The organism is Variovorax sp. LG9.2, from assembly GCF_035018885.1.
Classification (GTDB): Bacteria; Pseudomonadota; Gammaproteobacteria; order Burkholderiales; family Burkholderiaceae_C; genus Variovorax.
This window is the reverse complement of the sequence record NZ_JASJXB010000030.1, coordinates 1-54,599: the sequence shown is the minus strand read 5'-3', so window position 1 is coordinate 54,599 and position 54,599 is coordinate 1. Positions and strand designations below refer to the sequence as shown.

Here is a 54,599-nt window from a genome sequence, read left to right as displayed (position 1 = left end):
CCTTGCTGAACACCGGGGCGTCGTCTTGGGATGTCACTGTGCGAGACAACACCCAAGGCGAGGGCGTGTACGCGCTGGAGTCGGGCTTGGTGGTTGCCGCAGGCGCGGCCATGCAAAAAGATGTCAACGCACCATCGGGCTGGAGCGGCACATCGTACGGAACGTTGCGCGCGGCGGCTCCCTTTGCGATTTTGGACACGATATATATGACGCAGCAAAAGGTGCTGTCGGTCGCGCCATCGACAGCTTTTCCGCCTCTGAAGGTTCTTTGGAGCGTGAACAACCTGCCTGCCTCGGGCAACCCTGCGCTGGGGCAAATCGGCACCACGTTTTTTACAGCGTCAACTACCGGTGCGGCTATCTATGTGCTCGGCAAGGCGGACGTCGACACAGACGAGTACGACGCGTCGGTGATTGCACATGAATGGGGTCATTACTATCAGTCGGTTTTCAGCAGAGATGATTCACCGGGCGGCGAGCATGGGTCGAATGACTTGCTCGACCGGCGAGTCGCCTTCTCTGAAGGCTGGGGCAATGCATGGTCAGGCATTGCGTTGAATCGCGCGAACTACACCGACTCTGCCGGCCCAGGACAGAGCATCGGTCTGAATGCTAATTTGGCAGTCGGCGCTGTCGTGGCGAAGGGATGGTTCAACGAAGACTCGATCCAGTACGTGCTTTGGACGCTCAATCAGGTTGCGGGTTTCAAGCCCATTCATGCGGCGATGACCGGGCCGCTCAAAGCAAGCGCGGCGGTGACCTCCATTCATTCATTCAACGCAGCACTCAAGACGGCTTCAAATTCGGCAAGTGCCAGCATTGCTTCTCTGCTGACGTCCGAATCCATCGATCCGAACTCCGACGCCTGGGGCTCGACTGAGAGTAACAGCGGCGGTTCTGCCGTAGCCCTCCCGATGTATCGCACGCTGACTTCCGGTGCGGCATTGCCGAACGTTTGTGTGTCGAACGCGTTGGGTTCGGAGGTCGGCGACAACAAACTCGGTAACTACGCATATGTGCGTCTGAGCGTGCTGGTGGCTAAGGCGTACCAGATCTCCGTGGCGGGTGGCGGACCCGCAACCGATCCCGACTTTCGTGTCTATAACGCGAGCGGCGTCGTCGCGAAGGCCGAAGCCGTCGCACCAGGTTCCGAAAGTGCAAGCGTTGCGCTCACACCCGGCGAGTACGTGCTGGCAGTCACTGACTATCAAAACAAGGCGTCGTCGACATGCTTCACGGTTTCGGCCAATTGAGGATCGCGTCATGACAAACCTTTTCAGACTTGACCACCTTGCTGCGCGAGTCTTTGGCGCTTGCGTGGCCGCTTCATCCTCAATTTCGTGCGCTGCGGCGCTCACCGGGTTGATCGCAATTCCAGCGCAGCCGATTTCCTCCGCTGGGTATGTCACAGCCGTACAGAAGTCGAACAGTTCCAAGGTGGTTGTTCGATACAAGGTCGTTCCGCTTTCAAGCGCAGGACTTTCGGCCACGGTGAGCCTGACTTTCAGTGCAGTGACTGACGCCGCCGCGAACGTGCGCTTTACGTCCGATGCAGGCTTAAAAATGCTCGCGTCGCAAGCATTGGTGCCTTTGCCGATGGGTTCCAGTGAACTCGACATCCAGGTCGTGCCCGAGGCAGACGGGTTGTTCTACCTGAACGTCTTCACAACCCAAAACGGCGCTACCAGCGCAATATCGATCCCCATCGCAGCAGGCAGCGGAAAGCCAAAGCTCGACGCCATGGGTGAAGCCAAGCCGTCAGCGGCCGGCGAAAAAATCATCTCGATACCCGTGCGCTAAGTAGCCGGTCGCGTCGCGTGACATTGCACTAACAGCATCGGCGGGCTATAATCAAGGGCTCTGTCGCATTTTTGCGCGCCGTCTCCGGCATGCATCGTCGTTGCAGAGATTTATCAACCTTCTTTCGTGGGTCGAGTCTGGATTTCCAGATTAGGCCAAACGCTGTCGCCAATTGAAGTGGCAGAGGCGAAAGAGGATTTCCATTTTTGGAGAAAACAAAATGAGTCTAAGTAACTCCCTCGGGTTGCTGGGCCGCAAGGTGGGGATGATGCGTCTCTTCACCGATGACGGGGATGCAGTTCCCGTCACGGTGGTGGATGTGTCCAACAACCGTGTGACCCAGATCAAATCCGAAGAGACCGACGGATACGTCGCGCTTCAGGTGACTTTCGGTTCCCGCAAGGCATCTCGCGTGACGAAGCCCCTGGCTGGGCACTTGGCCAAGGCCGGTGTCGAAGCGGGTGAAATCATCCAGGAATTCCGTGTAACTGCCGATACGGCCGGTCAGCACAAAGCGGGCGGCGTCATTGCCGCCAGCAGCGTGTTCGCTGTGGGTCAAAAGGTGGATGTGCAGGGCACGTCCATCGGCAAGGGCTTTGCTGGCACCATCAAGCGTCACAACATGAAGTCGCAACGTGCGTCGCACGGCAACAGCCGCTCGCACAACGTTCCGGGCTCCATCGGCATGGCGCAAGATCCGGGTCGTGTTTTTCCAGGCAAGCGCATGACGGGCCACCTCGGCGACGTCACCTGCACGACGCAAAATCTCGATGTCTATCGCATCGACGAAGCGCGCCAACTGCTTCTTATCAGGGGTGCGATTCCGGGTTCGAAGGGTGGCTTCGTCACCGTTCGTCACGCCATCAAGACCAAGCCGCAAGCTGAAGGAGCGAAGTAATGCAACTCGAACTCCTGAACGAACAAGGCCAGGCCTCCTCGAAATTCGACGCGCCTGAGACCGTTTTCGGTCGTGACTACAACGAAGACCTGGTTCACCAGATCGTCGTCGCATTCCAGGCTAATGCCCGCCAAGGCACGCGCGCCCAGAAGGACCGCGAGCAGGTCAAGCATTCGACCAAGAAGCCATTTAAGCAAAAGGGAACGGGCCGCGCCCGCGCCGGTATGACCTCCTCGCCGTTGTGGCGCGGCGGCGGCCGGATCTTCCCGAACATGCCCGACGAAAACTTCTCGCAAAAGATCAATAAGAAGATGTACCGCGCCGGGATGGCGTCCATCTTCTCGCAGCTTGCGCGTGAAGGTCGTCTGGCGGTGATCGATTCGATCACTGTCGATTCGCCAAAGACCCAGCCGCTGGCTGCGCGCTTCAAGGCGATGAACCTTCAGTCGGTGCTGGTGATCGCTGAAGAAGTCGACGAAAACCTGTATCTCGCATCGCGCAACCTGGTCAACGTGCTCGTCGTCGAGCCACGTTACGCCGATCCGGTGTCGTTGGTGCACTACAAGAAGGTGCTCGTCACCAAGGGCGCCGTCGAAAAGCTCAAGGAGATGTTCGCATGAGCCGCATGAATCCTACGCCGGCCTTCCGAGGCCAGTTCGCCGAAGGCCGTCTTATGGCTGTGCTGGTCGCACCGATCGTGTCTGAAAAGGCAACGATGGTCGGCGAGAAGTCGAATGCAGTCACTTTCAAGGTGTTGCAGGACGCCACCAAGCCCGAAATCAAGGCCGCTGTTGAACTCATGTTCAAGGTCGAAGTTCAGGGTGTGTCGGTGCTCAACACCAAGGGTAAGGCCAAGCGCTTCGGTAAGTCGATGGGTCGTCGCGACAACATTCGCAAGGCTTACGTGACACTGAAGGCTGGGCAAGAGCTCAACCTAGTCGGGGAAGGCGCTTAATCATGGCCGTCATCAAGATGAAACCCACTTCGCCGGGCCAACGCGGCGCGGTGAAGATTTCGCGGGATCACCTGTTCAAGGGTGCCCCCCACGCTGCGCTGCTCGAGCCGCAATTCCAGAAGGCCGGCCGGAACAACAACGGTCACATCACCACCCGTCACAAGGGTGGTGGCCACAAGCATCACTACCGTGTGGTGGACTTCGTGCGCAACAAGGACGGCATCCCGGCCAAGGTCGAGCGCATCGAGTACGACCCGAACCGCACCGCCCACATCGCGCTGGTGTGCTACGCCGATGGCGAACGCCGTTACATCATCGCCCCGCGCGGTCTCGAAGCCGGTGCGACCTTGCTGAGCGGTGCCGAAGCGCCGATCCGCGCTGGTAACACGCTGCCGATTCGTAACATCCCGGTCGGATCGACGATCCACTGCATCGAATTGCAGCCAGGCAAGGGTGCGCAAATCGCGCGTTCGGCTGGTACGTCGGCAACGCTGCTGGCACGTGAAGGTGTCTACGCCCAGGTGCGCATGCGCTCCGGCGAAGTCCGCCGCGTGCACGTCGAATGCCGCGCAACCATCGGTGAAGTCGCCAACGAAGAACACAGCCTGCGCCGTCTCGGCAAGGCCGGTGCGAAGCGTCACATGGGTATCCGTCCGACCGTTCGCGGTGTGGTCATGAACCCGGTCGACCATCCGCACGGTGGTGGCGAAGGTAAGACAGGCGAAGGCCGTCATCCAGTCGACCCATGGGGCAATCTGACCAAGGGCTATCGCACCCGTAACAACAAGCGCACGCAAGTCTTCATCGTGTCGCGTCGCAAGAAGTAAGGGTTAGCAAATGACTCGCTCACTCAAAAAAGGTCCGTTCGTCGACCATCACCTGGTGGCCAAGGCCGACAAGGCGGTGACGACCAAGGACAAAAAGCCGATCAAGACCTGGTCGCGTCGCTCGATGGTTCTGCCCGAGTTCATCGGTCTGACCATTGCCGTGCACAACGGCAAGCAGCACGTGCCCGTGTACATCACTGACCAGATGGTCGGTCACAAGCTTGGAGAATTTGCGCTTACCCGCACGTTCAAGGGGCACCCCGCGGACAAAAAAGTCCAAAAGAAATAAGGAACGACCATGTCTGAAACACGTGCAGTCCTCCGCGGCGTCCGCCTCTCGGTCGACAAGGGCCGTCTGGTCGCTGACCTGATCCGCGGCAAGAAGGTTGATCAAGCGCTCAACGTTCTGCAATTCACGCAGAAAAAGGCCGCTGTGATCATCAAGAAAGTGCTCGAGTCGGCGATTGCCAACGCCGAGCACAACGACGGTGCCGACATTGACGAGTTGCGAATCACAACCATCTACGTTGAACAGGGCGCCACGCTCAAGCGCTTCACGGCGCGGGCCAAGGGTCGCGGTAACCGCATCAGCAAGCCCACGTGCCATGTGTACGTGACGGTTGGCAATTAAGAAGGCCTGGAAGAACTATGGGACAGAAGATTCACCCCACCGGTTTCCGCCTTGCGGTCACCCGGAACTGGTCCAGCCGCTGGTACGCCAGCAACAAAGATTTCGCCGGCATGCTGGCCGAAGACATCAAGGTGCGCGAGTACCTGAAGAAGAAGCTCAAGAACGCATCCGTCTCGCGCGTGATGATCGAGCGTCCCGCCAAGAATGCACGCATCACCATCTACTCGGCTCGTCCGGGCGTGGTGATCGGCAAGAAGGGCGAAGACATCGAGAACTTGAAGCGCGAGCTAAGCCGTCAACTCGGCGTGCCAGTGGCAGTGAACATCGAAGAAGTGCGCAAGCCTGAAATCGATGCCAAGCTGATCGCCGACAGCATCACGCAACAGCTGGAAAAGCGGATCATGTTCCGCCGCGCCATGAAGCGTGCAATGCAAAACGCGATGCGTCTCGGTGCCCAGGGCATCAAGATCATGTCGTCTGGTCGCCTCAACGGCATCGAAATCGCACGTTGCGAGTGGTACCGCGAAGGCCGCGTGCCGCTTCATACCTTGCGCGCCGACATCGACTACGGCACCTCGGAAGCCAAGACCACGTACGGCGTCATTGGCGTCAAGGTCTGGGTTTACAAGGGCGACACGCTGGGTCGCAACGACCTGCCGGCCGTTGAGACTCCGCGCCCGGACGACGAACGTCGTCCGCGTGGTCCGCGTCGCGATGGCCGCCCGGGTGGTGATCGTCCAGGTTCGGATCGTCGTGGCCCGAGCTCTGGTCCACGCGCCGGTGCCCGCGGCCCGATCGGTGGTAACACCGCACCGGCCGATGGCAGCGACAAGCCCGCAGAAGCGACCGGTGGTGCTCCTGCAGCACCGGGTGCAGACTCGAAACCCGCCGTTAAGCGCGTCCGCAAAGCCGCGCCAGCTGCAGCAGCTGACGGTGCCAAGACCGAGTAATCGGTCTTTCCTGGACGCGAAGGCGCCTGGGGCAGTCCTCACGGAGTAAGAAAACATGCTGCAACCTGCACGCAGAAAGTTCCGCAAGGAACAAAAGGGCCGCAACACCGGCATCGCGACACGCGGCAACGCTGTCTCGTTCGGTGATTTCGGTCTGAAGTCGATCGACCGCGGCCGCCTGACGGCCCGCCAGATCGAAGCCGCCCGTCGCGCTATTTCACGTCATGTGAAGCGCGGCGGTCGTATCTGGATTCGTGTGTTCCCTGACAAGCCGATCTCCCACAAGCCAGCAGAAGTGCGGATGGGTAACGGTAAGGGCAACCCCGAGTACTACGTCGCTGAAATTCAGCCCGGCAAGGTGATCTACGAGATCGTCGGTGTTCCCGAAGAACTCGCACGTGAAGCGTTCCGCCTGGCCGCCGCCAAGCTACCGCTGCGCACGACCTTCGTCGCTCGCCAGCTCGGCGCCTGAGGAGAACACTGATGGCAACACGTAAAAAGAAGGACGCCGCGGCCAAGCCGGTCAAGGTGTCGAAGGCCGCTACGCTGCGCGACAAGGATGTCGCCGGCCTGAAGACCGAAGTCAAGGATTTGCAAAAGGCCCATTTCGGTCTGCGCATGCAAAAAGCCACACAGCAGCTGACGAACTTGTCGACGCTGCGCGTAACACGTCGCGATATTGCGCGTGCCAAAACCATCCTTGCGCAAAAGCAGCAAGAAACATCAGCCGCGAAGTAAGGAGTGAACATGACGGAAGTTAAAAAATCCCTCAAGCGCACCTTGATCGGCAAGGTGGTCAGCGACAAGCGTGAGAAGACAGTGACGGTGCTGGTCGAGCGCCGCGTGAAGCACGAGCTCTACGGCAAGATTGTTGCCAAGACCAGCAAGTACCACGCGCACGACGAAACGGGCCAGTACAAGCTGGGCGATACCATCGAAATCACCGAAAGCCGGCCGATTTCGAAGACCAAGAACTGGGTGGTGACCCGCTTGGTCGAGAAGGCCGCGGCAATCTGATCCCGACTTCGATGGCACGCGCTACGGCGCAATCAGAAACGGCCCACAATGTGGGCCGTTTTCATTTTCTGGAGTAGCTTGCATGATCAAAGTCGGTGACACCCTTCCCGCGACCACCCTGATGGAATTCTCCGAAGTGGAGGGCGAGGGCTGCAGCATTGGACCGAATCCAGTCGAGGTTGCCAAGGCCACCGCTGGCAAGACGATTGCGCTGTTCGCGCTGCCGGGTGCGTTCACCCCAACCTGCTCGGCGAAGCACGTGCCGGGCTACGTCGCACATGCCGCCGACTTCAAGGCCGCCGGTGTCGATGAGATCTGGTGCGTGAGCGTCAACGACGCATTCGTGATGGGTGCGTGGGCGCGTGACCAGAACACGGGGACGAAGGTGCGTATGCTGGCAGACGGAAGTGGCGACTTTGCCAAGGCCACAGGACTGACGCTCGACCTCACAGGCCGTGGCATGGGCGTGCGCAGCAATCGCTATTCGGCGCTCATCAAAGACGGGAAAGTCGCAACGCTCAACGTCGAAGCGCCCGGCAAGTTCGAGGTAAGTGATGCCGGCACGCTGTTGACGCAAGCCCGCGGCTGACCCAAGATCAAGTCGAGCGGCCACTTTCGCTGCCATGGCAGCCGGCTCGACATCCGATCCAAACCTCAAATTCGATCAATAAAGATCGGCTTTGAGGTAGTGAGCCCCCGAAATCGGATTGTGATAATAGGGCGGCACCTCGACAAATCCGAGCTCTTCGTAGAGCGCGCGCGCTGACTCCATGTCGTCTAGCGTGTCGAGCAGCACGCATCCGTAGCCGGCACTGCGTGCGGCGTCGAGCATCGCTTCGGCCAACTGTCGGCCTAGCCCCAGTCCGCGAAAGCTTGGCCGTACGAACAATCGTTTCATCTCCGCCGCGTTGGCGTAATCGGTCGAATCAAGCGGCCGCAGCGCGCAGCACCCCGCCACATGCGCGCGCATGCCATTTGCGCGCTGCAGAGTCGGCGTTTGCGGCCTCGGGTGTGATGGGTTGACGTCGACCAGAGCCAGCAACAACGCACCCCGGGGCTCCGCATAGTCCCCCGGAAGCGCGACCAGCTCTTCATCAAAATTCTGGAAGCGAAGATCGATACCGAGTGCCGCTGCATATTCGCGAAACAGAGACCGTGCAGCATCGAATTCCAGCGCCTCGTCGGGCGTGACCAGCACCACCGCTGGCGTGTCGGTCAGCGGCAACGGGCGAGATACCGAAAAGCTCATGCGCTGAGCCGGAGGGGCGCGGTCATCGGGCGAAAAAATATGCCGGTTGGCAAGATTGACAGATTAGCAACTCACGCGTCGGCAAGCAACTTCTCGATCAGCTTATGCAGCGCTGCGAAGTCAGGCTCGCCGACGTAGCGCTTGACGACCTCACCACGTTTGTTCACGACGAAAGTCGTCGGCGTGAGCGCGATGTCGCCCCATGCTCTGGCGACAGCGCCGGTGTTGTCGATGGCCACCTTGAACGGCAACTTACGCGTCTGGGCATAGTTCACGACATAGGCCGGCGGGTCGTAGCTCATGGCCACCGCCACGGTGTCATATCCCTGCGCCTTGTATTTCTCGTAGGTCGCGATCACCTTTGGCATTTCGGCGACGCACGTCACGCAGCTCGTCGCCCAAAAATTGACCAGAGTGACCTTGCCTTTGAAATCAGCCGCGCTTTGCTTGCTGCCGTCGAGCAGAACAAACGTAGATGCAGGCGCTGCTTCGCTCCCAGTGTTCAGGTAAGCACCCGCGCCGACGGCCAAGGCAATAGCCACCGCGGCGGCATAGACGACTTTTTTCATGGGCAACCCGAGGAAGAAGGACGGTGAGATTTTAGTTCCGAGACGCGAAAACCTGCTCACGATGCCCGCGCAGCCGGGTCGCCAGAAGCTCCCGCGGCACATCGAAGGCGGCCGTCTGTTCGATTTGGCGCGATAAGCTCGGTCCGATGATTGTGTATGTTGTTGGTTCGGCTCGGCGATGGTTCCCCGGCCTGCTCTTTTTGTTGCTCCTACCCGGCTGCAGCCCCGTTTTCAACTGGCGCGACGTGACCGTGACCGACAACCTCCTCGCGCTCCTCCCGTGCAAGCCCGACCGTGCGACGCGAAACCTCGAAGTCCCGGGCATCGAACGCATTTCGATCAGCATGACCGGCTGCCCGGCGGGCGATGCAACTTTTGCCGTTGCGCAAGCCGAAGCCGGCAGCGCCGCGCAGGCGGTAATGTGGCTCGCCGCATGGAAGGCCTCGACGCGCGCACAGTGGCCGGATGCGCAGCTCACGGAAACAGTCGCCACGGTCGCTGGCGCCGACGAGGCATCGGCATCCCGCTTCACCATCACACGGGCGGCGGAAGAAGCCGCCCGAAAGGCCTCAGTGCAATCCGGGAGTGCCGAAATCGTCTGGTTCACAAATGCGGTCGATGCCACTCATGTGACGGTCTATCAAGCCATGGTTCTCGGTAAGCCGTCGGCCGCCGATGCGACTTCCACGTTCTTCGAGGGCGTGCGCCTCTCGGCACGTCGCAGCCCCGCATAATCGTCGACCTGCTTCGCCTCCATCCATGAACAGTATTTTCATCATCGCCCACTCCCCGCTCGCACAGGCGCTGCGGCAGTGCGCGCTGCATGTGTTTCCCGATTGCGAGACCGTTATCGTCGCACTCGACGTGTTGCCCAACGTATCGCCGGAAGAAACACTTGCCGCTGGGCGCATCACGCTGGCCCAGATGTTGAATCCGCCGCGCTCCCAGGTGCTCGTGCTGGCAGATGTTTTCGGCGCGACGCCGTGCAACGTGGCGCAAAAGCTTGTCGACGGCGTGCGATCGCGGCTCGTGGCCGGCGTCAATTTGCCGATGCTGTTGCGCGCCGTCACCTACCGGCACGAAACGCTCGATGCGCTGGTTCAGCGTGCAATCACAGGCGGCACCGCCGGCGTCATGCAAGTCGCTGTATCGGCCCCCCAAAACCAGGCGAGAAGAAAACCAAGTGATCAAGACATCCGTGACCATCAGCAATAAGCTGGGCTTGCACGCACGCGCGTCGGCCAAGCTCACCAAGCTCGCCGGCAGCTATCCGTGCGAGGTCTGGCTCGCACGCGGTGACCGGCGCGTCAATGCCAAAAGCATCATGGGCGTGATGATGCTGGCGGCCGGAATCGGCGTGTCGATTGATCTCGAAACCGAAGGCGAGCGCGAGCAGGAGGCCATGGACGCTCTGGTGGCGTTGATGAACGACAAGTTCGGCGAAGGCGAGTGAGACCCTTGCCATGACCTTCGCGGTTCACGGTCTGCCGGTTGCCCGTGGCATCGCCATCGGGCGCGCGGTGCTGGTGGTGTCGAGCCGCATCGACGTGGCCCACTACTTCATCAAGCCGGCTGAGATCGAGTCCGAGATCGAGCGAGTGCGCACGGCGCGCAACGCGGTGTCCGAAGAGCTCACCAAGCTGCAGGCCAGCGTCGCTCTGATGGGACCCAACGACGCGCCGCACGAACTGGTGGCGTTGCTCGAAGTCCACCAGATGCTGTTGCAGGACGAGGCCCTCACCAACGGCGTCAAGCACTGGATCACCGAGCGGCTCTACAACGCCGAATGGGCACTGACCACGCAGCTCGAAGTCATTGCGCGGCAGTTCGACGAGATGGAGGACGAGTACCTGCGAGAGCGCAAGGCCGACCTCGAGCAGGTGGTCGAACGCATGCTGCACCGCATGAAGGGCACTGCCGCGGTGCTTGCGCCGACCCCGCCGCGCCGCAAGCGCCCCGCCGGGGCTGAAGACGACGATCTCACCGTCACCGACACCATCGATGTGCCCCTGGTGCTCATCGCGCACGACCTGTCGCCGGCCGACATGCTGCAGTTCAAGAAGAGCGTGTTCGCGGGCTTCGTCACCGATGTCGGCGGCCGCACTTCTCACACAGCGATAGTGGCGCGCAGCATGGACATTCCGGCGGTCGTCGGCGCGCGTACCGCCAGTCAGCTGGTGCGGCAGGACGACTGGGTCATCATCGATGGCGATGCGGGCGTGGTCATCGTCGACCCGTCGCCGATCATCCTGGCCGAGTACGGTTTCAAGCAGCGCCAGGGTGACCTGGAACGCGGCCGGCTGGCACGGCTGCGGCACAAGCCGGCGGTCACGCTTGACGGCCAGCGTGTCGATCTGCTCGCCAACATCGAGATGCCCGAGGACACGGCCGGCGCGGTCAAGGCCGGCGCCGTCGGCGTCGGGCTGTTTCGCAGCGAATTCCTCTTCATGGGCCGCGAGTCGCAGCGCCAGACCCGGTTGCCCGACGAAGAAGAGCAGTACCAGGCGTACAAGCGCGCGGTCGAGGGCATGCAGGGCATGCCGGTGACGATCCGCACCATCGACATCGGTGCCGACAAGCCGCTCGACAGCAAGGCCAGCAAGCAGGAGCACTTGAATCCGGCGCTCGGCCTGCGCGCGATCCGCTGGAGCCTGGCCGACCCCGCCATGTTCCTGACCCAGCTGCGCGCCATCCTGCGGGCGGCAGCGCATGGCGCAATCCACCTGCTGATCCCGATGCTGGCGCACGCGAGCGAGATTCGCCAGACCTTGTCGTTGATCGATTTCGCGCGGACCGAACTCGACAACAAGGGCATGGTGTACGGCGCGGTGAAGCTCGGCGCGATGATCGAAATCCCGGCAGCAGCGCTCACGTTGAAGCTGTTCCTGAAGCACTTCGACTTCCTGTCGATCGGCACCAACGACCTGATCCAGTACACGCTGGCCATCGACCGTGCCGACGAGGCCGTCGCGCACTTGTACGACCCCGCGCATCCGGCCGTGCTCAAGCTCGTCGCCGACACGATCGCGGAATGCCGGCGCCAGGGCAAGGGCGTCAGCGTGTGCGGCGAAATGGCCGGCGACGTCACGTTCACCCGGCTGCTGATCGGCCTCGGTCTGCGCAGCTTCTCGATGCATCCATCGCAGATCCTCGCCGTCAAGCAGGAGGTGTTGCGCGCCGACGCCGGCAAGCTCGAGCCGTGGGCGCAGCGCGTGCTGGAGGCCGACGACCCGGCTCTGGCGATGACGTTGCCGATCTAGAACCTGTCGGATTTCTTCGGCGGCAGCAGCGGAAGCTGCATCGCGTCGTCCACGCTCCACGGCGCATAGGCTGCCGCAGGCAAATCGGCCGACCTTACTTGTCCCAGCAAGTCCCGCACCGTGTCCTTGACCCGCGCCAGCACCAGCTGAGAACCACGCTGCCGCGTCCATTGCGCGAAGTCGCAAAGTGCCTCGATGCTGGTGGCATCGAGATCGGGCGACTCTTCCAGGCTGAGCACCATGCGTTGGAGCATCGGCGTGGCTTCCACGCGCGTGCGAAGAGTGGCGAATACGCCGTCGGCGTTGCCGAAAAACAGCGGCACCTCGGGTCGGGCGATGAGCACGCCGGGCGGCACCACGGCTTCGGGGTGGCGCGCCGTATCGACATAGTCGTGTCCGCCGTCCAGCCGGCCGAGCCAGCTGACGCCGGCGCGCGACATGCCGCGCAAGAGCATTAGCAGACTGAGCCCGATCGCGGCCAGCAGGCCGTCCAGCACGCCCAGCAGCAGCACCGCGGCCACCGCCACCAGCGCGATCAACCGGTCGCGTCGCCAGACGAACAGGGGTCGCAGCGCCGCCGGGTTGAGCGAGTGACTGACAGCATTGATCACGATCGCAGCCAGCAGAGGTTCGGGCGTGTGGGCAATCCATGGCAGCAGGGTCAGGACCGCGATCAGCACCACGGCGCCGGCCACCAGCCCGGCGGCGCGGCTCTGTGCGCCGGCCGCTTCGTTGGCCGAGGTGGCCGAGTAGCCCGCGCCTACCGGCATGCCGTGAAACAGCGCGGAGGCGATGTTGGCGACGCCGAGCGCAAACAGATCGCGATTCGCCGAGACGTTGTCGCCATGACGCAGCGCGAACGTGCGAATCGACCCGTACGACTCGGCATACAGGATCAACGCCATCGCGAAAGCGAGCTCCCCCAGCCGGAGCCAGTCGGCGCGCGCGAGCTGCGGCATCCCGGGGCTGGAAAAGTCCAGCGTGAACGTCCCGACCGGTGCCACGTTCCAGGCCTCGCAATAGCCGCTGACATCGAGCGCAATGCCGATGGCGATCACCAGCAGTGCCGCGGGTACCGCACGCCAGCGCCCCAGCCCGCGCAGCAGGGCCAGCGCCACCAGTGCCATGGCGCCACCCGCCCAGTTCCAGTGCGACCAGCCCGCCAGGAGCTCCCAGCCGAAGCGCAGAAAGTCGGTGTGCATCGGATGCACACCGAGCACCTTTGGCATCTGCTTGACCACGATGGTGATCGCGAGCCCCAGGGCAAAGCCACGCAGCACCGGCTTGGCGATCAGGCTCGACACCGCGCCCAGCCGCGCCAGCCCCGCGATGATGAAGAACACGCCTGTCAGCAGCACGATGCCGGCACCCAGCGCCACGCGCAAGGCCGCATCCGTGCCGGCGAGCGATCCGGTCGCGGCCAGCAGCACCGCGGCCGACGAGGAGGTTGCTGAAACAATGGCAAAGCGGCTGTTGCCGAGGAGGCCGTACACCAGCAGGCCGGCGAACAGCGCGAGTACGCCGCTCTGGGGTGGAAGGCCCGCGATGCTGGAATAGGCCACGGCCTCGGGCAGCAGCAGACCTGCGATCGAAAGCCCTGCCACCAGGTCGGCGACAGCCGGCAGGTCGCGCCGGGCGATCACTCCGCCGACACCGGGGCAGTGCCACCCAGACCGCTGCTGACCGCCGACAAGCTCGCGCTGACGCCGGTCCAGCCTGGCAGGTAGCGCGCGCCCGGGCCCCGCGCCAGCGCGACCGCCTGCTGCAGTGCCTCGACCGGCAGCGCCTGGGTACGGGACTTTTCCAGCGCCCGGCGGGGAATCAGTGGCCGAAAGAAGTCAGCCCAGAGAAATTCGGCAAACGGCGCCGCGTCCTTGGCATAGCCGCCGGCGGACCGAACGAAGCCCGCAAGGCTGCGATAGGGGTCGTCATGCAGCTTCGAGATCTGAGACGGAATGGCCTCGTAGTCCTGTCGCTTGCCTTTTTCGTCGTACGGATGCGCCCAGCGGTGGAATTCCATGAGACGCCAAAAAGCCTCGCCACGGATGGCCGACAGGTCGTCCAGTTGCATGACCCACACGGTGCCGACATCTTCCTGGTGCAGCGCCATGCCCAGATGGTGGTGGTCGACGATGTAGTAGCGCCCTTCGGGACCCTTCACCGCTGGGAACCAGTGCGCGGCGAGCGTGTGCTTGCGCGCCTTCCGCTTGAGGCCGGCCCACTGCTCCCGCTTGACGGCGACCTCCGCAGCGCCGACGGTAATCTGGGTGGGGTGAAGGTCGGCAAGCGCGACGGCGAGGAGGTGTTGTTGGTGTGTGGACATGTCGATGGTCATGGTGCCGCAGCTTTGCTGAGCAGCGCCTGAGGCATCGGTCGACATAAAACGAAACACGCCGATACCGCCGCGAAAGGACTTCGGGGCGCGCCAAAAGCACCATCGGACTTCCCCTTTTTCCCACACAAGGAAGTCCCATGAAACCCTGGATCAAACGTTCACTCTTCGGCTTTGCCGGTGCCGCCATCGTGGCGGGAAGTCTCGGCGGCTGTGCCGCGCATCGCTGGGGCGGTGGCGACCCTGCGGAGTTCCGCGCCAAGATGGTCGAGCGCATCGGCGGCAAGCTCGACCTCGATACCGTGCAAAAGCAGAAGCTCGCCACGCTCGCCGACAAGCTGGGCGCACAACGCGCCGCCATGCGCGACGCGGGCGGTGCCGGTGGCATGCGTACCCAGTTCCAGTCGCTCTTCGCGGGCAACAAGCTCGACCAGTCCGCTGCATCAAAGATGGTCGACGAAAAGACGGCGGCGGTTCGCACTGGCAGCCCGGACATCATCTTGGCCGCTGCCGATTTCTTCGACAACCTGAACCCCGCCCAGCAAGCCAAGGTGCGTGAGTTCATGCAACGCGGCGGCCGCCGCTGGAGAAGCTGAGACCTGCGCCCCGGCTTCGCTTGGCGCCGGGGCACTCATCCACAATCCGACCATGCCGCGCATCCTTCTGATCGACGACGACGAGCACCTGGGCGCGCCGCTCGCGAGTTACTTCGCGCGCTTCGACTTCACGCTCGACAGCGCCACGCGGCCGAGCGAAGGCCTAGCCAAGCTGCGCGCGACGCACTACGACGCCGCCATCCTCGATGTCATGCTGCCCGAGATGGACGGTTTCGCGCTGTGTCGCGAAATCCGCAAGGAAAGCGACATCCCGATCGTCATGCTGACGGCGCGCGGCGAGGTGATGGACCGCGTGGTCGGCCTCGAGCTCGGCGCCGACGACTACGTGCCCAAACCGTTCGAGCCGCGTGAGCTGGTCGCGCGCGTGCAAACCATCCTGCGGCGTCAACGCGCAGCAGCGCCCATGCCGACAACGCATGTACCGCGCCTCGTCTTTGAAGGCCTCGCCATCGATCTCGACAAGCGCGAAGTGCTGCGACAGGGCCACGCCGTCGAACTGACGGGCACCGAATTCGATCTGCTCGCGTTGCTGGCTTCCGAGCCCGGCAAGGTCTTCAGCCGCGACGACATCCTCAACAGGCTGCGAGGCCACGAGGCCGAGCTCTTCACGCGCGCGGTCGACATCGTGGTGAGTCGCCTGCGCAAGAAGCTGGAGCCGCTCGACTGCATCAAGACCCTGCGCAATGCCGGCTACGCGCTGGCCGTCGGGCGATGAATCGCACGAGGCATATCGAGCGCCGACGCTGGCGACATCGCTGGCGCCATTCGTTGCGTGCCCGTCTGCTCACCGTCTTTTTGTTGCTCGCCTTCGCGATGACGGCCGTCTTCATCGTCGGCATGCAGAGCACCTTCGCCAGCGGCTGGCGCGAAGCCGGCGTGCCCCTGGTATCCGACTACGCGAACCGGCTGGCGGCCGAGATCGGCTCGCCGCCCGATGTGTCGCGGGCCGAGGCATTGGCCGCACGGCTGCCGCTCGCGATCCGCATTCAGGGGCCGACGGTCAACTGGGAATCGCATCCCGATCGCACCGAGCGCCGCGGCTTCGATTCACGCGCCGGCGAGATGCTCGGCCGCACCACCGCCGACGGTCACCGCATCAGCTTCGGCATGGGCACCTTGCCGTGGCAACGCGGGCCGCATCGTTTCGGTTGGGTCACGCTGGCCCTGCTGCTGGCGCTGATCGTCTTTGCCTACGCCTACGTGCGCCGACTGCTGCGCCCGCTCGACGACATCCGTGCCGGCGCCGAACGCTTCGGTGCCGGCGACTTCGACAAGCCGATTCCGCTGCGTCGCAAGGACGAGCTGGGCGAGCTGGCGCGGCGCATCAACACGATGGCGCACGATATCCGCGGCATGCTCGATGCCAAGCGTGCGCTGCTGCTGGCGCTGAGCCACGAGCTGCGCTCGCCGTTGACCCGTGCGCGGCTGAACGCCGAGTTGCTGCCGGCGACGATCGAAGGGCTGCCCGAGCGCGATGCGCTGCTGCGCGACCTGAACGAGATGCGTGACCTCATCAGCGATCTGCTCGAAAGCGAACGGCTCGCAAGTCCTCATGCCGCATTGCAACGCGAGCCGGTCGACCTTGCGGCGCTGGTGCGCGAAACCGTGGCAGAGATGCCGCACGCCGCCGCGGTCACCCTCTGTCTGGCGACCGATCTGGTGCCACGCCAACTCGACCGCACGCGCGTGCGACTGCTGGTTCGCAACCTGCTCGACAACGCCTTGCACTACGGCGTGGATGCAGCAGAGCCTCCGCGCGTGTCACTGCGCGCTGCCGAGAAAGGTGCGGGCGTCGTGCTGCAAGTGCGCGACTTCGGCCCCGGCGTCGACGAGGCGCAACTGGCGCACTTAACCGAACCTTTCTACCGGACGGATAGCGCGCGCCAGCGAACCACCGGCGGCGTCGGACTCGGCATGTATTTGTGCCGCCTCGTGGCAGAGGCTCATGGCGGCAGCTTCCAGGTGCACAACGCTCAGCCGGGATTGCAGGTCGACGTGCGGCTCGATTGATCGATCGCCGCCAGCGGCGGCGCGGCTCGCCACGGACAGCCGAATTCAGTGCCGCCTCTTTGTCGCCTGCGCTACCGCCGCGGCCGCGGCGCGCGACTAGCATTCCGGCTCATCACAACGAAGGAGACAACACCATGACCGCTCTCGTCAACCACCAGGTTCGCCTTGCCAAACGCCCCGACGCCGCTGCCACGCGCGAGCATTGGAGCTTTACCGACGAAGCGGTCGGCGAGCCGGCCGACGGCGGCGTGCTGGTCAAGACCTTGTCGCTGTCGCTCGACCCCGCCATGCGCGGCTGGCTCAACGACGCCAGGAGCTACATCCCACCGGTCGCCATCGGCGAGGTGATGCGGGCCGGCGGTATCGGCAGGATCATCGCTTCGAAGAATCCGGCCTTCGCGGTCGGCGACACGGTGTACGGCACGCTCGGCGTGCAGGAGTACATCGTGATTGCGCAAGACGAGTTGAAGCGCAATGGCTTGGTCAAGATCGACCTCCGCGCCGGCAGCATCGGCCAGTGGCTCAACGTGCTCGGCATGCCGGGTATGACCGGCTACTTCGGCCTGATGGATGTCGGCCAGCCGAAGGAGGGCGAGACCGTCGTGGTGTCGGGCGCAGCAGGCGCGGTCGGACAGACCGTCGGCCAGCTCGCGAAGATCAAGGGTTGCCGCGTGTTCGGTATCGCCGGCGGCGAGGCCAAGTGCAAGTGGGTGGTCCAAGAGCTGGGCTTCGACGCCTGCATCGACTACAAAGCTGGCGAGGGCGCGGTGCGCGCGGGCCTGAAAGAGCATTGCCCCAAGGGCGTGGACATCTACTTCGACAACGTCGGTGGTGACATCCTCGACGCGGTATTGGCCAAGCTCGCACGCAAAGCACGCGTCATCATTTGCGGCGCCATCAGCCAGTACAACAACGCCAACAGCATGCCCGCTGCTGGCCCGCGCAACTACCTGAGCCTGCTGGTGAATCGCGCGCGCATGGAAGGCATCGTGGTGTTCGACTACGCCGACCGTTACCCGATCGCGATCAAGGAATTGGCCGGCTACCTGAAAGACGGTCGCATGAAGAGCAAGGAAGACGTGGTCAAGGGCATCGAGACTTTCCCCGAGTCGCTCAACAAGCTTTTTGCCGGCGAGAACTTCGGCAAGCTGGTGCTCGAAGTCGCGACCGACTGAGGCTGTCCGATCGAGGCAATTTGTGCCGTGTCGTCACGGTAAACACCCATGAAGAATCGGGCCCGGCAGAGGACACTAAGCCGGGCTTTTTATCGATCACTGTTTGGAGACATGCATGAAGAAAATTTTGGCGAGCTGCCTGCTGGCACTGCCTTTGCTCGCCGCGTCGGGCGCCATGGCGCAAGCGCAAACCTTTCCCTCCAAGCCGATCCGCTGGGTCGTGCCTTACGCGGCCGGCGGCGGCTCCGACTTTCTGGCGCGCTCCATCAGCCAGGTGATGTCGACGCAGATCGGTCAGTCGATCCTGGTCGACAACAAGCCGGGCGGCAACACAGCGATCGGCGCTTCGGAAGTGGCACGCGCGGCGCCCGACGGCTACACGGTGCTGTCCGCCGACAACGGCACGCTGGTCTACAACCCGGTGCTCTACAAGACGCTGAGCTACAGCCCGACCAAAGACCTGGCGCCCGTCACGTTGATGGGTCGCTTCCCGATGATCCTGGTGGTCGGTCCGGGCATCTCGGTCAAAGACGCCAAGGACTTCATCGCGCAGGCTAAGGCCAAGCCCGGCGGGCTCAACTACGCATCGGCCGGCGCCGGCAGTCCGCACCATCTGGCGATGGAATTGCTCAAGTCGGAAGCCGGCCTTTTCATGGTCCACGCGCCGTACCGCGGTGCCGCGCCAGCGCTTGCCGATGTGGCCGGTGGACAGGTGCCGGCGATGATGGTCGACTTGGCGGCCGGTGCCGGCTTCATCAAGGGCGGTAAGGTCAAGGCGTTGGCGGTGGCCAACGCAACGCGCCTGCCGCAGTTGCCTGACGTGCCGACCTTCGCCGAGCTGGGCTACAAGAACGTCGAGGCCGCTGCGCTGGTCGGGATGGTGGTGCCCGCCGCGACACCGCCCGAGGTGATCGCTGCGCTCAACAAGCAGGTGGTCGCGGCCATCAACGACCCCGCAGTGCACAAGCGGCTCGAAGACTTCGGCGTGGAGCCGGTCGGCAACACGCCGGCACAGTTCGCCGAGCTGCTCAGAACGGAAACCGTGCGCTGGCAAAAGCTGATCCGAGACCTGAAAATCACGCTGGATTGATGAGCACGCTCGAACCCCCGGTCCGCGGTGCGGGCTGCCCGGTGGCGCACGGGCCGTTGTCCGCGGAGCGTACGCCCACCGGTTGTCCGGTGAGTCAGCGCGCGGCCGACTTCGATCCGTTCGAAGACGGCTACCAGCAAGACCCGCCGGAGTACGTGCGCTGGGCGCGTGAGCAAGAGCCGATCTTCTGGAGCCCCAAGCTCGGCTACTGGGTCGTCACGCGCTACGACGACATCAAGGCGATCTTTCGGGACAACATCACTTTCAGCCCGTCGATCGCGCTCGAAAAGATCACCCCGACCGGCGACGAAGCCAATGCGGTGTTGGCGTCTTACGGCTTCGCGCTGAACCGTACGCTGGTCAACGAAGACGAGCCCGCGCACATGCCGCGGCGCCGCGCGCTGATGCACTCGTTCACGCCTGAAGAACTGAAGCACCACGAGCCGATGGTGCGGCAACTTGCGCGTGAGTACGTCGATCGTTTTATCGACGACGGCAAGGCCGACCTGGTCGACCAGATGCTGTGGGAAATCCCGCTCACGGTAGCGCTGCACTTCCTCGGCGTACCCGAAGAAGACATGGACACGCTGCGCAAGTACTCGATCGCGCACACCGTCAACACTTGGGGCCGGCCCAAGCCCGAAGAGCAGGCGGCGGTGGCGCACGCGGTCGGCAACTTCTGGCAGTTCGCTGGCAAGGTGCTCGACAAGATGCGCCAGGATCTCGATGGCCCCGGTGCCGCGGAAAGTGGTGGATGGATGCAATACGGTTTGCGCAAGCAACGCGAGCTGCCCGATGTCGTCACCGATTCGTACCTGCACTCGATGATGATGGCCGGCATCGTGGCCGCGCACGAAACCACAGCCAATGCGTCTGCCAATGCGATGAAGCTGCTGCTGCAGCATCCGGACGCGTGGCGCGAAATGTGTGAAGACGCGAGCCTGATTCCTAACGCGGTCGAAGAGTGCCTGCGCCATAACGGCTCGGTCGCGGCCTGGCGCCGCATGGTCACGAAAGATTCGCGCATCGACGGTGTCGATCTGCCGGCGGGCTCCAAGCTGCTCATCGTGACCTCGTCGGCCAACCACGACGAGGCGCACTTTCCCGATGGCGATCTGTTCGACATCCGGCGCGACAACGCGAGCGACCATCTCACCTTCGGCTATGGCTCGCACCAGTGCATGGGCAAGAACCTGGCGCGCATGGAGATGCAGATTTTTCTGGAGGAGTTCAGTCGGCGCCTGCCGCACATGCGTCTCGCGCCGCAACAGTTCAGCTATGTGCCCAACACGTCGTTTCGCGGGCCCGAGCATTTGTGGGTCGAGTGGGACCCGGTGCACAACCCCGAGCGCGCACATCCTGCGTTGCGTCGTCCGCAAGGCGTCGAGCCATTACGGCTAGGTGAACCGTCGAAGGGTGCGATCACTCGGCCGGTGGTGGTCGAGAGCGTCACGCCGGTGGCCGAAGGCATCGTCAAGCTGCGCGTGGTCGCACCCGATGGACGACCGATGCCGCGTTGGGCGCCGGGCTCGCACATCGACATCGAATGCGGACATCCCGATGTGTCGCGCCAGTACTCGCTGTGCGGTAATCCTGCAGATACGAGCGCGTTCGAGATCGCGGTGCTGCGCGACCCGGAGAGCCGCGGTGGATCGAGCTGGGTCCATACGTCGATTCAGGTCGGCGACAAGCTCAAGATCCGTGGGCCGCGCAATCACTTTCATCTCGACGAGTCCGCGCGCAAGCTCATCTTCATCGCGGGCGGCATCGGTATCACGCCTATCAGTGCGATGGCGCGACGCGCCAAGGAACTCGGCATCGACTACGAGCTGCACTACAGCGGTCGGCACCGCGCCACGATGGCATTTCTGGATGCGTTGCGCACGTTGCATGGAGACCGGTTGAAGGTCTACGCGCAGGACGAAGGCCCGCGCAACGACTTGGCGGCGCTGCTCGCCACACCCGAAATGGGCACGCAGGTCTACGCGTGCGGTCCGCTGCGGATGCTGCAAGCGCTCGAAGCGCATTGCGCCGCGTGGCCCGAAGACACGCTGCACATCGAGCATTTCGTATCGACCTTGCGCACGCTCGACCCATTACGCGAGCGTGCCTTCGATGTCGAGTTGAAAGACTCCGGCATCGTCGTGCATGTGGCCGCGGACCAGACCGTGCTGTCGGCCCTGCGCGCCGCCAACATCGACGTGCAGAGCGATTGCGAAGAAGGCCTGTGCGGCTCGTGCGAAGTGCGCGTGCTGTCAGGCAAGGTGAATCATCGCGACGTGGTGCTCACGCGCGCCGAGCGCGAGGCCGGTGTGAAGATGATGACCTGCTGCTCGCGTGCGTGCGGTGATCGGCTGGTACTCGAACTTTGACGCTTGCTCACCGCTGAGCACCTCGAATCAAGTCAGGTCACATACTGCGCCTCGCCATTGCCGAACGACCAGTTCTCCTTGCGCACCTCGACAAGATTGATGAAGACGTCCTCGCGTCGCATGCCGAGTCGTTCGTGCAGCCCATCGACGATGGCCTTGTAGGAGGTTTGCTTCTGCTCGACCGTGCGCCCTTCGTTCAGCGTGATCTGGATCAGCACGCAGTCGGCGGTGCGCTGGATGCCCATGTAGGTCTTGTCGACGATGAGGTCGTCCGGCGCGTGCTCGGTGATGATCTGGAATCGATCGTCCTTCGGCACGTTGATGGTCGCGATCATCGCGTTGTAGATGACGTCGCCGATGGTCTGGCGCTGCGCGACCGATTTGCCGCGTGCGAGGTCGATGCGAACGAGGGGCATGAGGATCTCCTTGGGGTCAATTGGGGTTGTGCCTTGGATGAAGATACTGCCTTGGCGAGACGAATGCCACTGAATCGATAGCGAGCAGAGCCTATGCGGCTGGCGCGCGACCCGCGCGACCGCTTGCGCGCGAGCCCATGAGTGCGGCGGCGATGATCAGCGCGGCCGCCAACGCGATCGACCATGTGAGCGGGCGACCCGTCACCAGCAGGAGCAGAGCCGTCGAGGCCAGCGGTGTGAGGTAACTCAGGATGCCGATCTGCCGCGCGTCGCCACGCTTGAGCGCCATGTCCCAGACGAAGAAAGCCGCGCCGAGTGGGCCGAGGCCGCATAGCACGATCAGCATCCAGTCCTTGCCGACGAGCGTTGCCGATGGTTCCAGCAACGCATGGCACACCAGAGCAAGCGCGCCCGACACGAGGCCGAACAGGCCGATGGCCGACGTCGGAAAGGCCGCGACCCGCTTGGTCCACAGCGAATAGCTGGCCCAGATAAAGGCCGAACCGAGCGCCGGAACGAAGCCCCAGTACTCGGTCACTGCAGACGATGCCGTGCCGCTGCGTGCGCCGAGGATGGCAACGGCGGCACCCACGAAGCCGAGCAGTGCAGCGACGATGTGCAACGGCCGCAACGACACGCCCGGCAGCAGCAACGGCGCCAACACCACCATGAACAACGGCCAAAGGTAGTTCACCAGATTGGCCTCGATCGGTGGCGCGTGACGCAGTGCGATGAACAGCAGAAAGTGAAAGCCGAAGAGGCCGTAGATGCCGAGCGCGAGCGTCGTCTTCGGCACCTTCCAGGCCGCGCGGTCGCGCAGCACCAGTGGCCAGCTCGGCATGCTTCCGATGATGAGCGCGAGTCCCGTCAGGAGAAAAGGCGGAACGTGCGACAGCGCGCTGCCGAGCGAAGCGAGCGTGGCCCAGATGGCGATGGCGATGAGAGCGTAGAGAGTCGAAGACATGGCGCGCGAGCTTAGAGCACGTGCCGCGGGTGTCGATGCGCGGGCCTCGGTCGCGCATCGATATGCGCGGAAGACTTAACGCACCCGCTCGCGCAACTCGCGCTTCAACACCTTGCCGATCGCACTGCGCGGCAGCTCGTCGATCCAATGCAAGGCCGACAGTCGCTGCGTCTTGCCGAGCTGCGCATTGGTCCATTGCAAGAGCGTGTCCTCAGGCGTGTCATCGCCTGCGCGGCGCACCACGAACGCCACCGGCGTTTCGCCCCATTGTTCGGACGGAACACCGACCACGGCAACATCCGCGACGGCCGGATGCGCGCGCACCACGGCCTCGAGATCACTCGGGTAGATGTTGAAGCCGCCGCTGATGACCAAGTCCTTCTTTCGGTCGAACAGCGTGAGAAAGCCGTCGGCATCGAAGCGACCGACATCGCCGGTGCGGATGAACCGTTTGCCTGTTGCATCGAACCATTCGGCCTCGCGCGTTTTTTCGGGCTGGCGGTGGTAGCCGGTCATCATGCCGGCCGAACTGCCGACGACCTCGCCGTCGGCGCCCGGTGCGACCTCGCGACCGTCTTCATCGATAAGCCGAATGTCGCTGCCTTCGGCCGCCCGCCCGACAGTGTGCAGTTTGGTCGGGTGCAGGTGTGCCTCGAGGATGCAGGTGCCACCGCCTTCGGTCATGCCATAGAACTCGATCAGCCCGCCGGGCCAGCGCGCGAGCACGTCGGCCTTGAGAGCGGCACCGAACGGTGCGCTGGTGCTGAACTTGGCACGAAACGATGACAGGTCGTGGTCGCCGAAGGCCAAATTCGCCATCAGGCGCTGGTACTGAACCGGCACGAGCATCGTGTGCGTGACGCGATGTTGCTCGGCGAGTGTCAGGTAGCCGACCGCATCGAACTTCGGCATCAGGATCACGCAGCCGCCGAACGCCAGCGTCGGAAAAAAGACGACCAGCGTGGTGTTGGAGTACAGCGGTGTCGAGAGCAGCGTGACGGTGTCGCGGCCGTAGCCGTATTTGGCGCCACGCTGAACGTGCGCCCAGCGCATGCCGTGACCTTGCACGATGCCTTTGGGCTCGCCGGTGGTGCCCGATGAATAGATGATGTTGAAAGGCCACGACGGCTGCACCTCGACCGCGGCGGGCTGGGCGCCGACGGGCAACAGCCAGTCATCGAATGTGCGGCCGGCGTTCGAGCCGTCAAGCGTGATGCGGGTCGGCGTGGGTGCGTTGCCGGTGCCGTCGGCAGTCGATGCATCAATGAACAGCAGGCGCGCTTCGGAGTCTTCCATCATTCGGGCCAGACTGGCGGACGTCGATCCGGGCGCCAGCGGTGCCACGGCGACTCCGGCACGCAACGCGCCCAGAAACACGGCTGCGTACGGCACCGAAGCCGCTGCGCAAATTGCGATAGCGTCACCGGCGCCCAGACCGTCGCGCTGCAGGCTCGCCGCGATGCGGTCCATCAGCGCGTCGAGTTCGGCGTAATTCAGCGTGGTGCCGGCATCGCGCAGAGCGGGGCGCTCGGGGTTTTGCCGTGCGTGGAGCGCGATGAGGTCGGAAATCGCGCCGAAAACGCGATCGATGGCGGTCTGGAAGGTGTCCATCAGGGTTTGATCTGGCTGAAAAGAGGTGGTGGGGCGAGAGTAAAGCTCAGTCAAAGCTATGTATCAGGGATTACCGGGAGACGGGAGCCGTCAACCCGGTCCACGGGCAGGGCGTTGTCTGCACATGACGAATACTTTCAATACGATCCCGATGATCAATGTTGTTCGCGCAGACGACAAGCGTTCAGGCCCGCCAACGCGACAGCCGCAGCCCCGTCGGTCCAGCTCTAGCTGAGCATTCATGACTGAAAACAAGATCGCCCGATGCGCAAGCGCCGCGGTGGTACTCGGACTTTTGCTCTCGACTGCAGGTTGCGTCGTGGCCCCTGGCCCATACGGCGCGCCGGGGCCCGTGTATGTCGAGCCGCCGATCATTTCGGTAACGCCGACCTATGTGAGCCCGGGCGTCGGCTTCATCTGGATGCAGCACCCTCGCTACGGTTACGGCTGGCACCACCCGCAATACGGCTGGCATCGCGGCTGGCGCTGAGAAGTCCGGCTGCAGGCTTTTCAGCCCGTCAACGGCGTTAAACGCCCGCTGCGTGCGCCTGCTGGTCGGCGTGGTAGCTGCTGCGCACCATCGCACCCACTGCTGCATGGCTGAAACCCATCTTGTAGGCCTCTTCCTCGAACATCTTGAAGGTGTCCGGGTGCACATAGCGGCGCACCGGCAGGTGTGAGGTCGATGGCGACAGGTACTGGCCAATGGTCAGCATGTCGATCTCGTTTTCGCGCATGTCGCGCATCACTTGCAAAATTTCTTCGTCGGTCTCGCCCAGGCCCACCATGATGCCGCTCTTGGTCGGTACTTTCGGATGCAACGCCTTGAACTTCTTCAGCAGGTTCAAGCTGAACTGGTAGTCGCTGCCGGGACGCGCTTCTTTGTACAGGCGCGGCGCGGTTTCCAGGTTGTGGTTCATCACATCTGGCGGCGCGAGCTTCAAAATCTCCAGCGCGCGGTCGTCGCGGCCGCGGAAGTCGGGCACCAGAATTTCGATCTGCGTCATCGGCGAGAGTTCGCGGATGTTGCGGATGCAGTCGACGAAGTGCTGGCTGCCACCATCTCGCAAATCGTCCCTGTCGACGCTGGTGATCACCACGTACTTCAACTTCAGCCTGGCGATGGTCTTCGCCAAATTGAGCGGCTCGTCCTTGTCGAGGGGGTCGGGTCGGCCGTGGCCGACATCGCAGAACGGGCAGCGCCGCGTGCACTTGTCGCCCATGATCATGAAGGTCGCGGTGCCGTTGCCGAAGCATTCGCCGATGTTCGGGCACGACGCTTCTTCACACACCGTGTGCAGATTGCTTTCCCGCAGGATCTGCTTGATCTCGTAGAAGCGCGTTGTCGGCGAACCGGCGCGCACCCGAATCCACTCCGGCTTCTTCAGCACCTCCCTCTGGATTACCTTGACCGGAATGCGCGACAGCTTGGCCGCGGCCTTCTGCTTGGCAAGAGGGTTGTAGGTTTCCTGGCTCTGGATGTCGCGGACGACTTCGGTGGTGCTCATATCGGACTGCTAGGGCGGGATCAGGGTGCAAGGGCGGTGATGAGCTTCTGGCTCAACACCCGGGCAGCGTCGTCCCAAGTGGTTCGGACGCCGATTGTAGAAAGGTCGACTGTTTTCAGCCCCGCATAGCCGCAAGGGTTGATGCGCGAGAAGGGTTCGAGGTCCATCGCGACGTTGAGCGCAACACCGTGGTACGTGCAATGGCGGCTGACTTTGATGCCGAGCGCGGCGATCTTGCCGAGGCCGGCGAAGGTATCGATCGGCAGTGCACCCGCAGATGTGCTTGCTAAGGTTCCCATCGATGCAGGCATTGCCGATGAGGCCAGCCGCGCATGCGAAAACGGATCGTCCAGCCGAACGTAAATACCTGGTGCGCCAACGATGCGATGCCCTGTCACGCCGAAATGCGCCAACGTGCGGAGCACCGATTCTTCCATGCGATAGACGTACTCTTTGACGTAGTAGCCAGCGCGGCGCAGATCGAGCAATGGGTAGGCGACGACTTGGCCCGGTCCGTGATAAGTCACCTGACCGCCGCGGTCGGATTGCACGATCGGGATGTCGCCGGCGTCGAGGATATGGTCCCGCTTGCCCGCGAGACCCTGCGTGAAAACCGCGTCGTGTTCGCACAGCCAGAGCATGTCGGGTGTTTCTGCGGTGCGTTCCTGCGTGAAATTTTTCATCTCGGCGAAGGTCGCTGCGTAGTCGGCAGGGCCAAGCCGCTGCACTTCGATCGGCATCGGCTCTTGCGGTGCGTCGATGTGTGGCGAAGTCGCCGGAGCGGTCATTTCGCCTCCGGCCCTGCGTGCAGCGCGCAGATCGCCAGACTAAAAACGCACGGCGCGCAGCGAAGTTGTCTTCGGCGCTCCAGCGAACGCGAAAGCCTCAAAGAACGACCTTGACTGAAGGGTGCGACGACAGCGCCCGATACAGCTCATCGAGCTGTTCACGACTGGTAGCGGTGACGGTGATCGTCACGCCCAGGTAGTTGCCGGCCTTGCTGTCGCGCAGTTCGACCGTGGTCGCGTCGAAGCTCGGATCGAACCGTTCGGCGATCTGCGTGATGGCATGCACGAAACCGTCGGCCTTGACGCCCATCACCTTGATCGGGAACTGGGACGGGTATGCGATCAGCGATTCCTGTTTAATGGGATCAGGCGTGCTCATGACGGGCTCCGTAGGGTGTTTCGGTTAGCGATTGCGCTGCTTCGCGTCCTGGTAAGCCGCGTACAGTTTTCGATAGATGGGGCCGGGTCGGCCTTTGCCAATGGGTTGGCCATCGAGCGTCACCACTGGCAACACTTCCTTGGTCGCGGACGACAGCAGCAATTCGTCGGCACCGAACACTTCGTCCCGCTTGATCCGCCGCAATTCGAAGGGGGTGCCGCTGTCACCGCACAGTCGTTCGAGCAATCCATAACGAATGCCGGCCAGCACGAGTTCGTCTTTGGGTGATCCGCTCATGCGGCCGTCTTTGACGACCCATACGTTGCTGGACGACGCTTCGCTCAGGAACTCGCCGCGAAACATCACGGTCTCGGTGGCGCCAGCGTCGGCGCTGATCTGCCGCGCCAGCACCGCGCCCAGCAGGCTCGTGGCCTTGATGTGCGCTTTTTGCCAGCGAAAGTCGGCGGCGGTGACGCAACTAACACCCGCAGCGCGCACCGCATCGGGCACCGGCTTCATAGGGTTGACCATTGCGAACACGGTGGGCATTAGGCCTTTCGGCATCGCGTGGTCTCGCAGCGCTACCCCACGCGTCACCTGGTAGTAGACGGTTTGCGGCAAGGCGCCGCCCGGCGCGGCGAGCCGCATCGTGATATCGCGCCACTGGTCTAGCGTGAGCGGGTTATCGATCTGCAACTCGGCCAGAGACCGACCCAGCCGCGCCATGTGTTCTTCGAAGCAAAAAGGTCGCCCTTCGTAGACCGGGACGACTTCGTAAACACCATCCCCGAAGATAAAACCCCGGTCGAGCACGCTCACTTTGGCGTCACGCAGCGGGGTGTACTCCCCATCGAGGTAGCAGAGCGTGTCGGGCAAGGCGTTGGCGATCGGGTGCATGAGGAATTATGGTCGGCCGGCCTTGGTGTGCTCTTGGTAGAGGCAAAGGTTCCGCTCTCGCTGCACGTTTTGCGCATTGGTGTGCGGTCATGCCTGGAAAGGCATTGGATTTACTTATAATCAATGGCTTTGTAGAAATTCCTGATCGCTCTGCGCTGTCCCCGGGCTTCACTTTAATGAAAAAAATCGCCCGGGACGACGTGGATACTTTTGATACGCAAGTAAACGACCAGGAAGCTGACTTCAAGCCGCTCACGGCCGATGAGGCGCAGGCGTTGAGGGCTAAGAGCCCGTCGGTTTCCCTTTGGCGGGTGATCGCGGGCCAGTTGGTGGTCGGGGTGCTGGTGGCTTTGGCCGCCTGGGGCCTGACCGGGAGGCAAAATCTAGGTTGGTCGGCTGGGTACGGCGCGCTGGCAGTGGTCATTCCCGCTGCGGTGTTCGCGCGGGGGCTGACCGGCAAGTTTTCTTCCCTGAATCCGGGCACCGCGGTGTTTGGATTCTTTTTGTGGGAAATGGTCAAGATGGCCTTGTCGCTCGCGATGTTGATCGCGGCGCCAAGGCTGATTACGGCGCTGAGCTGGCCTGCAATGCTGGTCGGTTTGGTGGTCACAATGAAGGCGGCCTGGTTGGCGGTGGCGTTAACGCCCCGGCGCCGGCAATAACGAGACAAGTAACGGAATGGCTGCTGAAAACGCTGCGGAACACGGTCCAACAGCTGGTGAATACATCGTTCACCACTTGACGCATCTGCAAAGCTCCAAGCCGGGTGGCGTAGCCGATTTTTCGGTCTTCAATTTCGATTCATTGTTTTTCTCGATCGCGCTCGGCGCGCTCGGTTGCTTTTTCTTGTGGCTGGCTGCGCGCAAGGCGACGTCGGGCGTGCCTGGACGGTTCCAGGCCTTTGTCGAACTGCTCGTCGAAATGGTTGATCAGCAGGCCAAGGGCATCGTGCACAACGCCCAGAGCCGCAAGTTCGTCGCGCCGCTCGCGCTGACGATCTTCGTGTGGATTTTCATGCTTAACGCGATGGACCTGTTCCCGGTGGATCTGTTCCCGTTCATCTGGGAAAAGGTCTATGGCGCGGCCGGTGGCGATCCGCATCACGCCTACCTTCGCGTAGTGCCGACCGCCGATCTGTCGATCAGCATGGGTATGTCGGTTGCGGTGCTGCTCATCTGCCTGTACTACAACATCAAGATCAAGGGCCTTGGCGGTTGGGTTCACGAGCTTTTCACTGCGCCCTTCGGCAATCATTGGGCGTTGTACCCGTTCAACTTCGCGATGCAGATCATCGAGTTCGTCGCCAAGACGGTTTCGCATGGCATGCGGCTGTTCGGCAACATGTACGCCGGGGAGCTGATCTTTTTGCTGATCGCCCTGATGGGCGGCGCCTGGTCGTTGTCGGCGACCGGTATCCTGCTCGCGCTGGGCCACATAGTGGCTGGTACGGCATGGGCCATCTTCCACATCCTGATCATCACGCTGCAAGCGTTCGTGTTCATGATGCTGGCGCTGGTCTACGTGGGTCAGGCCCACGATCAACATTGATCTTCGGATCGACCCAGTTTCGTTTTCTGTTTTCTGTTTCTCGTCAACCAAAGTCCTCTAGGAGTCATCATGGAAGTTATTAGCTTTGTTGCACTGGCCGCCGGCCTCATCATCGGTCTGGGCGCTGTCGGCGCATGCATCGGCATCGGCATCATGGGCAGCAAGTACCTCGAATCGGCTGCACGCCAACCCGAACTCATGGGCGAACTGCAAACCAAGATGTTCCTGCTGGCTGGTCTGATCGACGCCGCTTTCATTATTGGTACCGGTATTGCGTTGTGGTTTGCTACGGCCAACCCTTTCCTGGCGCAAATCGCCAACCTGCCCAAGTAAGTCCTTCTCATCGGACCTTCGATGTCGTTTCCCTGTTTTTCACTGGTGAGATGGCCTCGGTTTCAATCCCATAGAGAGGGTAAAAAGTGAGCATTACCGGTACCCTGATCGTTCAGATGATCGTGTTCCTGATCCTGGTTGGGTTCACGATGAAGTTCGTGTGGCCGCCGATCACGAAGGCGCTCGACGAGCGCGCCGCGAAGATCGCCGAAGGCCTCGCTGCTGCCGACAAGGCCAAGTCCGAGTTGTCCGCCGCCAACAAGCGCGTGGAAGTCGAACTCGGCCAAGCGCGCAACGAGTCCGCGCAACGCGTGGCCGATGCTGAGCGTCGCGCACAGGCCATCATCGAAGAAGCCAAGTCGCGTGCGACCGAAGAGGGCAGCAAGATCGTTGCAGCCGCGCGCGTCGAAGCCGATCAGCAAGCGCTGAAGGCACGCGAAGCATTGCGCGAGCAAGTTGCAGCACTTGCCGTCAAGGGCGCAGAGCAGATCCTGCGCAAGGAAGTGAATCCGGCCGTGCACGCCGATTTGCTGGCCCGCCTGCAGACCGAGCTTTGAGGCACCATGGCTGAACTCGCCACCATCGCACGTCCTTACGCCGAGGCGCTGTTCAAAGCGTCTTCGTCGAACCTCGGTGCCACCAGCGCCTGGCTCGACAAGCTGGCCGTGATCTCGACCGACCCTGCCTTGCTGCAGTTCGCCAGCGGCCCGCGTACGACCACCGAGCAAATGCTCGGCATCGTAACGAGTGCCAACGGTGCGCCGCTGACGGCACCTGCGCAGAACTTTCTGGGCGCGTTGCTCGACAACGGCCGTTTTGCGGTGCTGCCGGAAATTGCGAAGCAGTTCCGGGCACTCGCGAATGCCCGAAGCGGTTCTTCGGACGCCATCGTGTACAGCGCTTTCCCAATCGACGACGCAGCCCTGGTCGGCGTGTCGGCCGCGCTCGAAAAGCGCTTCGGCCGCAAGCTGCAGGTGACGGTTCAGCAAGAGCCGGCGCTCATCGGCGGCATTCGTGTGGTGGTCGGCGACGAGGTGCTCGACACCTCCGTCAAAGCGCGCCTCGAACAAATGAAAGTTGCGCTGGCGGCCTGACGGCCCCCAGCCTCCAGCCCTTTACAAAGAAAGAAGGAAAGAGTCATGCAACTCAATTCCGCAGAAATTTCCGAGCTGATCAAGAGCCGTATCGAAGGCCTCGGCGTCAGCGCGAACATTCGCAATGAAGGCACCGTGGTGTCCGTTACCGACGGCATCGTGCGCGTGCATGGTCTGTCCGATGCGATGCAGGGCGAAATGCTCGAGTTCCCGCCGACAGCCGACGGCACTCCGACTTACGGGCTGGCACTGAATCTCGAGCGTGACTCCGTCGGTTCTGTGATTCTGGGCGAGTACGAGCACATCTCCGAAGGCGATACCGTGAAGTGCACGGGCCGCATTCTCGAGGTGCCCGTGGGCCCGGAACTGATCGGCCGCGTGGTGAATGCACTGGGTCAGCCGATCGACGGCAAGGGCCCGATCAACGCCAAGATGACCGACGTGATCGAAAAGGTCGCTCCGGGCGTGATCGCCCGCAAGTCTGTCGACCAGCCGCTGCAAACCGGTCTCAAGTCGATCGATTCGATGGTGCCGATCGGCCGCGGTCAGCGCGAGCTGATCATCGGTGACCGGCAGACCGGTAAGACCGCCGTCGCGATCGACGCGATCATCAACCAGAAGGGCCAGAACGTCACTTGCGTCTACGTCGCGATTGGCCAGAAGGCTTCCTCGATCAAGAACGTGGTGCGTGCGCTCGAGCAAGCGGGTGCTATGGACTACACCATCGTGGTCGCTGCTTCCGCATCGGAATCGGCCGCCATGCAGTACGTGTCGGCCTACTCGGGCTGCACCATGGGCGAGTATTTCCGCGACCGTGGAGAAGACGCGCTGATCGTGTACGACGACCTTTCCAAGCAGGCCGTGGCCTACCGCCAGGTGTCGCTGCTGCTGCGTCGGCCACCAGGTCGCGAAGCCTACCCAGGCGACGTGTTCTATCTCCACAGCCGCCTGCTCGAGCGCGCCGCCCGCGTGAACGAAAAATACGTCGAAGACTTCACCAAGGGTGCAGTCAAGGGTAAGACCGGTTCACTGACGGCGCTGCCAATCATCGAGACACAAGCCGGCGACGTGTCCGCGTTCGTGCCGACCAACGTGATCTCGATTACCGATGGCCAGATTTTTCTGGAGACCAATCTTTTCAACGCCGGTATCCGTCCTGCCATCAATGCGGGCATCTCGGTGTCGCGCGTCGGTTCGGCTGCGCAGACAAAGATCATCAAAAGTCTGTCAGGCGGCATTCGTACCGACTTGGCGCAGTACCGTGAACTGGCCGCGTTCGCGCAGTTCGCGTCCGACCTCGACGAAGCCACCCGCAAGCAACTCGACCGTGGGGCCCGCGTGACCGAACTGCTCAAGCAGGCGCAATACAGCCCGCTGCCTGTCTCGTTGATGGGTGCGACGCTGTTCGCGGTGAACAAGGGCTTCATGGACGATCTCGAGATCAAGAAGGTGCTGCCGTTCGAATACGGTCTGCATCAATTCCTGAAGTCGAGTTACGCACCGCTCCTCGACAAGATCGAAAAAGCCAAGGCGCTCGACAAGGATGCGGAAGCCGAATTGACGGCCGCCGTCACCGCTTTCAAGAAGTCGTTCGCCTGATCGCCCCGATCGACCTGACGACAAGGAACTGACATGGCAGCAGGTAAGGAAATCCGCGGCAAGATCAAATCGGTGGAGAACACCAAGAAGATCACTAAGGCCATGGAAATGGTCTCGGTTTCCAAGATGCGCAAGGCGCAGGAACGCATGCGTGCCGCTCGCCCCTACAGCGAAAAAATCCGCAACATCGCGGCCAATCTCGGCAAGGCGAACCCGGAATACACGCACGCGTTCATGAAGACGAACGAGGCCAAGGCGGTCGGTTTCATCATCGTGACGAGCGACAAGGGCCTGTGTGGCGGGTTGAACACCAACCTGCTGCGTGCAGTGACCGTGAAGCTGCGCGAGGCGCAAAACGCCGGCATCGCCATCGAATCAGTCGCGATCGGCAGCAAGGGGCTCGGCTTCTTGAATCGCATCGGCGCGCGCGTCGTGGCGCACGTGACCCATCTGGGTGACGTGCCGCACCTCGACAAGCTGATCGGCCCGGTCAAGACGCTGCTCGACGCTTACGCCGAAGGCAAGATCTCGGCGGTGTACCTCTGCTACACGAAGTTCATCAACACCATCAAGCAAGAACCGCTGGTGGAACAGTTGCTGCCGTTGGCCGTCGATTCGCTTCAAACCGAGCCGGGCGCACATTCGTGGGACTACATCTACGAGCCCGATGCGCAGAGCGTCATCGACGAGTTGCTGGTGCGCTATGTCGAATCGCTGGTCTATCAGGCGGTTGCCGAGAACATGGCGTCGGAGCATTCGGCGCGCATGGTCGCGATGAAGGCAGCAACCGACAACGCGGGCAATGTGATTGGCGAGCTGAAGCTGATCTACAACAAGACGCGTCAGGCCGGCATCACCAAAGAACTGTCCGAGATCGTCGCAGGTGCGGCAGCCGCCGCCGGCGTTTAAGTCTCAGCGCTTCAGTCGACGTTCTCAAACAAACAACTTTTATCGGAGCACACATGGCTCAAGCAATCGCAGAAGGCAAGATCGTTCAATGCATCGGCGCCGTGGTCGACGTGGAATTCCCGCGTGACCAGATGCCGAAGATTTACGACGCGCTCAAGTTCGCCGGCAGCGCGCTGACGCTCGAAGTCCAGCAGCAGCTCGGCGACGGCATCGTGCGCACCATTGCGCTCGGTTCGTCCGACGGCCTGCGCCGCGGCCTGATCGTGACCAACACGAACGCGCCCATCACGGTGCCGGTCGGCAAGGCTACGCTCGGTCGCATCATGGACGTGCTTGGCGCGCCCATCGACGAACGCGGCCCGGTCAGCCAGGAACTTACCGCATCGATCCACCGCAAGGCGCCTGCCTACGACGAGCTTTCGCCGTCGCAGGACCTGCTGGAAACCGGCATCAAGGTGATCGACCTGATCTGCCCTTTCGCCAAGGGCGGCAAGGTGGGCCTGTTCGGTGGCGCCGGAGTGGGCAAGACCGTGAACATGATGGAACTCATCAACAACATCGCCAAGGCCCACTCGGGCGTGTCTGTGTTCGCAGGTGTGGGCGAGCGGACCCGTGAGGGCAACGACTTCTATCATGAGATGGCCGACTCCGGCGTCGTGAACCTCGAGAACCTCGAGGAGTCGAAAGTGGCCATGGTCTACGGCCAGATGAACGAGCCTCCGGGCAATCGTCTGCGCGTGGCGCTGACCGGTCTGACCATCGCAGAATCGTTCCGCGACGAAGGCCGTGACGTGCTCTTCTTCGTCGACAACATCTACCGCTATACGCTGGCCGGTACCGAAGTGTCGGCACTGCTGGGCCGTATGCCCTCCGCCGTGGGCTACCAGCCCACGCTGGCTGAAGAAATGGGCCGCCTGCAAGAGCGGATCACGTCGACCAAGGTCGGCTCGATCACTTCGATCCAGGCCGTCTACGTGCCAGCCGACGATTACACCGATCCGTCGCCTGCCACTACCTTCGCCCACCTGGATTCGACCGTCGCGCTGTCGCGTGACATCGCTTCGCTCGGCATCTACCCCGCTGTGGACCCGCTCGATTCGACCTCACGCCAGCTCGACCCCAACGTGGTCGGCGAAGAGCACTACAACACGGCCCGCGCCGTGCAGGGCATGCTGCAGCGCTACAAGGAACTGCGCGACATCATTGCGATTCTGGGCATGGACGAACTCGCGCCGGACGACAAGCTCGCCGTGGCCCGCGCCCGCAAGATCCAGCGCTTTTTCTCGCAACCGTTCCACGTGGCAGAAGTGTTCACCGGAACACCGGGCAAATACGTGCCACTGGCCGAGACCATCCGTGGTTTCAAGATGATCGTCAACGGCGAAGCCGACCACCTGCCGGAACAAGCGTTCTACATGGTGGGCGGTATCGACGAGGCGTTCGAAAAGGCCAAGAAGGTCGCTTAACAAGGAATCACCATGGCAGGCACTATTCATGTGGACGTGGTCAGCGCGGAAGAGTCGATCTTCTCGGGCGAAGCCAAGTTCGTCGCGCTGCCCGGTGAAGCCGGCGAGCTCGGCATCTTTCCGCGCCACACGCCGCTGATCACGCGCATCCGTCCGGGGGCCGTGCGAATCGAGATGGCCGACGGCGGAGAAGAGTTCGTCTTCGTGGCGGGTGGCATTCTCGAAGTGCAGCCGCACTCGGTCACCGTGCTTTCCGACACCGCCATCCGCGGGAAGGACCTCGACGACGAGAAGGCCAACGTTGCCAAGGCAGCTGCCGAAGAAGCGCTCAAGAACGCCAAGACCGACATCGACATCGCGATGGCGCAATCGGAGCTTGCGGTCATGGCGGCACAACTCGCGGCACTGCGCAAATACCGCGACAAGAAGTGATCGCCACGCGTACTTGAGATTAGGCCGCCTCCGGGCGGCTTTTTCGTGGCTGCACCAAAGCGGGCCCCATCGCAACACTTCGAACTAAACATATCCGAAGTTCAGCCTTGTCTGGCTGAAGCCGCGCCTCTAATATTCGCGTTCGCCCGGCATCAAGACCGGCGCAACGAGACATGGAGATACAACGCTTGGCACGTTGGAGCGCACTCACCGCTGACGAGATGCAACTGCTGGAGACGACCTTTTGGTCGACCGGCGGTTCGCGCCATGGCATGGCGGAGCGCCTTGGCTTTTCCAAAAGCAAAGCCAATGCGCTGATCGCCGGGCTCGTCGATCAAGGTCTGCTCGCCGAGTCGGGACTGCAAAAATCCTCCGGCGGTCGCCGCGCAGAGAACCTTCAACTGAACTTCGCGCTCGGCGTGCTCATCGGCATCGACATCGGCGCGACCAGCATCGACGTCGCCGTGCTGGGGCCCGACCTCACTGTGCTGGCGCACCACTCCGAGCCGGCCGATGTGCGCGACGGCCCCGGCGTCTTGCTGGCCCGCGTGCGCACCTTGATGCGCGAGCTGCTCACCCGATGCGGCAGCAGCGCCAAAGAGGTGATCGGCATCGGCATCGGCGTGCCTGGTCCGGTCAACTTCGAGAACGGTCAACTGGTCAACCCGCCGTTGATGCCGGCATGGGACAGCTTCTCGATCCGCGACTACCTGCGCGAAGACTATGCCGCACCCGTCTTCGTCGACAACGACGTCAACCTGATGGCGCTCGGCGAACTCTGGCGCCTGCAACGCTCGCTCTCCAACTTTCTGGTAATCAAGGTCGGCACCGGCATCGGCTGCGGCATCGTGTGCCACGGCGAGGTGTACCGCGGTGCTGCCGGTGCGGCGGGCGACGTCGGCCACATCTGCGTCGACCAGGAAGGGCCGCGCTGTCATTGCGGCAACCTCGGGTGTGTCGAAGTGATGGCGGCGGGACCGGCGATCACGCGCATGGCCGTGGCGGCGGCAGAAGCGGGCCAGAGCGCCGCGCTGGCCGAATGCCTGCGTGCCCACGGAACGATCGAAGCGCTCGACGTCGGCCACGCCAGCCGCGAAGGCGACGCTGCGGCCAACGCCATCATCCAGCGCGCCGGCAGTCTGATAGGCCAGATGCTGGCGTCGGTCGTCAACTTCTTCAATCCATCGCACGTGTTCATCGGCGGTGGCATCACGCGCATCGGCCCGCTCTTTCTGGCGTCGGTCCGTCAGAGCGTTTACCAGCGGTCGCTGGCGCTCTCGACGCGGCACCTCGAAATTCAGTACACGCCGCTGGGCACACAGGGCGGTTTGATCGGCGCGGGCGTGCTGGCCATGCAAGAGACGCTCAGGGTGCGTGGAGTGGCGCCATGATCAGTGGCTCTGGCGTGTCCGTCGAGTTCGACAACGTTGTCAAGGCGTTCGGCGCGGTGCAGGTGCTGCACGGCGTGAGCTTCGCCCTGGCACCTGGTCGCGTCTACGGCTTGCTCGGCGAAAACGGCGCCGGCAAGTCGACGTTGATGAAGATCCTGGCCGGCTACGAGCCGTTGACCGGCGGCGCATTGCGCGTCAACGGCACGCAGCAGGTATTCGCGAGCTCGAGAGACGCCGAGGCGCTCGGCATCGTGCTGATCCACCAGGAGTTCAACCTCGCTGAAGATTTGAGCGTCGCGCAAAACATCTTCCTGGGGCACGAGAAAAAAAGAGGTTGGCTGCTCGACGACGCCTCGATGGAACGCGACGCTGCCGCTGCACTCGCGCAGGTCGGACTGCGGGTCGACCCGACGACCAAGGTGCGCCGCCTCATCGTCGCCGAGAAGCAACTGGTCGAGATCGCCAAGGCCGTCGCGCGTCGCGCCCGGCTGCTCATCATGGACGAGCCAACCGCCACGCTCACCCCAGGCGAGACCGAACGCCTCTTCAATCTCATTGCGCAACTGCGTGCCGATGGCGTGACCATCGTCTACATCTCGCACAAGCTCGATGAAGTCGAGCGCGTGACCGACGAAGTGATCGTGATGCGCGACGGCCGATTCGTCGCGCGCTCGTTGACGGCCGACATCACACGCCATCAGATGGCGAACCTCATGGTCGGCCGCGAACTGTCGGACCTGTATCCGCCGCGCGACGTGGTCGTGACGGCCGATGCGCCCGCGATGACGGTGCGCAATTTCAGCGTGCCCGGTTGGGCGCAGGACGCGAGCTTCGAAGTGCGCCCTGGCGAAATCCTCGGCTTCGCCGGCCTTGTCGGCGCCGGCCGAACCGAACTCTTCGAAGGTCTGCTCGGCTTGCGGCCCGCGAGCGGCAGCGTGGAGCTGCTGGGCAAGCCGGTGCCCGGCGCCGCCGGATGGCGCAACCCACGCGATGCTGCCAAGCATGGGCTGACCTACCTCAGCGAAGACCGCAAGGGAAAGGGCCTGCACGTCGATTTCGGACTGCGCCAGAACCTCACGCTGATGGCGCTCGAGCGCTACGCCGAGCCCTGGCTAAAGCCTGATGTGGAGCGCGCGGCGCTGTCCGAGGCGATAAAGGACTTTGGCATTCGCACCGGCTCACCCGACGTCAAGGCGTCCTCGCTGTCGGGGGGCAATCAGCAGAAGCTGGCACTCGCCAAAGTGCTGCAGCCGCACCCGAAGGTCGTGGTGCTCGACGAGCCGACGCGCGGCGTCGACGTGGGCGCCAAGCGCGACATCTATTTCCTGATCCAGCGACTCGCCCGTGAAGGGCTCGCAGTGATCGTCATCTCGTCCGAGCTGATGGAACTGATCGGCCTGTGCCACCGCGTGGCGGTGATGCGCGCAGGCCGCATCGTCGCCACGCTGGACGCAGAGCATCTGACAGAAGAGGAGCTGATCGCTCATGCCACCGGAACCGCAAATGCCACCGCCCAAGCTGACTGAATCGACCGAGTCGACCCATCGCGCCGAGGCCCGGCCGCGCTGGACGGAGCGACTGCGCGCCGTCGGTCCGGTGCTCGGACTCGTGCTCCTTTGCATCGTCGGTACCGCGCTCAACAGCGATTTCGCGACCGTCGACAACGCGATGAACGTGCTCACGCGCACTGCCTTCATCGGCATCATCGCGGTGGGCATGTGCTTCGTCATCATCTCGGGCGGCATCGACTTGTCGGTGGGCTCGATGGCGGCGCTGATCGCGGGCAGCGTGATCATGTTCATCAACTGGGCCGGACCGGCATTCGGCTCGCCCCTGCTCGCGGTGGTCATGGGCGCGGTGCTGGCGGTCGTGCTGGGCGCCGTGTTCGGATTGGCGCACGGCCTGCTCATCACCAAGGGGCGCATCGAACCTTTCATCGTGACGCTCGGCACCCTCGGCATCTTTCGCGCCTATCTCACCTACTTCGCCGACGGCGGTGCACTCACGCTCGACAACAACCTGTCGGACCTCTATGCACCGGTGTACTACGCCAGTATTTTCAGCATTCCGATCCCGGTGTGGGTCTTCGTGATCGTCGCCATCATCGGCGGCATCATCCTCAACCGCACGGCGTATGGCCGCTACGTGCAGGCGATCGGATCGAACGAACAAGTGGCGCGCTACGCCGCTGTCGATGTCGACCGCGTGAAGATCCTGACTTACGTGCTGCTCGGCGTGTGCGTCGGCATCGCGACGCTGTTGTACGTGCCTCGTCTCGGCTCCGCTTCGCCGACCACCGGCCTGCTGTGGGAGCTCGAAGCCATCGCAGCCGTGATCGTCGGCGGCACGGCGTTGAAAGGCGGCGCGGGCAGCATCACCGGTACGGTCATCGGCGCCATTCTGCTCTCGGTCATCAGCAACATCCTGAACCTCACCAGCGTCATCAGCGTGTACCTCAACGCGGCGGTGCAGGGTTTCGTGATCATCAGCGTTGCGTTCCTGCAGCGCGGTCGTCGCTAGTTCGATTTTCGATTTCGCTTCCGTTTTCCGTTCCCGTTTCATCAACCAAAAGGAGACATCCAGCATGACAAACATCACCCAACACATGAGCCAAAATTTCAGTCGACGCATTGCGCTCACGGCCGTGGCCGCAGCCGCCATCGGGCTGGCCAGCACACCCGCGTTCGCCGACGAAAAGGTCAACCTCGGCGTGTCCATTCCGGCAGCGACGCACAGCTTCATGGGCGGCATCAACTACTGGGCCAACCAGGCGAAGAAGGATCTGGAAAAGGCACACAAGGACTTGAAGATCACGATCAAGACGGCGGCCAACGCGCCGGAGCAGGCCAACCAGTTGCAGGACTTGTCGACGGTCACCAAGATCAACGCGCTGGTCGTGTTCCCGTTCGAGTCTGCGGCCCTCACCAAGCCGGTCGCGCAGGTCAAGGCCAAGGGCGCCTACGTGACCGTGGTCGACCGCGGCCTGACCGACACCAGCGCGCAAGACGCCTACGTGGCGGGCGACAACACGGCCTTCGGCAAGATCCCGGCTGAGTACATCGTGAAGACGCTCGGCGGCAAGGGCAACGTGGTCGCACTGCGCGGCATCGCGACCACGCTCGACAACGAACGCATGGACGCCTTCAACGCGGTGCTCAAGGGCAGTCCGGATGTGAAGCTGCTCGACGCCAAGTACGCTAACTGGAACCGCGACGATGCCTTCAAGGTCACGCAGGACTACCTCACGCGTTTCAAGGAAATCGACGCCATTTGGGCTGCCGACGACGACATGGCGGTGGGCGTCGAAAAAGCCATTGCGCAGGCCAAGCGCACGGATATCAAGATCATCTTCGGTGGCGCCGGCGCCAAGGGCGCAGTCAAGACCATCATGGACGGCAGCGACCCGCGCATCAAGGCCGACGTGAGCTACTCGCCCAAGTTCATCTACGACGCGATCAAGCTCACGGCCGAAGCGCGTCTCAAGGGCGAGAAGCTGCCGGCGACGACGATCATTCCTTCGGTGCTCATCACCAAGGACAACGCCAAGGATTTCTACCATCCTGATTCGCCGTTCTGATCTTGGTCCGGTGCAGACTTTGCGCACTTCGCGAACATGATCTCTGAAAATTTTCGCAAGCTGCGCTACGCGATGGTCGGCGGTGGCCGCGATGCCTTCATCGGCGCGGTGCACCGCAAGGCCATCGCGCTCGACGGGCAAGTGGACCTCGTGGCGGGTGCGTTGTCGTCCAGCCCCGAGAAGGCCCACGCATCAGGTCGCGACCTGTTCCTGGCCGACGATCGAAATCATGGCGACTGGCGGACATTGCTCGCCGATGAACTGAAGCGACCGATCGATGAGCGCATCGATTTCGTCTCGATCGTCACGCCCAACCATGTGCACTTTCCGGTGGCGCAGGCCTTCGTCGACGCCGGCTTTCACGTGGTGTGCGACAAGCCGCTGGTGCACACACGGGCGCAGGCCGACGCGTTGATTGCAGCGGTGCAGCGGCAGGGCACGATGTTCGGCGTGACCTACAACTACACGGGCTATCCGATGGTCCGCCAGGCACGCGAGATGGTGCGATCGGGTCAGCTCGGCACGGTGCGCAAGGTGGTTGTCGAATACAACCAAGGCTGGCTTGCGACGCAGCTCGAGGGCGGCGGAACCAATAAACAGGCTGACTGGCGCACTGACCCGGCGCGGAGCGGGGCAGCGGGCGCCATCGGCGACATCGGCTCGCATGCGGAGAACCTGATCGCGACGGTCACCGGTCTCGACATCGAAGCCCTTTGTGCCGATCTCTCGGCACTGGTGCCGGGCCGCGCGCTCGACGACGACGGCAACCTGCTGCTGCGGTTTGCCGGTGGCGCGCGCGGCGTGCTGATCGCGTCGCAGGTCAATACGGGCGTCGAAAACGACTTGCGGCTGCGCGTGTCGGGGACGCTCGGCACGATCGAGTGGCGGCAAGAGCAGCCGAGCCAGCTCGTGCATCTGCCGCACGACGGACCCAAGCAGATACTGACGCGCGGCTCGCCGTGGTTGTGCGAATCGGCACGGCGCGCGAGCCGACTGCCGAGCGGCCATCCGGAAGGGTTCATCGAAGCCTTCGCCAATGTCTATGCGGGCATCTCAGCAGACATACGCGCCAGACTCGCGGGCACGACCGCCGACGCGATGACGGCCGACTATCCGCGCGTGGAAGACGGCGCACGCGGCGTGCGTTTCATCGAGCGCACTGTTGCATCGGCCGCCAGCGACGCCAAGTGGACGGCTTGGTGACAATGGCTGTCGCGCCGAGCTAGGCCGATCGCACTATTTCGCGGCATCGAGCAGCGCGGTACAAGCTCGGATTGCTTCCATCGTTCGGAGTCCTCCATGAAGATTCGTTTGCCCGTCGCGGCACTGTGCCTGTTGTCGTGCATCGCCGCGACACCTGCGTTTGCCATCGACTACCCCGCGCGCAAGCCCGGCCTTTGGGAAATGAAGATCGGCGACGGCACTGCCGCTGCCGCGGACCAGACCATCCAGCAGTGCATCGACGCGAGCAGCGACCAGGCGATGCGCGACATGGCGCAAGGCATGGGCACGGGCACGGGCAAGGACGCTTGCTCGAAGCAGGACATGCGCAAAGCGGGCAGCACGACGGTCATCGATTCGGTGTGCAAGGTCGGTACGAGCATTGCAACCACGCACGCCGTTGTCACGGGCGACCTGAGCACCGGCTACCGCATGGAAAGCACGTCGACGTACCAACCGCCCTTCATGGGAAAAACCGAGGGAAAGGCGGCGATGGATGCCAAGTGGGTCGGCCCGTGCAAGGCCGACCAGAAGCCTGGCGACATGATCATGTCGAACGGGATGAAGATGAACATCATTGACATGATGGGTGGCGCGAAGAAGAAGTAGCGGTTTCCCGGTAGCTGCGGGGAGCGCACGTCGCTAAAGTGGGCACTTCGCCCCCGAGCGGGCCTGCAGGAAACGAGCCGTGGCAGCTGCGCCCCGCGTCCAACCCGACGCCTTTTTCACACCCGACGATTGGAGCGCACTCACGCATCGCTCGGCATGGCGCGGCCTCTGGTCGGTGGCGCACTGCTGGGCCGTCATAGGCGCAGCGATGGTCGTCGGGGCGCTCTGGCCCCTCGCCATTCCACTCGCGGTCGTCGTCATCGGCACCCGGCAACTGGGACTGTTTGTGCTCATGCACGACGCGGCACACGCGGGGCTGCACCGCAACCGCAAGATCAACGACTGGGTGGCGCACTGGCTCTGCACGCCCACGCTGCGCGCCTACCGGCCGTACCACCTGCAGCACCACCGCTATGTGCAGCAGACCGAAGACCCGGACCTGGTGCTGTCGGCGCCATTCCCCATCAAGCGCTCGTCGCTGGCGCGCAAGGTCTGGCGCGACCTGAGCGGGCAGACGTTCTACAAGCAGCGTTTCGCCCACATCGCCCAGCGCATCCGGGCTCGCACAGAGGGCGAGTCGGCCTGGCGGCTGTTGGGCCAGGAAGTCGCCAAAGATCGCCGTTTCCTCGTTGGCAACGCCATCGGCTTCGCGCTCTTCAGCGCGGCGGGCTTCTGGTGGGTCTGGCTCTTGATGTGGCTGCTGCCCATGATGACCTGGCTGCCGCTGGTGAGCCGCATCCGCAACATCGCCGAGCACGCGCTGGTCGCGCAAAACGAGCCCGACCCACTGCGCCAGGCGCGCACCACGCACGCGAGTTGGCTGGCGCGCGCGGTCATCGCGCCTTACTGGGTCAACTACCACGCCGAGCATCACATGTTCACCAACATTCCATGCTGGAACCTGCCCCGTGCGCATCGCATCCTGAAGCGCGACGGCGTGACGTCGCGGATGGAAATGGAAAGTGGCTACGTGGCGCTGCTCGCCAGGGCGGCGCCGGCCGCCTGATCACCCCTTTCGCTGTGTCGCGCGGCATGTCGCGTCGCGGGCGTAGGCGGCTGCCCACAGCGCTTCGCGGCGCCCCAACGGCCAAGATCGCGCTGCCTGCGCCTACGATCCACTGCACATGCACGTGCCGCCGACCTCCGTCAGTTTTGCCTCGCGCCCCGACGATCTGGTCGTGGCCCGTCCTGAGGGCCTCTACTGCCCGGCGGGCGATTTCTACATCGACCCGTGGCGCGCGGTCGATCGTGCCGTCATCACGCATGCGCACTCCGACCACGCGCGCATCGGCCACGGCCACTACCTTGCGCAGACCGACAGCGAGGGCACGTTGCGAACTCGGCTGGGTGCCGACATCAACTTGCAGACCCTGCCTTACGGCGCAGCGATAGAGCACAACGGCGTGCGCATCTCGCTCCACCCTGCCGGACACGTGCTCGGCTCGGCCCAGGTGCGGCTCGAGCATGGCGGCCGCGTGTGGGTCGCGTCGGGGGACTACAAGACCGAGCCCGACGGCACCTGTGCGCCCTTCGAGCCGGTGCCGTGCGACACCTTCATCACCGAGTCGACCTTCGGCCTGCCGATCTACCGCTGGCCGACGCAGGCGCAACTGAGTGCCGACATCAACGACTGGTGGCGTCGCAATGCCGACGACGGCCGCGCCTCGGTGCTGCTCTGCTATGCCTTCGGCAAGGCGCAGCGCATCCTGCACGGTGCCGACCCGTCAATCGGGCCGATCGTGGTGCATGGCGCGGTCGAGCCGCTGAATGCGGTGTATCGCGCCGCCGGCGTCGCGCTGCCGCCGACGCTGCGCGCGAGCGACCCCGAAGTGAACCCGCAGATGCTCAAGCGCGCGCTGGTGCTGGCGCCGCCGTCGGCGCAGGGCACGCCGTGGATGCGCCGCTTCGGCAGCTATTCGGATGCGTTCGCGAGCGGCTGGATGCAGTTGCGCGGCACGCGCCGCCGTCGCGGTGTCGACCGCGGCTTCGTCATGAGCGATCACGCCGACTGGCCGGGATTGCAGAAGGCCATTGCCGGCACCGGCGCCGAGCGCGTGTTCGTGACGCACGGCAGTGTCGCGGTGCTGGTGCGCTGGCTCACCGACAACGGGCTGGAGGCGCAGGGATTCAAGACCGAGTACGGCGATGAAGACGTGGCGGACAAGGCCGAGAGCCCCCATCCCAACCTTGCCGCGGAAGGGGAAGGAGTAACAACCGAGGCTTCCTCCCCTTCCGACGGAGGGCAGGGGTGGGGGCCAGCGGCGTGACCATCGCATGAAAGCCTTCGCCGCCCTCTACCGGGAACTCGACGCCACCACATCGAGCCTAGCCAAGCAGGCCGCGCTGCAGCGCTACTTGCATGGTGCGGCGCCTGAAGACGCTGCCTGGGCCGTCTATTTTTTGGCCGGCGGCAAGCCACGCCAACTGGTGCCGACCAAGCTTCTTCGGCTGCTCGCGCAAGAGGCCGCCGGCCTGCCCGAATGGCTTTTCGATGAAAGCTACGAAGCGGTCGGCGACCTGGCGGAAACCATCTCGCTGCTGTTGCCGCCACCGACCGAGGCGCACGACCTGGGCTTGGCCGTGTGGATCGAGCAGCGCTTGCTGCCGCTCAGAAAAACGCCGCCCGACGAACTCACCGATACGCTGCGCGCGCAGTGGCGCGAGCTTGCGGCCGATGAGCGACTCGTCTACTTCAAGCTCATGACCGGCAGCTTCCGCGTCGGGGTGTCGAGGCTGCAGGTCACGCAGGCGCTGGCCGCGGTCGGCGCCATCGATGCCAAGCGCGTGGCACAGCGGCTGATGGGCTACACCCACATCACAGGACAACCCACGGCGCGCGACTACGCCACGCTCATCGCGCCCGAAAGCGATGGCGAGCAGAACCAGCAGACCAGCGGCCAGCCGTACCCGTTCTTCCTCGCGCATCCCTTCAACGAACCGGTCGATCGATTCGATGCGCTGCTCGGCGCGCCCGCGAACTGGCTGGTCGAGTGGAAGTGGGACGGCATCCGTGCGCAGCTGGTCAAGCGCGCTGGCCAGGTGTGGCTGTGGTCGCGCGGCGAAGAACTCGTGACCGACCGCTTCCCCGAGCTCGCGACCATGGGCGAGGCGCTGCCCGACGGCACCGTGCTCGACGGTGAGATCGTGGTGTGGCGAGACGACAAAGTGCAGCCCTTCGCCGAACTGCAACGCCGCATCGGCCGCAAGACGCTCGGCCCTAAGCTGCTGCGCGAAATCCCCGTTGTGCTGCTCGCCTACGACCTGCTCGAATGGCAAGGCAAGGACCTGCGCGCGCTGCCGCAGGAACAGCGTCGCATGACGATGGACGTGCTCCTGACCGAGGTACAGCACCCGCAACTCATCGCGAGCCCGATGCTCAACGGCGGCGACTGGGCCCACCTCTCGCGCCAACGCGAAGCCGCGCGGTCGATGGGCGTGGAAGGGATGATGCTCAAGCAGCGCCATGGGGCCTATGGCTCGGGCCGCACCAAGGACGTCGGCACCTGGTGGAAGTGGAAGATCGACCCGCTCAGCATCGATGCGGTGCTCATCTACGCGCAGCGCGGCCACGGGCGCCGCGCCAGCCTGTACAGCGACTACACCTTCGCCGTGTGGGATGGTCCGCCGGAGCAGGAAGAGCGCAAGCTCGTGCCCTTCGCCAAGGCCTATTCAGGCCTCACCGATGTGGAGATGGGCCGCGTCGATGCGGTCATTCGCAAGACCACGATCGAGAGCTTCGGCCCGGTGCGCAGCGTGAAGCCGACGTTGGTCTTCGAGCTCGGCTTCGAAGGCATCGCGAAGAGCACGCGGCACAAGAGCGGCATCGCTGTGCGCTTCCCGCGGATGCTGCGGTGGCGGGAGGACAAGCCGGTGGAAGAAGCGGATACGTTGGGGACGCTGGCGGCGTTGCTGCCCGATGACAAGTAGCAGAGTCGTCGTCGGGTCTCACGACCGACTACATTTTTTCCATAACCGCTTGGACAAAGGCTTTGGATTTTCTTTTTTGGATCTCAGGATCTTCTTTTTGTATGTATTCCACCGCCGACAGATCGTCTCCCCTCTTCCTGTTCTGTCGAGGTTCAAGTGCTTCGATAAGAATTGCCTCGAGCGCAGGGATCATTTTTGCGGCGTCGTAGGTCGCGGGCATCTCTCCAAGCAGGCCAGTGTCTTTGACGGGTCGAAGTCCAAACCAGGAAAATCTATCCCATCGCGCACCCATGCGATCCGAGGTGTGCTCAAACAGCCGTCGACCCAGAGGCCTGTCAGTGGTGCGGCCTATGTAGATCACTTCGCGCCCGTCATAGAGCAAATAGATCCCAAGCTGCTTGTTGAAGTCAACCGGGATCGCTCCGAGTTGCTGCATCCCCAGAAGCTGTGGCGTAGCGACCCATTGAATCGCCTCTCTGCGCCAAAACATGCCGAAGGAGCTCACTATTTCATACTGCTCTTCGTCCTCGTCGGATGCGTCTGTCGTTGGCGTGAGCTTCTCTTTGTCCGGACTTGTTCCCATCACCGGTCTCTGCGCCAGCGTAAACGTACCTTTGCCGACACGTACGTACGGCGAAGCGTCGTCGTGCTTGATCGAGGCGCTGATTTGAGCGTTCACGGTAGCCGCAGGTGTTGCGCCCAGATTGCTTCGCAGTCTGCTGGCAATGATCTTGTCCGTGATCTCCTTGTAGTGGAGCGGAGTGCCAGCAGCTCCTAATACCTTGTCTATGGCTTCGCGCCAAGTGAGATCCTTAGCCATGCTGTCGTCCGTTGGGTTGCGTGTGATGCACCTAATGTAAATGTCTGGGTTGGCACCTCGACATCACAGCCAGCCGTCTTTGCGACGCGGGACCACGTGCTCAACTCACCGGAATGCTTTTCATGTCATCACCCGCTATCGAATGGTTTGAAGCTAGGAAGTGGAAACCCTTCAAGTTCCAACGCGTCGTCTGGAAAGCCATCGCCGCTGGCGAGTCCGGGCTGCTGCACGCCACCACCGGCGCTGGCAAGACCTACGCGGTATGGCTCGGTGCGCTGCTGGCTTTCGCGACCGTGCCGAAAACGACCAAGGGCCAAAAGGCGGAAACGCCGGCAGCGCTGCCTAGCGCCGCAACGACAAAGAAGAAGGTGGCTCCCCCGCTCGCGGTGCTGTGGTTGACCCCGATGCGCGCACTCGCGGCCGACACGCTGCGCGCGCTTCAGCAGCCGCTCGAGGCACTGGCGCCGGATTGGTCGGCCGGCGCCCGCAGCGGTGACACCTCGTCAGCCGAGCGCGCAGCGCAAAACGCCCGCTTGCCCACGGTGCTCGTCACCACGCCCGAGAGCCTGTCGGTGCTGCTCTCCCGCGCGGACGCGAGCGAGGTACTGGGCAGCGTGAAGATGGTGGTGGTCGACGAGTGGCACGAACTGCTCGGCAACAAGCGCGGGGTGCAGGTGCAGCTCGCGCTGGCGCGGCTCAAGCGCTGGAACCCGGCACTCATCGTGTGGGGCATGTCGGCCACGCTCGGCAATCTGCACGAGGCGATGGGCACGCTGCTCGGCAGTGGCAGCAGCGCGGGCACGATGGTGCAAGGAGAGGTCCCGAAGAAGCTGGTCATCGATTCCCTGCTGCCCGGCCGCGCCGAGCGCTTTCCATGGGGCGGGCATCTGGGGCTCACGATGCTGCCGCAGGTGATCGAGGAGATCGCGTCGAGCAAGACGACGCTGGTGTTCACCAACACCCGCTCGCAGTCGGAAATCTGGTACCAAGCGATGCTCGAAGCGAAGCCGGAATGGGCGGGTTTGATCGCGCTGCACCACGGCTCGCTCGACCGCGCGGTGCGCGAGTGGGTCGAGGCAGGTTTGAAGAGCGGTGAGCTGCGCGCGGTGGTGTGCACGTCGAGCCTCGACCTCGGCGTCGATTTTTTGCCGGTCGAGCGCGTGCTGCAGATCGGCTCGCCCAAGGGCGTCGCGCGCTTGCTGCAGCGGGCCGGGCGCTCGGGCCATGCGCCCGGGCGGCCGTCGCGCATCACCCTGGTGCCGACGCACAGCATCGAGATGGTGGAGGGCGCTGCGGCACGCGCCGCGATCGCGGCCGGCCACATCGAGGCGCGCAGCACGCCCGAGCAACCGCTCGACGTGCTGGTGCAGCACCTGGTCACCGTCGCGTTGGGCGGTGGCTTCATGCCCGACGACCTGTACGACGAAGTGCGCAGCACCGCCGCCTACGCCCAGCTGTCGCGCGAGAGCTGGGACTGGTGCCTGGCGTTCGTGCGGCAGGGTGGCCCGTCGCTGGCTGCCTACCCGGACTACCAGCGCGCCGTACCCGATGCCGACGGCGTGTGGCGCGTACCCGATGCGCGGCTGGCGCGCCGCCATCGCATGAACATCGGCACCATCGTGAGCGACGCGAGCATGACGGTCCAGTTCGTCGGCGGCGCCAAGCTCGGCAGTGTCGAAGAGAGTTTTGCGGCGCGCATGAAGCCGGGCGACTGCTTTCTTTTCGGTGGTCGGATGCTCGAACTCGTGCGCATCCACGAAATGACCGCATGGGTGCGCCGCGCCTCGGGCAAGCGTCCGGCGGTGCCGCGCTGGAACGGGGGCCGCATGCCGCTGTCGACCACGCTGGCCGATGCCGTGGTGCAGCAACTCGCGCTGGCCGGCCAGGGAAAGTACGACTCGCCCGAACTGCAATGCGTGCGCCCGCTGCTAGAAATCCAGCAGCAGTGGTCGGCGCTGCCGACACCGCAAACGCTGCTGGCCGAGGTGCTCAAGACGCGCGAAGGTTCGCACCTTTTTCTCTACCCGTTCGCGGGGCGGCATGTGCATCTCGGGCTCGCCAACCTGATCGCCTGGCGCGTCGCGCAACAGGCGCCGCGGACCTTCTCGATTGCAGTCAACGACTACGGCTTCGAGCTGCTCTGCGCCACTGAGGTCGACTGGCCGGCGCTGCTGCCACAGGTGCTGGCGCCGGTGGACGAGGCGACGCTGTTGCACGAGGTGCTCGAAAGCCTGAATGCGGGCGAGCTGGCACAGCGTCGATTTCGCGAAATCGCGCGTGTGTCCGGACTGATCTTCCAGGGCTATCCGGGCGAGAAGCGCAGCAACAAGCAGCTGCAGGCCTCGTCGTCGCTGTTCTGGGAGGTGTTCCGCAAATACGATCCGCAGAACCGGCTGCTGCTGCAGGCCGAGCAGGAACTGCTCGCGCAGGAACTGGAGATCGGCCGCTTGCGCGCGAGCCTCGCGCGCTTGAACACGCAGCAGCTGGTCGTGCAAACGCTGGCGCGCCCGACACCGTTCGCATTCCCTTTGATGATCGAGCGCTTCCGCGAAAAGCTCACGAACGAAAGCGTGGCCGACCGCATCGCGCGCATGGTCGAGCAACTGGAGAAGGCAGCGGGTGGGGCGGTGCCGGTAGGCGGCGTGGAGGGCGTCAGGAGCACGCTGGCGTTCGGCAGCGAGCGTCGTCCGGCCAGGGTCAAAGGCAGCGGGATCGGCAACGACAGCGGCGGCGAAAGTGCCGACGGCCAGAGCGCACGGAAGCGACCCCGTCGCGAGCGCAAGCCGTCGCGACCATTGCCGCCGCTCTAGCCTCGATGGTCCCCATCGGTCGGGGTACAAAATGCCGCACGCATGACCCCCTCCATCCAGTTCCGCCGCCAGCTCATCGTCGCCATCCTGCTCGGTGCCGCGGTCGTCGGTGCCTTCATCCGGCATTACGCCGAACCGGGTGCGCTGCGCAACGTCGGCACTCTGATGATGTTGATCTGGGTGCCGATCGTCGGCAACATCGTCGGCTGGCTCATCGGCAGGATCAAGCGCAAGCCGCAGACCACGGTCGCCGGTACGCTGCCGCCGACTTTCGTTGCCGGCAGTGCGTTCAAGCCGCAGGCGCTGGTCGACATCACCTTGCGTCCGGCCAGCGTGCCGGTGGAAGACAAGGCCATCGCCGAGGGCGAGCATCACTGCGCCTTCGTCGTCGACAACCAGGCTTTCTCGGCGCGCTGGCTGCTGCCGCAAGGAGCGGCGGTGCTGCGACGCGGGCAGTCGCGCGCAGTGCAGGTCGAGTTCCTGGCGCCAGCCGTGGCACTGCCACTGTTCACCGCAGACACCCGCTTCCGGATGCTGGTCGGTCAGTCGTTCATCGGCGACGGCCGTGTGGTGGGACTGATCACGCCTTCGTGAAGGCGAAGTCCACTTCGGGCGTCAGGCCGCTGACGATGCGAGCGATCGATTTGCCGGAGCCGCAGGCATGCGTCCAGCCCAGCGTGCCGTGGCCGGTGTTGAGGAAAAAGTTCGGCAGCTTGGTCTTGCCGATCAGTGGCACGTTGCTCGGCGTAGCCGGGCGCAAGCCGGTCCAGAACTGCGCTTGCGTCGCATCGCCGGCGCCGGGGAACAGGTCTTCGACGCGCTTCACGATGGCTTCGCAACGCACGCGGTTCAGGTCGCGGTCGTAGCCGTTGAGTTCGGCGGTGCCGGCGATGCGCAGGCGGTCGCCGCGGCCGTCTTCGGCGGTGTAGCGCGAGAACACGAGCTTGAATTCGTCGTCGGTCAACGAGACCTGATGCGCCTTCGATGCGTCTTTCACCGGCATCGTCACCGAGTAGCCTTTGGCCGGATAGATAGGCAGTCGTATGCCGAGCGGTTTGGCGTAGATCGGGCTGAGCGAGCCCATCGCCAGCACATACGAATCGGCCTGCAACTTCTGGAACCGGCCTTCGATATCGGTCGCTTCGACATGTTCGATCTTGCCGCCGGCTTGGCGGATCGCGGTCACCGTGTGGCTCATCAGAAACTTGACGCCGGCCACTTCGCAGAGCTTGACCAGTTCGCGTGCGAAGCGGTTGGCATCGCCCGATTCGTCTTCGGCCGTGTAGGTGGCGCCGGCCAGGCGTGACCGCACATGCGCCAGCGCAGGCTCGATCCTGATGGCCTCGTCGGCCGAGATCACCAGACGCTCGCAACCGAGGGCGCGCATCTGTTCGCTCGGCTTCAACGCGCCGTCGAACTCTTTTTCGTCGGTGTAGAAATGCAGGATGCCCTGTGTGCGCTCGTCGTAGGCGATGCCGGCGTCGCGCCGCAGCGCCTGCAGCATGCTGCGGCTGTAGGTTCCGAGCCGAACGATCTGCTCGATGTTGTGCCGCGTGCGCGCCGGCGTGCATTCGCGCAGGAACTCCAGGCCCCATAGCCATTGGCGCATGTCGGCACGAATGCGAAAGAGCAGTGGCGCATCTTCCTTGCCTAGCCACTGCAGCACCTTGAGCGGTGCGCTCGGGTTGGCCCAGGGTTCGGCATGGCTGACCGAGATCTGGCCGCCGTTGGCGAAGCTGGTTTCTGCGGCCGGTGTGGCTTGCCGGTCGATCACGGTCACTTCGTGGCCGAGCTGTTGGAGGTAGTAGGCAGAGGTGACGCCGAGCAAGCCGGCGCCGAGAACGATCACGCGCATGGGAGGACCTTTTGAAAGTATTTCAATGGCCGCTCCCCCTGTCCTTGGTACCTGAGAGATTCGTGCTGCAAGAGAGGCTTGCGGCAGTTGCTCCTTCGGTGCGTCACTTGGCGTGACGGCTCTCCAGACGGCTTTTCAAAAGGTGCAGTACACAACCGGCGTGCGGTTTACCTGAGCGTTCATGGGAGTTTGCGCCTTCGGTGGGCCGTTCTGACGAACGCCCGCTCTCCTGCAGTGCAACGAGTTTAACCATGCGTGGTCACAAATTGCTGACAATTTGAGACACTGCACTCCCTTTTGACGTTCCGCCGATTCCTGCCTTTCCTCCACCGCTGCCATCGCCTCTGTCATCACCCCGCCGCTCGTGTCTCCTTCTCTTCCTTGCCAGGTCCAATGGGCCGATGAAACCCTGCAGTTGCTTCCTGAGCGCGCCATCTGGTGGCCCACCGGGCAAGTTCTCTTTGTCGCCGACTTGCATCTCGGCAAGGCCGCAACGTACCGCGCGCTCGGTCAGCCGGTGCCGGGCGGCACCACGCTCGAAAACCTCGCGCGACTCGACGCGCTGATTGAACGTCACGCGCCTAGGCGCATCGTTTTTCTCGGCGACTTCCTGCATGCCGCGCAGGCGCGCAGCGTGCTCACCACGCTGCAGGTCTGGCGCGACGGTCATGCAGATATCGACATGACGCTGGTGCGCGGCAACCACGACCGCCGCGCGGGCGATCCGCCGGCGTCGCTGCGCATCGACGTGGTCGACGAGCCCTGGCTCATCGGCCCGTTCGCCTGCTGCCACCATCCGCAAACGCACCCGACGCACTTCGTTCTGGCGGGCCATCTGCATCCGGCGTGCAAGCTGTACGGGCGCGGTAGGGACAGCTTGCGCATGCCGTGCTTCGTCAGCGAGGCGCGCCAGGCCATCCTGCCGGCGTTCGGCGAGTTCACTGGCGGCTGGCTGGTGGAGGCGGCACCGGGTCGACGCTTTCACGGTGTCGGCGGTGCGGCGGTGTGGGCGTTACCCGTGGCCACCCTGTCCAACATGGCGGGGCAGGTTGCCCACGCTTCGATCACTTCTCGAGGTTTCGCCAAATGAACAATTCCGTGGTGAAGCCCGATCTTCGCGAGCGCGCCGCACGCCTGCTGATGCTCGCGGCGCCATTGGCCCAGCTCGAACTCGAAGACGCGCTCATCGTCATCGATGCGATGGAGCCGGCTTTCGTGCGTGCCGGCTTGATCCTGATGGAACAGGACGAGGCCGACGACACCGACTACATGGCGCTGGTGCTCGAAGGCGAGGTGCGTGCCGAAAGCGGGACCGGCGTGACCGGTGAAGAGATCGTGGTGTCGGTGATCGGCCCGGGCAGCCTGATCGGCGAGATGGGCTTGCTCGACGGCGCGCCGCGTTCAGCCACCTGCACCGCGTTGACCGACCTCAAGCTCGCGACGTTGTCGCGCGAGGCTCTGATGTCATTGATCGACGGCCATCCCACGGTGGCAGCACGCCTGCTACTGGCCATCTCGAAAGGCCTTTCGGACCGGCTGCGTGACAGCAACCGGCGCTTGCGTTTGCTGATGCAGGTAACGCGGGCGGTTCAGCTGGAGCTGAACGCGGCGCATTCGATCAACATGAAGTTGCTGGTACCGGCCGTGGCGGCGGTGGCGGCGGTGGCGGCATCGACGAGGCCAACCGAGGGCGCTTGATTCGCTGCGGGTGCCAGGCGGCTCGCTTGCCCCGATCACTTGCCCAAATAGTGCCGTACCTTCTCGGTGGAGACGCCGGCTGCAGCCACGGCCGACCTAAGCTTGGCTTCGGTCACGCTGAAGGTCTGCGTCCAATAGCGCAGCTCGTGCGCCTCGTTCACGTTGATGCGGCTGCGGTCTTGCGGGCCGCGATTGCTGAGGTTGTCTGCCATGGCTTTCTCCTGGAAAGCTAGGACATTGAGCCTGCCGCGCTATGTGGCGCAGCAGACATAGCGGACTTTTCGTGCAGGACCAGTCCGAGGCGGCGAGCTGTCGCGCGTTAAAGCACGACCGGTGCGTCCGGCAGCTCGTTGCGATTGGCCACGCCGTCGTCGAGCGGAAAGTGTTCGACCAGCAGCGCCGACACTTCCCCCAGCGCTTGGGTGAGCCCGTCTTCGAAGCGGCCCTCGCGAAACGCGGCGCCCATGCGTTGGGCCATCGCCGCCCAATCGTCGGCGCTCACATGGGCGTCGATACCGCGATCGGCCACGATCTCGATGGCGTGTTCTGCCAGCAGCAGATAGATCAGGACGCCGTTGTTGTGCTCGGTGTCCCATGTGCGCAGCTTGCCGAAGAGCATGACGGCACGTTGCCGCGCCGGTGCGCTGCGCCACAGGTACGACAGCGGCAGCCCGGCCTCGACGCAGATGCGGATCTCGCCGCTGTGGCGGCGTTCGCTGGCAGCCACGCGTTGCGTGAGCCGCTCGAGCAGCTCGGGCGGCAGCACACGATGCACGGCCGCCTCGTCGAACCAGCGATGGCGCCAGATGCGGCCGAGCCGGGCGAACAGGCCAGTCGAATGGGATTGCATTGCCACGGCCATCCTTACCAGCCGCCCGATGCGCCGCCGCCGCCGAAGCTGCCACCACCGCCCGAGCTGAAGCCACCTCCGCCGCCGGACGAACCGCCGCCGAATCCTCCACCGAGGCCGCCCCCGAGTGCGCCACCCGCAACAC

61 protein-coding genes and 2 riboswitches (1 of these 63 running past the window's edge) are annotated in these 54,599 nt (G+C 63.6%); of the genes, 46 read left to right on the top strand and 15 right to left on the bottom strand.

Features of this window, described 5'->3' with window-relative positions:
* The 13 genes from QN413_RS22340 to QN413_RS22280 form a co-directional block, all read left to right on the top strand.
* On the top strand, positions 1-1,253 hold the 3' portion of the coding sequence (locus QN413_RS22340) for a hypothetical protein (RefSeq protein WP_323498789.1). 385 nt of this gene lie to the left of the window's left edge; 1,253 of the gene's 1,638 nt are visible here — the last part of the coding sequence; its start codon lies off the left edge, out of view; its stop codon occupies positions 1,251-1,253.
* A gap of 259 nt (positions 1,254-1,512) precedes the next feature.
* Entirely contained in the window at positions 1,513-1,800 is a 288-nt protein-coding gene (locus tag QN413_RS22335; protein WP_323498788.1) for a hypothetical protein, read from the top strand.
* Between the two features lie 220 nt (positions 1,801-2,020).
* Positions 2,021-2,698: a 50S ribosomal protein L3 gene (rplC, locus tag QN413_RS22330; RefSeq protein WP_187054835.1), complete on the top strand. Its 678-nt coding sequence runs from the start codon at positions 2,021-2,023 to the stop codon at positions 2,696-2,698.
* Positions 2,698-3,318 (top strand): 50S ribosomal protein L4, encoded by a 621-nt coding sequence (gene rplD / locus QN413_RS22325; RefSeq protein WP_187053978.1) that lies wholly within the window; start codon positions 2,698-2,700, stop codon positions 3,316-3,318. Before rplC ends, rplD begins: the two co-directional genes overlap by 1 nt.
* Positions 3,315-3,653 carry a 50S ribosomal protein L23 gene (gene rplW, locus QN413_RS22320; RefSeq protein ID WP_187053979.1) on the top strand — a complete coding sequence of 113 codons (339 nt, stop codon included), beginning with the start codon at positions 3,315-3,317 and terminating at the stop codon, positions 3,651-3,653. The genes rplD and rplW overlap by 4 nt, the downstream gene beginning before the upstream one ends.
* A gap of 2 nt (positions 3,654-3,655) precedes the next feature.
* Positions 3,656-4,480 (top strand): 50S ribosomal protein L2, encoded by an 825-nt coding sequence (gene rplB / locus QN413_RS22315; RefSeq protein WP_187053980.1) that lies wholly within the window; start codon positions 3,656-3,658, stop codon positions 4,478-4,480.
* A 10-nt stretch (positions 4,481-4,490) separates the two neighbouring features.
* Positions 4,491-4,769, top strand: a complete 279-nt coding sequence (gene rpsS / locus QN413_RS22310; RefSeq protein ID WP_007838132.1) for a 30S ribosomal protein S19 — start codon at positions 4,491-4,493, stop codon at positions 4,767-4,769.
* A gap of 9 nt (positions 4,770-4,778) precedes the next feature.
* Positions 4,779-5,111 carry a 50S ribosomal protein L22 gene (gene rplV / locus QN413_RS22305; RefSeq protein WP_187053981.1) on the top strand — a complete coding sequence of 111 codons (333 nt, stop codon included), beginning with the start codon at positions 4,779-4,781 and terminating at the stop codon, positions 5,109-5,111.
* A 17-nt stretch (positions 5,112-5,128) separates the two neighbouring features.
* On the top strand, positions 5,129-6,061 hold the full coding sequence (rpsC, locus tag QN413_RS22300) for a 30S ribosomal protein S3 (protein ID WP_323498787.1): 933 nt from the start codon (positions 5,129-5,131) through the stop codon (positions 6,059-6,061).
* 55 nt (positions 6,062-6,116) lie between these two features.
* A complete protein-coding gene (rplP, locus tag QN413_RS22295) occupies positions 6,117-6,533 on the top strand; it encodes a 50S ribosomal protein L16 (protein WP_028250943.1) in 417 nt (138 codons plus the stop codon).
* Between the two features lie 56 nt (positions 6,534-6,589).
* Positions 6,590-6,799 (top strand): 50S ribosomal protein L29, encoded by a 210-nt coding sequence (gene rpmC / locus QN413_RS22290; protein ID WP_187054836.1) that lies wholly within the window; start codon positions 6,590-6,592, stop codon positions 6,797-6,799.
* Between the two features lie 9 nt (positions 6,800-6,808).
* On the top strand, positions 6,809-7,078 hold the full coding sequence (gene rpsQ / locus QN413_RS22285; protein ID WP_187053983.1) for a 30S ribosomal protein S17: 270 nt from the start codon (positions 6,809-6,811) through the stop codon (positions 7,076-7,078).
* A gap of 82 nt (positions 7,079-7,160) precedes the next feature.
* Positions 7,161-7,667: a peroxiredoxin gene (locus QN413_RS22280; protein ID WP_323498786.1), complete on the top strand. Its 507-nt coding sequence runs from the start codon at positions 7,161-7,163 to the stop codon at positions 7,665-7,667.
* A 75-nt stretch (positions 7,668-7,742) separates the two neighbouring features.
* Here QN413_RS22280 and QN413_RS22275 read toward each other — a convergent pair whose 3' ends face one another.
* Together QN413_RS22275 and QN413_RS22270 are read right to left on the bottom strand one after the other, a co-directional pair.
* The gene (locus QN413_RS22275) at positions 7,743-8,327 is read right to left on the bottom strand and encodes a GNAT family N-acetyltransferase (protein WP_323498785.1); all 585 of its coding nucleotides are present in this window, start codon (positions 8,325-8,327) and stop codon (positions 7,743-7,745) included.
* Positions 8,328-8,398: 71 nt separating this feature from the next.
* Complete coding sequence (locus QN413_RS22270; RefSeq protein WP_323498784.1) at positions 8,399-8,896, bottom strand: TlpA disulfide reductase family protein; 498 nt, start codon at positions 8,894-8,896, stop codon at positions 8,399-8,401.
* 245 nt (positions 8,897-9,141) lie between these two features.
* On the opposite strand from QN413_RS22270, the gene QN413_RS22265 reads away from it, so the two are divergent.
* The 4 genes from QN413_RS22265 to ptsP are packed head-to-tail and all read left to right on the top strand — an operon-like array spanning position 9,142 to position 12,156.
* The gene (locus tag QN413_RS22265) at positions 9,142-9,630 is read left to right on the top strand and encodes a hypothetical protein (RefSeq protein ID WP_323498783.1); all 489 of its coding nucleotides are present in this window, start codon (positions 9,142-9,144) and stop codon (positions 9,628-9,630) included.
* A 25-nt stretch (positions 9,631-9,655) separates the two neighbouring features.
* A complete protein-coding gene (locus tag QN413_RS22260; protein WP_323498782.1) occupies positions 9,656-10,111 on the top strand; it encodes a PTS fructose transporter subunit IIA in 456 nt (151 codons plus the stop codon).
* Entirely contained in the window at positions 10,080-10,349 is a 270-nt protein-coding gene (locus QN413_RS22255; protein ID WP_323498780.1) for an HPr family phosphocarrier protein, read from the top strand. Before QN413_RS22260 ends, QN413_RS22255 begins: the two co-directional genes overlap by 32 nt.
* Before the next feature lie 10 nt (positions 10,350-10,359).
* On the top strand, positions 10,360-12,156 hold the full coding sequence (ptsP, locus tag QN413_RS22250; RefSeq protein ID WP_323498778.1) for a phosphoenolpyruvate--protein phosphotransferase: 1,797 nt from the start codon (positions 10,360-10,362) through the stop codon (positions 12,154-12,156).
* Here ptsP and QN413_RS22245 read toward each other — a convergent pair.
* Together QN413_RS22245 and QN413_RS22240 are read right to left on the bottom strand one after the other, a co-directional pair.
* Positions 12,153-13,796 (bottom strand): SulP family inorganic anion transporter, encoded by a 1,644-nt coding sequence (locus tag QN413_RS22245; RefSeq protein ID WP_416352223.1) that lies wholly within the window; start codon positions 13,794-13,796, stop codon positions 12,153-12,155. The two genes, ptsP and QN413_RS22245, sit on opposite strands and share 4 nt — an antisense overlap.
* Positions 13,796-14,491, bottom strand: a complete 696-nt coding sequence (locus QN413_RS22240; RefSeq protein WP_416352222.1) for a ParB-like protein — start codon at positions 14,489-14,491, stop codon at positions 13,796-13,798. The genes QN413_RS22245 and QN413_RS22240 overlap by 1 nt, the downstream gene beginning before the upstream one ends.
* A gap of 137 nt (positions 14,492-14,628) precedes the next feature.
* Here QN413_RS22240 and QN413_RS22235 point away from each other — a divergent pair, with 137 nt between their 5' ends.
* The 6 genes from QN413_RS22235 (at position 14,629) to QN413_RS22210 (ending at position 21,752) form a co-directional block, all read left to right on the top strand.
* Positions 14,629-15,084 carry a Spy/CpxP family protein refolding chaperone gene (locus QN413_RS22235; RefSeq protein ID WP_323498775.1) on the top strand — a complete coding sequence of 152 codons (456 nt, stop codon included), beginning with the start codon at positions 14,629-14,631 and terminating at the stop codon, positions 15,082-15,084.
* A gap of 52 nt (positions 15,085-15,136) precedes the next feature.
* On the top strand, positions 15,137-15,820 hold the full coding sequence (locus tag QN413_RS22230) for a response regulator transcription factor (protein ID WP_323498774.1): 684 nt from the start codon (positions 15,137-15,139) through the stop codon (positions 15,818-15,820).
* Complete coding sequence (locus QN413_RS22225; protein ID WP_323498773.1) at positions 15,817-17,115, top strand: sensor histidine kinase; 1,299 nt, start codon at positions 15,817-15,819, stop codon at positions 17,113-17,115. The genes QN413_RS22230 and QN413_RS22225 overlap by 4 nt, the downstream gene beginning before the upstream one ends.
* 134 nt (positions 17,116-17,249) lie before the next feature.
* Complete coding sequence (locus tag QN413_RS22220; RefSeq protein ID WP_323498772.1) at positions 17,250-18,290, top strand: NADP-dependent oxidoreductase; 1,041 nt, start codon at positions 17,250-17,252, stop codon at positions 18,288-18,290.
* 115 nt (positions 18,291-18,405) lie between these two features.
* Positions 18,406-19,380 (top strand): Bug family tripartite tricarboxylate transporter substrate binding protein, encoded by a 975-nt coding sequence (locus QN413_RS22215; RefSeq protein WP_187053995.1) that lies wholly within the window; start codon positions 18,406-18,408, stop codon positions 19,378-19,380.
* Positions 19,380-21,752: a cytochrome P450/oxidoreductase gene (locus QN413_RS22210; protein ID WP_323498771.1), complete on the top strand. Its 2,373-nt coding sequence runs from the start codon at positions 19,380-19,382 to the stop codon at positions 21,750-21,752. The genes QN413_RS22215 and QN413_RS22210 overlap by 1 nt, the downstream gene beginning before the upstream one ends.
* Before the next feature lie 32 nt (positions 21,753-21,784).
* Here the strand turns inward: QN413_RS22210 and QN413_RS22205 are convergent, their stop codons facing one another.
* The 3 genes from QN413_RS22205 to QN413_RS22195 form a co-directional block, all read right to left on the bottom strand.
* On the bottom strand, positions 21,785-22,168 hold the full coding sequence (locus tag QN413_RS22205; RefSeq protein WP_323498770.1) for a tautomerase family protein: 384 nt from the start codon (positions 22,166-22,168) through the stop codon (positions 21,785-21,787).
* 91 nt (positions 22,169-22,259) lie between these two features.
* Positions 22,260-23,132 carry a DMT family transporter gene (locus QN413_RS22200; RefSeq protein ID WP_323498769.1) on the bottom strand — a complete coding sequence of 291 codons (873 nt, stop codon included), beginning with the start codon at positions 23,130-23,132 and terminating at the stop codon, positions 22,260-22,262.
* 75 nt (positions 23,133-23,207) lie between these two features.
* Positions 23,208-24,743, bottom strand: a complete 1,536-nt coding sequence (locus QN413_RS22195) for a class I adenylate-forming enzyme family protein (protein WP_323498768.1) — start codon at positions 24,741-24,743, stop codon at positions 23,208-23,210.
* A 241-nt stretch (positions 24,744-24,984) separates the two neighbouring features.
* Between QN413_RS22195 and QN413_RS22190 the strand changes: the two genes are divergently transcribed.
* Positions 24,985-25,233 (top strand): hypothetical protein, encoded by a 249-nt coding sequence (locus QN413_RS22190; RefSeq protein WP_323498767.1) that lies wholly within the window; start codon positions 24,985-24,987, stop codon positions 25,231-25,233.
* A gap of 37 nt (positions 25,234-25,270) precedes the next feature.
* Here QN413_RS22190 and lipA read toward each other — a convergent pair whose 3' ends face one another.
* The 4 genes from lipA to QN413_RS22170 all read right to left on the bottom strand — a co-directional run bounded on the left by lipA (position 25,271) and on the right by QN413_RS22170 (position 28,315).
* Complete coding sequence (gene lipA / locus QN413_RS22185; protein WP_323498766.1) at positions 25,271-26,251, bottom strand: lipoyl synthase; 981 nt, start codon at positions 26,249-26,251, stop codon at positions 25,271-25,273.
* Between the two features lie 20 nt (positions 26,252-26,271).
* Positions 26,272-26,991, bottom strand: a complete 720-nt coding sequence (gene lipB / locus QN413_RS22180; protein WP_323498792.1) for a lipoyl(octanoyl) transferase LipB — start codon at positions 26,989-26,991, stop codon at positions 26,272-26,274.
* A 145-nt stretch (positions 26,992-27,136) separates the two neighbouring features.
* On the bottom strand, positions 27,137-27,418 hold the full coding sequence (locus QN413_RS22175) for a YbeD family protein (protein WP_323498765.1): 282 nt from the start codon (positions 27,416-27,418) through the stop codon (positions 27,137-27,139).
* Positions 27,419-27,442: 24 nt separating this feature from the next.
* Entirely contained in the window at positions 27,443-28,315 is an 873-nt protein-coding gene (locus QN413_RS22170) for an aminotransferase class IV (protein WP_323498764.1), read from the bottom strand.
* Between the two features lie 176 nt (positions 28,316-28,491).
* Between QN413_RS22170 and QN413_RS22165 the strand changes: the two genes are divergently transcribed.
* From QN413_RS22165 to QN413_RS22080, 18 genes are all read left to right on the top strand, one after another.
* Positions 28,492-28,977 (top strand): ATP synthase subunit I, encoded by a 486-nt coding sequence (locus QN413_RS22165; protein ID WP_323498763.1) that lies wholly within the window; start codon positions 28,492-28,494, stop codon positions 28,975-28,977.
* Between the two features lie 16 nt (positions 28,978-28,993).
* On the top strand, positions 28,994-29,863 hold the full coding sequence (atpB, locus tag QN413_RS22160; RefSeq protein WP_323498762.1) for a F0F1 ATP synthase subunit A: 870 nt from the start codon (positions 28,994-28,996) through the stop codon (positions 29,861-29,863).
* Between the two features lie 69 nt (positions 29,864-29,932).
* Positions 29,933-30,196: a F0F1 ATP synthase subunit C gene (atpE, locus tag QN413_RS22155; protein ID WP_007830191.1), complete on the top strand. Its 264-nt coding sequence runs from the start codon at positions 29,933-29,935 to the stop codon at positions 30,194-30,196.
* Positions 30,197-30,282: 86 nt separating this feature from the next.
* Complete coding sequence (locus QN413_RS22150; RefSeq protein ID WP_187054005.1) at positions 30,283-30,753, top strand: F0F1 ATP synthase subunit B; 471 nt, start codon at positions 30,283-30,285, stop codon at positions 30,751-30,753.
* A gap of 6 nt (positions 30,754-30,759) precedes the next feature.
* The gene (locus tag QN413_RS22145; protein ID WP_187054006.1) at positions 30,760-31,290 is read left to right on the top strand and encodes a F0F1 ATP synthase subunit delta; all 531 of its coding nucleotides are present in this window, start codon (positions 30,760-30,762) and stop codon (positions 31,288-31,290) included.
* 45 nt (positions 31,291-31,335) lie between these two features.
* Positions 31,336-32,889: a F0F1 ATP synthase subunit alpha gene (gene atpA, locus QN413_RS22140; protein WP_323498761.1), complete on the top strand. Its 1,554-nt coding sequence runs from the start codon at positions 31,336-31,338 to the stop codon at positions 32,887-32,889.
* Positions 32,890-32,922: 33 nt separating this feature from the next.
* Complete coding sequence (atpG, locus tag QN413_RS22135) at positions 32,923-33,798, top strand: F0F1 ATP synthase subunit gamma (protein ID WP_187054008.1); 876 nt, start codon at positions 32,923-32,925, stop codon at positions 33,796-33,798.
* A gap of 53 nt (positions 33,799-33,851) precedes the next feature.
* The gene (gene atpD, locus QN413_RS22130; protein ID WP_187054009.1) at positions 33,852-35,264 is read left to right on the top strand and encodes a F0F1 ATP synthase subunit beta; all 1,413 of its coding nucleotides are present in this window, start codon (positions 33,852-33,854) and stop codon (positions 35,262-35,264) included.
* Positions 35,265-35,276: 12 nt separating this feature from the next.
* Positions 35,277-35,696, top strand: coding sequence for a F0F1 ATP synthase subunit epsilon (locus QN413_RS22125; RefSeq protein WP_187054010.1), 420 nt, complete (start codon positions 35,277-35,279; stop codon positions 35,694-35,696).
* A 221-nt stretch (positions 35,697-35,917) separates the two neighbouring features.
* Positions 35,918-37,087, top strand: a complete 1,170-nt coding sequence (locus QN413_RS22120; RefSeq protein WP_323498791.1) for an ROK family protein — start codon at positions 35,918-35,920, stop codon at positions 37,085-37,087.
* A complete protein-coding gene (locus tag QN413_RS22115) occupies positions 37,084-38,613 on the top strand; it encodes a sugar ABC transporter ATP-binding protein (protein WP_323498760.1) in 1,530 nt (509 codons plus the stop codon). The genes QN413_RS22120 and QN413_RS22115 overlap by 4 nt, the downstream gene beginning before the upstream one ends.
* Positions 38,591-39,607, top strand: a complete 1,017-nt coding sequence (locus QN413_RS22110) for an ABC transporter permease (RefSeq protein WP_323498759.1) — start codon at positions 38,591-38,593, stop codon at positions 39,605-39,607. Before QN413_RS22115 ends, QN413_RS22110 begins: the two co-directional genes overlap by 23 nt.
* Positions 39,608-39,692: 85 nt before the next feature.
* Complete coding sequence (locus tag QN413_RS22105; protein ID WP_323498790.1) at positions 39,693-40,664, top strand: substrate-binding domain-containing protein; 972 nt, start codon at positions 39,693-39,695, stop codon at positions 40,662-40,664.
* A gap of 36 nt (positions 40,665-40,700) precedes the next feature.
* Complete coding sequence (locus tag QN413_RS22100) at positions 40,701-41,867, top strand: Gfo/Idh/MocA family oxidoreductase (RefSeq protein WP_323498758.1); 1,167 nt, start codon at positions 40,701-40,703, stop codon at positions 41,865-41,867.
* A gap of 96 nt (positions 41,868-41,963) precedes the next feature.
* Positions 41,964-42,494 (top strand): DUF3617 domain-containing protein, encoded by a 531-nt coding sequence (locus QN413_RS22095; protein WP_323498757.1) that lies wholly within the window; start codon positions 41,964-41,966, stop codon positions 42,492-42,494.
* Between the two features lie 79 nt (positions 42,495-42,573).
* Positions 42,574-43,500, top strand: coding sequence for a fatty acid desaturase family protein (locus QN413_RS22090; RefSeq protein WP_323498756.1), 927 nt, complete (start codon positions 42,574-42,576; stop codon positions 43,498-43,500).
* Positions 43,501-43,624: 124 nt separating this feature from the next.
* A complete protein-coding gene (locus QN413_RS22085) occupies positions 43,625-44,761 on the top strand; it encodes a ligase-associated DNA damage response exonuclease (protein ID WP_323498755.1) in 1,137 nt (378 codons plus the stop codon).
* A 7-nt stretch (positions 44,762-44,768) separates the two neighbouring features.
* The gene (locus QN413_RS22080) at positions 44,769-46,421 is read left to right on the top strand and encodes an ATP-dependent DNA ligase (protein WP_323498754.1); all 1,653 of its coding nucleotides are present in this window, start codon (positions 44,769-44,771) and stop codon (positions 46,419-46,421) included.
* Between the two features lie 28 nt (positions 46,422-46,449).
* Here QN413_RS22080 and QN413_RS22075 read toward each other — a convergent pair whose 3' ends face one another.
* Positions 46,450-47,241 (bottom strand): HTH domain-containing protein, encoded by a 792-nt coding sequence (locus QN413_RS22075; RefSeq protein ID WP_323498753.1) that lies wholly within the window; start codon positions 47,239-47,241, stop codon positions 46,450-46,452.
* 122 nt (positions 47,242-47,363) lie between these two features.
* Between QN413_RS22075 and QN413_RS22070 the strand changes: the two genes are divergently transcribed.
* Both QN413_RS22070 and QN413_RS22065 read left to right on the top strand, forming a co-directional pair.
* Positions 47,364-50,051: a ligase-associated DNA damage response DEXH box helicase gene (locus QN413_RS22070; protein WP_323498752.1), complete on the top strand. Its 2,688-nt coding sequence runs from the start codon at positions 47,364-47,366 to the stop codon at positions 50,049-50,051.
* 42 nt (positions 50,052-50,093) lie between these two features.
* Complete coding sequence (locus tag QN413_RS22065) at positions 50,094-50,645, top strand: hypothetical protein (protein WP_323498751.1); 552 nt, start codon at positions 50,094-50,096, stop codon at positions 50,643-50,645.
* Here the strand turns inward: QN413_RS22065 and QN413_RS22060 are convergent.
* Complete coding sequence (locus QN413_RS22060; RefSeq protein ID WP_323498750.1) at positions 50,632-51,906, bottom strand: D-amino acid dehydrogenase; 1,275 nt, start codon at positions 51,904-51,906, stop codon at positions 50,632-50,634. The two genes, QN413_RS22065 and QN413_RS22060, sit on opposite strands and share 14 nt — an antisense overlap.
* 28 nt (positions 51,907-51,934) lie before the next feature.
* A riboswitch (glycine riboswitch) is annotated at positions 51,935-52,043 on the bottom strand.
* 12 nt (positions 52,044-52,055) lie between these two features.
* Positions 52,056-52,148: riboswitch (glycine riboswitch) on the bottom strand.
* Positions 52,149-52,270: 122 nt separating this feature from the next.
* Between QN413_RS22060 and pdeM the strand changes: the two genes are divergently transcribed.
* A complete protein-coding gene (gene pdeM / locus QN413_RS22055; RefSeq protein WP_323498749.1) occupies positions 52,271-52,996 on the top strand; it encodes a ligase-associated DNA damage response endonuclease PdeM in 726 nt (241 codons plus the stop codon).
* Positions 52,993-53,604: a cyclic nucleotide-binding domain-containing protein gene (locus tag QN413_RS22050; RefSeq protein WP_323498748.1), complete on the top strand. Its 612-nt coding sequence runs from the start codon at positions 52,993-52,995 to the stop codon at positions 53,602-53,604. The genes pdeM and QN413_RS22050 overlap by 4 nt, the downstream gene beginning before the upstream one ends.
* Before the next feature lie 35 nt (positions 53,605-53,639).
* On the opposite strand, the gene QN413_RS22045 is transcribed toward QN413_RS22050, so the two are convergent.
* Together QN413_RS22045 and QN413_RS22040 are read right to left on the bottom strand one after the other, a co-directional pair.
* Complete coding sequence (locus QN413_RS22045; RefSeq protein ID WP_187054023.1) at positions 53,640-53,816, bottom strand: DUF3606 domain-containing protein; 177 nt, start codon at positions 53,814-53,816, stop codon at positions 53,640-53,642.
* Between the two features lie 107 nt (positions 53,817-53,923).
* The gene (locus QN413_RS22040) at positions 53,924-54,454 is read right to left on the bottom strand and encodes a TPM domain-containing protein (protein ID WP_323498747.1); all 531 of its coding nucleotides are present in this window, start codon (positions 54,452-54,454) and stop codon (positions 53,924-53,926) included.
* Positions 54,455-54,599 lie beyond the last annotated feature (145 nt).

Excerpts from the sequence above, each read along its gene's own strand:
- QN413_RS22215 (WP_187053995.1), top strand. The coding sequence starts at position 18,406 with ATGAAGAAAATTTTGGCGAGCTGCCTGCTGGCACTGCCTTTGCTCGCC.
- QN413_RS22050 (WP_323498748.1), top strand. The coding sequence starts at position 52,993 with ATGAACAATTCCGTGGTGAAGCCCGATCTTCGCGAGCGCGCCGCACGC.
- QN413_RS22080 (WP_323498754.1), top strand. The coding sequence starts at position 44,769 with ATGAAAGCCTTCGCCGCCCTCTACCGGGAACTCGACGCCACCACATCG.
- rpsC (WP_323498787.1), top strand. The coding sequence starts at position 5,129 with ATGGGACAGAAGATTCACCCCACCGGTTTCCGCCTTGCGGTCACCCGG.
- QN413_RS22170 (WP_323498764.1), bottom strand. The coding sequence starts at position 28,315 with ATGCACCCGATCGCCAACGCCTTGCCCGACACGCTCTGCTACCTCGAT.
- atpD (WP_187054009.1), top strand. The coding sequence starts at position 33,852 with ATGGCTCAAGCAATCGCAGAAGGCAAGATCGTTCAATGCATCGGCGCC.
- QN413_RS22175 (WP_323498765.1), bottom strand. The coding sequence starts at position 27,418 with ATGAGCACGCCTGATCCCATTAAACAGGAATCGCTGATCGCATACCCG.
- QN413_RS22105 (WP_323498790.1), top strand. The coding sequence starts at position 39,693 with ATGAGCCAAAATTTCAGTCGACGCATTGCGCTCACGGCCGTGGCCGCA.
- QN413_RS22125 (WP_187054010.1), top strand. The coding sequence starts at position 35,277 with ATGGCAGGCACTATTCATGTGGACGTGGTCAGCGCGGAAGAGTCGATC.
- QN413_RS22260 (WP_323498782.1), top strand. The coding sequence starts at position 9,656 with ATGAACAGTATTTTCATCATCGCCCACTCCCCGCTCGCACAGGCGCTG.
- atpA (WP_323498761.1), top strand. The coding sequence starts at position 31,336 with ATGCAACTCAATTCCGCAGAAATTTCCGAGCTGATCAAGAGCCGTATC.
- QN413_RS22075 (WP_323498753.1), bottom strand. The coding sequence starts at position 47,241 with ATGGCTAAGGATCTCACTTGGCGCGAAGCCATAGACAAGGTATTAGGA.
- QN413_RS22060 (WP_323498750.1), bottom strand. The coding sequence starts at position 51,906 with ATGCGCGTGATCGTTCTCGGCGCCGGCTTGCTCGGCGTCACCTCTGCC.
- QN413_RS22165 (WP_323498763.1), top strand. The coding sequence starts at position 28,492 with ATGAAAAAAATCGCCCGGGACGACGTGGATACTTTTGATACGCAAGTA.
- QN413_RS22275 (WP_323498785.1), bottom strand. The coding sequence starts at position 8,327 with ATGAGCTTTTCGGTATCTCGCCCGTTGCCGCTGACCGACACGCCAGCG.
- QN413_RS22095 (WP_323498757.1), top strand. The coding sequence starts at position 41,964 with ATGAAGATTCGTTTGCCCGTCGCGGCACTGTGCCTGTTGTCGTGCATC.
- rpsQ (WP_187053983.1), top strand. The coding sequence starts at position 6,809 with ATGACGGAAGTTAAAAAATCCCTCAAGCGCACCTTGATCGGCAAGGTG.
- QN413_RS22240 (WP_416352222.1), bottom strand. The coding sequence starts at position 14,491 with ATGACCATCGACATGTCCACACACCAACAACACCTCCTCGCCGTCGCG.
- QN413_RS22110 (WP_323498759.1), top strand. The coding sequence starts at position 38,591 with ATGCCACCGCCCAAGCTGACTGAATCGACCGAGTCGACCCATCGCGCC.
- QN413_RS22210 (WP_323498771.1), top strand. The coding sequence starts at position 19,380 with ATGAGCACGCTCGAACCCCCGGTCCGCGGTGCGGGCTGCCCGGTGGCG.
- rplV (WP_187053981.1), top strand. The coding sequence starts at position 4,779 with ATGTCTGAAACACGTGCAGTCCTCCGCGGCGTCCGCCTCTCGGTCGAC.
- QN413_RS22230 (WP_323498774.1), top strand. The coding sequence starts at position 15,137 with ATGCCGCGCATCCTTCTGATCGACGACGACGAGCACCTGGGCGCGCCG.
- QN413_RS22045 (WP_187054023.1), bottom strand. The coding sequence starts at position 53,816 with ATGGCAGACAACCTCAGCAATCGCGGCCCGCAAGACCGCAGCCGCATC.
- lipB (WP_323498792.1), bottom strand. The coding sequence starts at position 26,991 with ATGCCGATCGAAGTGCAGCGGCTTGGCCCTGCCGACTACGCAGCGACC.
- QN413_RS22270 (WP_323498784.1), bottom strand. The coding sequence starts at position 8,896 with ATGAAAAAAGTCGTCTATGCCGCCGCGGTGGCTATTGCCTTGGCCGTC.
- QN413_RS22190 (WP_323498767.1), top strand. The coding sequence starts at position 24,985 with ATGACTGAAAACAAGATCGCCCGATGCGCAAGCGCCGCGGTGGTACTC.
- atpG (WP_187054008.1), top strand. The coding sequence starts at position 32,923 with ATGGCAGCAGGTAAGGAAATCCGCGGCAAGATCAAATCGGTGGAGAAC.
- QN413_RS22100 (WP_323498758.1), top strand. The coding sequence starts at position 40,701 with ATGATCTCTGAAAATTTTCGCAAGCTGCGCTACGCGATGGTCGGCGGT.
- QN413_RS22065 (WP_323498751.1), top strand. The coding sequence starts at position 50,094 with ATGACCCCCTCCATCCAGTTCCGCCGCCAGCTCATCGTCGCCATCCTG.
- QN413_RS22280 (WP_323498786.1), top strand. The coding sequence starts at position 7,161 with ATGATCAAAGTCGGTGACACCCTTCCCGCGACCACCCTGATGGAATTC.
- QN413_RS22070 (WP_323498752.1), top strand. The coding sequence starts at position 47,364 with ATGTCATCACCCGCTATCGAATGGTTTGAAGCTAGGAAGTGGAAACCC.
- QN413_RS22225 (WP_323498773.1), top strand. The coding sequence starts at position 15,817 with ATGAATCGCACGAGGCATATCGAGCGCCGACGCTGGCGACATCGCTGG.
- QN413_RS22120 (WP_323498791.1), top strand. The coding sequence starts at position 35,918 with ATGCAACTGCTGGAGACGACCTTTTGGTCGACCGGCGGTTCGCGCCAT.
- rplB (WP_187053980.1), top strand. The coding sequence starts at position 3,656 with ATGGCCGTCATCAAGATGAAACCCACTTCGCCGGGCCAACGCGGCGCG.
- QN413_RS22145 (WP_187054006.1), top strand. The coding sequence starts at position 30,760 with ATGGCTGAACTCGCCACCATCGCACGTCCTTACGCCGAGGCGCTGTTC.
- atpE (WP_007830191.1), top strand. The coding sequence starts at position 29,933 with ATGGAAGTTATTAGCTTTGTTGCACTGGCCGCCGGCCTCATCATCGGT.
- QN413_RS22200 (WP_323498769.1), bottom strand. The coding sequence starts at position 23,132 with ATGTCTTCGACTCTCTACGCTCTCATCGCCATCGCCATCTGGGCCACG.
- QN413_RS22195 (WP_323498768.1), bottom strand. The coding sequence starts at position 24,743 with ATGGACACCTTCCAGACCGCCATCGATCGCGTTTTCGGCGCGATTTCC.
- QN413_RS22205 (WP_323498770.1), bottom strand. The coding sequence starts at position 22,168 with ATGCCCCTCGTTCGCATCGACCTCGCACGCGGCAAATCGGTCGCGCAG.
- QN413_RS22115 (WP_323498760.1), top strand. The coding sequence starts at position 37,084 with ATGATCAGTGGCTCTGGCGTGTCCGTCGAGTTCGACAACGTTGTCAAG.
- rplW (WP_187053979.1), top strand. The coding sequence starts at position 3,315 with ATGAGCCGCATGAATCCTACGCCGGCCTTCCGAGGCCAGTTCGCCGAA.
- atpB (WP_323498762.1), top strand. The coding sequence starts at position 28,994 with ATGGCTGCTGAAAACGCTGCGGAACACGGTCCAACAGCTGGTGAATAC.
- rpsS (WP_007838132.1), top strand. The coding sequence starts at position 4,491 with ATGACTCGCTCACTCAAAAAAGGTCCGTTCGTCGACCATCACCTGGTG.
- rplP (WP_028250943.1), top strand. The coding sequence starts at position 6,117 with ATGCTGCAACCTGCACGCAGAAAGTTCCGCAAGGAACAAAAGGGCCGC.
- ptsP (WP_323498778.1), top strand. The coding sequence starts at position 10,360 with ATGACCTTCGCGGTTCACGGTCTGCCGGTTGCCCGTGGCATCGCCATC.
- QN413_RS22235 (WP_323498775.1), top strand. The coding sequence starts at position 14,629 with ATGAAACCCTGGATCAAACGTTCACTCTTCGGCTTTGCCGGTGCCGCC.
- lipA (WP_323498766.1), bottom strand. The coding sequence starts at position 26,251 with ATGAGCACCACCGAAGTCGTCCGCGACATCCAGAGCCAGGAAACCTAC.
- QN413_RS22040 (WP_323498747.1), bottom strand. The coding sequence starts at position 54,454 with ATGCAATCCCATTCGACTGGCCTGTTCGCCCGGCTCGGCCGCATCTGG.
- rplC (WP_187054835.1), top strand. The coding sequence starts at position 2,021 with ATGAGTCTAAGTAACTCCCTCGGGTTGCTGGGCCGCAAGGTGGGGATG.
- QN413_RS22220 (WP_323498772.1), top strand. The coding sequence starts at position 17,250 with ATGACCGCTCTCGTCAACCACCAGGTTCGCCTTGCCAAACGCCCCGAC.
- rplD (WP_187053978.1), top strand. The coding sequence starts at position 2,698 with ATGCAACTCGAACTCCTGAACGAACAAGGCCAGGCCTCCTCGAAATTC.